The 50,296-nt window shown below is 67.3% G+C and carries 52 protein-coding genes and 1 tRNA gene; 28 read left to right on the top strand and 25 right to left on the bottom strand.

Going from position 1 to position 50,296, the window contains the following annotated elements; all coding sequences use genetic code 11:
• Positions 1–768 (top strand): helicase C-terminal domain-containing protein (locus C447_RS03115; protein ID WP_275039439.1); only part of this gene is annotated, 768 nt, incomplete at its 5' end.
• Positions 769–786: 18 nt separating this feature from the next.
• Here the strand turns inward: C447_RS03115 and C447_RS03110 are convergent.
• Positions 787–1,647, bottom strand: a complete 861-nt coding sequence (locus tag C447_RS03110) for a GIDE domain-containing protein (protein WP_007690805.1) — start codon at positions 1,645–1,647, stop codon at positions 787–789.
• A 190-nt stretch (positions 1,648–1,837) separates the two neighbouring features.
• On the opposite strand from C447_RS03110, the gene C447_RS03105 reads away from it, so the two are divergent.
• A complete protein-coding gene (locus C447_RS03105) occupies positions 1,838–5,344 on the top strand; it encodes a DNA polymerase II large subunit (RefSeq protein ID WP_007690803.1) in 3,507 nt (1,168 codons plus the stop codon).
• A gap of 89 nt (positions 5,345–5,433) precedes the next feature.
• Here C447_RS03105 and C447_RS18715 read toward each other — a convergent pair whose 3' ends face one another.
• Entirely contained in the window at positions 5,434–5,559 is a 126-nt protein-coding gene (locus C447_RS18715) for a hypothetical protein (protein ID WP_272942146.1), read from the bottom strand.
• Positions 5,559–5,726, bottom strand: a complete 168-nt coding sequence (locus C447_RS18040) for a zinc ribbon domain-containing protein (RefSeq protein WP_007690801.1) — start codon at positions 5,724–5,726, stop codon at positions 5,559–5,561. The genes C447_RS18715 and C447_RS18040 overlap by 1 nt, the downstream gene beginning before the upstream one ends.
• A 255-nt stretch (positions 5,727–5,981) precedes the next feature.
• Here C447_RS18040 and C447_RS03100 point away from each other — a divergent pair, with 255 nt between their 5' ends.
• Both C447_RS03100 and C447_RS03095 read left to right on the top strand, forming a co-directional pair.
• A complete protein-coding gene (locus tag C447_RS03100; RefSeq protein ID WP_044955808.1) occupies positions 5,982–6,284 on the top strand; it encodes a DUF7130 family rubredoxin-like protein in 303 nt (100 codons plus the stop codon).
• A 7-nt stretch (positions 6,285–6,291) separates the two neighbouring features.
• On the top strand, positions 6,292–7,161 hold the full coding sequence (locus tag C447_RS03095; RefSeq protein WP_007690797.1) for a ketopantoate reductase family protein: 870 nt from the start codon (positions 6,292–6,294) through the stop codon (positions 7,159–7,161).
• Here the strand turns inward: C447_RS03095 and C447_RS03090 are convergent.
• Positions 7,158–9,281, bottom strand: a complete 2,124-nt coding sequence (locus tag C447_RS03090) for a PQQ-dependent sugar dehydrogenase (RefSeq protein WP_007690795.1) — start codon at positions 9,279–9,281, stop codon at positions 7,158–7,160. The two genes, C447_RS03095 and C447_RS03090, sit on opposite strands and share 4 nt — an antisense overlap.
• Complete coding sequence (locus C447_RS03085; RefSeq protein WP_007690794.1) at positions 9,282–10,757, bottom strand: sulfatase-like hydrolase/transferase; 1,476 nt, start codon at positions 10,755–10,757, stop codon at positions 9,282–9,284.
• Positions 10,758–10,900: 143 nt separating this feature from the next.
• Here C447_RS03085 and C447_RS03080 point away from each other — a divergent pair, with 143 nt between their 5' ends.
• Positions 10,901–12,613, top strand: coding sequence for a Na+/H+ antiporter (locus tag C447_RS03080; protein ID WP_007690787.1), 1,713 nt, complete (start codon positions 10,901–10,903; stop codon positions 12,611–12,613).
• Positions 12,614–12,666: 53 nt separating this feature from the next.
• Here the strand turns inward: C447_RS03080 and C447_RS03075 are convergent, their stop codons facing one another.
• Positions 12,667–13,038 (bottom strand): NifU family protein, encoded by a 372-nt coding sequence (locus C447_RS03075; RefSeq protein WP_007690785.1) that lies wholly within the window; start codon positions 13,036–13,038, stop codon positions 12,667–12,669.
• 30 nt (positions 13,039–13,068) lie between these two features.
• On the bottom strand, positions 13,069–13,404 hold the full coding sequence (locus tag C447_RS03070; protein ID WP_007690784.1) for a DUF5783 family protein: 336 nt from the start codon (positions 13,402–13,404) through the stop codon (positions 13,069–13,071).
• A 113-nt stretch (positions 13,405–13,517) separates the two neighbouring features.
• Here C447_RS03070 and C447_RS03065 point away from each other — a divergent pair, with 113 nt between their 5' ends.
• Together C447_RS03065 and C447_RS03060 are read left to right on the top strand one after the other, a co-directional pair.
• Positions 13,518–14,612 (top strand): aminopeptidase, encoded by a 1,095-nt coding sequence (locus tag C447_RS03065; RefSeq protein ID WP_007690782.1) that lies wholly within the window; start codon positions 13,518–13,520, stop codon positions 14,610–14,612.
• A gap of 357 nt (positions 14,613–14,969) precedes the next feature.
• Positions 14,970–16,070: an aminopeptidase gene (locus C447_RS03060; protein WP_007690779.1), complete on the top strand. Its 1,101-nt coding sequence runs from the start codon at positions 14,970–14,972 to the stop codon at positions 16,068–16,070.
• On the opposite strand, the gene C447_RS17865 is transcribed toward C447_RS03060, so the two are convergent.
• The gene (locus C447_RS17865; RefSeq protein ID WP_153300676.1) at positions 16,071–16,214 is read right to left on the bottom strand and encodes a hypothetical protein; all 144 of its coding nucleotides are present in this window, start codon (positions 16,212–16,214) and stop codon (positions 16,071–16,073) included.
• A gap of 60 nt (positions 16,215–16,274) precedes the next feature.
• On the opposite strand from C447_RS17865, the gene C447_RS03055 reads away from it, so the two are divergent.
• Entirely contained in the window at positions 16,275–17,498 is a 1,224-nt protein-coding gene (locus C447_RS03055) for an ABC transporter substrate-binding protein (protein ID WP_007690777.1), read from the top strand.
• Positions 17,499–17,578: 80 nt separating this feature from the next.
• On the opposite strand, the gene C447_RS03050 is transcribed toward C447_RS03055, so the two are convergent.
• Together C447_RS03050 and C447_RS03045 are read right to left on the bottom strand one after the other, a co-directional pair.
• Positions 17,579–18,466, bottom strand: a complete 888-nt coding sequence (locus tag C447_RS03050) for a sulfurtransferase (protein ID WP_007690776.1) — start codon at positions 18,464–18,466, stop codon at positions 17,579–17,581.
• Between the two features lie 237 nt (positions 18,467–18,703).
• Entirely contained in the window at positions 18,704–19,381 is a 678-nt protein-coding gene (locus C447_RS03045; RefSeq protein WP_007690774.1) for a class I SAM-dependent methyltransferase, read from the bottom strand.
• A 92-nt stretch (positions 19,382–19,473) separates the two neighbouring features.
• Between C447_RS03045 and C447_RS03040 the strand changes: the two genes are divergently transcribed.
• From C447_RS03040 to C447_RS03015, 6 genes are all read left to right on the top strand, one after another.
• The gene (locus tag C447_RS03040; RefSeq protein ID WP_007690772.1) at positions 19,474–19,908 is read left to right on the top strand and encodes a DUF2391 family protein; all 435 of its coding nucleotides are present in this window, start codon (positions 19,474–19,476) and stop codon (positions 19,906–19,908) included.
• A 39-nt stretch (positions 19,909–19,947) separates the two neighbouring features.
• Positions 19,948–20,526 (top strand): DUF7090 family protein, encoded by a 579-nt coding sequence (locus C447_RS03035; RefSeq protein ID WP_007690771.1) that lies wholly within the window; start codon positions 19,948–19,950, stop codon positions 20,524–20,526.
• A 58-nt stretch (positions 20,527–20,584) separates the two neighbouring features.
• Positions 20,585–21,130: a hypothetical protein gene (locus C447_RS03030; RefSeq protein ID WP_007690769.1), complete on the top strand. Its 546-nt coding sequence runs from the start codon at positions 20,585–20,587 to the stop codon at positions 21,128–21,130.
• A gap of 203 nt (positions 21,131–21,333) precedes the next feature.
• Positions 21,334–22,512: a Cdc6/Cdc18 family protein gene (locus C447_RS03025; RefSeq protein ID WP_007690768.1), complete on the top strand. Its 1,179-nt coding sequence runs from the start codon at positions 21,334–21,336 to the stop codon at positions 22,510–22,512.
• A gap of 97 nt (positions 22,513–22,609) precedes the next feature.
• Positions 22,610–24,142, top strand: coding sequence for a glycerol kinase GlpK (gene glpK / locus C447_RS03020; protein WP_007690767.1), 1,533 nt, complete (start codon positions 22,610–22,612; stop codon positions 24,140–24,142).
• Between the two features lie 3 nt (positions 24,143–24,145).
• On the top strand, positions 24,146–25,213 hold the full coding sequence (locus tag C447_RS03015) for a hypothetical protein (protein WP_007690766.1): 1,068 nt from the start codon (positions 24,146–24,148) through the stop codon (positions 25,211–25,213).
• Positions 25,214–25,382: 169 nt separating this feature from the next.
• Here the strand turns inward: C447_RS03015 and C447_RS03010 are convergent, their stop codons facing one another.
• The 3 genes from C447_RS03010 to C447_RS03000 are packed head-to-tail and all read right to left on the bottom strand — an operon-like array spanning position 25,383 to position 27,073.
• Positions 25,383–25,964: an OapC/ArvC family zinc-ribbon domain-containing protein gene (locus C447_RS03010; protein ID WP_029601974.1), complete on the bottom strand. Its 582-nt coding sequence runs from the start codon at positions 25,962–25,964 to the stop codon at positions 25,383–25,385.
• Between the two features lie 39 nt (positions 25,965–26,003).
• Entirely contained in the window at positions 26,004–26,441 is a 438-nt protein-coding gene (locus C447_RS03005; RefSeq protein ID WP_007690762.1) for a DUF2073 domain-containing protein, read from the bottom strand.
• Complete coding sequence (locus C447_RS03000) at positions 26,441–27,073, bottom strand: Era-like GTP-binding protein (RefSeq protein WP_007690760.1); 633 nt, start codon at positions 27,071–27,073, stop codon at positions 26,441–26,443. The genes C447_RS03005 and C447_RS03000 overlap by 1 nt, the downstream gene beginning before the upstream one ends.
• A 1,047-nt stretch (positions 27,074–28,120) precedes the next feature.
• Here C447_RS03000 and C447_RS02995 point away from each other — a divergent pair.
• On the top strand, positions 28,121–29,947 hold the full coding sequence (locus C447_RS02995; protein WP_007690759.1) for an AAA family ATPase: 1,827 nt from the start codon (positions 28,121–28,123) through the stop codon (positions 29,945–29,947).
• A 75-nt stretch (positions 29,948–30,022) separates the two neighbouring features.
• Here C447_RS02995 and C447_RS02990 read toward each other — a convergent pair whose 3' ends face one another.
• The gene (locus C447_RS02990) at positions 30,023–30,934 is read right to left on the bottom strand and encodes a S24/S26 family peptidase (RefSeq protein WP_007690754.1); all 912 of its coding nucleotides are present in this window, start codon (positions 30,932–30,934) and stop codon (positions 30,023–30,025) included.
• Between the two features lie 89 nt (positions 30,935–31,023).
• Here C447_RS02990 and C447_RS02985 point away from each other — a divergent pair, with 89 nt between their 5' ends.
• Positions 31,024–32,607, top strand: a complete 1,584-nt coding sequence (locus C447_RS02985; RefSeq protein WP_007690752.1) for a DNA-directed DNA polymerase II small subunit — start codon at positions 31,024–31,026, stop codon at positions 32,605–32,607.
• 53 nt (positions 32,608–32,660) lie between these two features.
• On the opposite strand, the gene C447_RS02980 is transcribed toward C447_RS02985, so the two are convergent.
• Together C447_RS02980 and C447_RS02975 are read right to left on the bottom strand one after the other, a co-directional pair.
• Positions 32,661–33,692, bottom strand: a complete 1,032-nt coding sequence (locus tag C447_RS02980; RefSeq protein WP_007690751.1) for a sodium:calcium antiporter — start codon at positions 33,690–33,692, stop codon at positions 32,661–32,663.
• 90 nt (positions 33,693–33,782) lie between these two features.
• Entirely contained in the window at positions 33,783–34,166 is a 384-nt protein-coding gene (locus C447_RS02975; protein WP_007690748.1) for a hypothetical protein, read from the bottom strand.
• 139 nt (positions 34,167–34,305) lie between these two features.
• Between C447_RS02975 and C447_RS02970 the strand changes: the two genes are divergently transcribed.
• Both C447_RS02970 and C447_RS02965 read left to right on the top strand, forming a co-directional pair.
• Entirely contained in the window at positions 34,306–35,487 is a 1,182-nt protein-coding gene (locus tag C447_RS02970) for an aspartate kinase (protein WP_007690747.1), read from the top strand.
• A 55-nt stretch (positions 35,488–35,542) separates the two neighbouring features.
• On the top strand, positions 35,543–35,767 hold the full coding sequence (locus tag C447_RS02965) for a hypothetical protein (protein WP_007690746.1): 225 nt from the start codon (positions 35,543–35,545) through the stop codon (positions 35,765–35,767).
• Positions 35,768–35,848: 81 nt separating this feature from the next.
• Here C447_RS02965 and C447_RS02960 read toward each other — a convergent pair whose 3' ends face one another.
• Complete coding sequence (locus C447_RS02960; protein WP_007690745.1) at positions 35,849–36,505, bottom strand: metallophosphoesterase family protein; 657 nt, start codon at positions 36,503–36,505, stop codon at positions 35,849–35,851.
• 107 nt (positions 36,506–36,612) lie between these two features.
• Between C447_RS02960 and C447_RS02955 the strand changes: the two genes are divergently transcribed.
• The 3 genes from C447_RS02955 (at position 36,613) to C447_RS02945 (ending at position 41,699) form a co-directional block, all read left to right on the top strand.
• Complete coding sequence (locus C447_RS02955; RefSeq protein WP_007690744.1) at positions 36,613–37,920, top strand: APC family permease; 1,308 nt, start codon at positions 36,613–36,615, stop codon at positions 37,918–37,920.
• 141 nt (positions 37,921–38,061) lie between these two features.
• Complete coding sequence (gene alaS / locus C447_RS02950) at positions 38,062–40,842, top strand: alanine--tRNA ligase (RefSeq protein ID WP_007690743.1); 2,781 nt, start codon at positions 38,062–38,064, stop codon at positions 40,840–40,842.
• Positions 40,843–41,234: 392 nt separating this feature from the next.
• On the top strand, positions 41,235–41,699 hold the full coding sequence (locus tag C447_RS02945) for an FxLYD domain-containing protein (protein WP_007690742.1): 465 nt from the start codon (positions 41,235–41,237) through the stop codon (positions 41,697–41,699).
• 33 nt (positions 41,700–41,732) lie between these two features.
• Here the strand turns inward: C447_RS02945 and C447_RS02940 are convergent, their stop codons facing one another.
• On the bottom strand, positions 41,733–41,933 hold the full coding sequence (locus C447_RS02940) for a dodecin (RefSeq protein WP_007690741.1): 201 nt from the start codon (positions 41,931–41,933) through the stop codon (positions 41,733–41,735).
• A gap of 127 nt (positions 41,934–42,060) precedes the next feature.
• Between C447_RS02940 and C447_RS02935 the strand changes: the two genes are divergently transcribed.
• A complete protein-coding gene (locus C447_RS02935) occupies positions 42,061–42,867 on the top strand; it encodes an aldo/keto reductase (RefSeq protein WP_007690739.1) in 807 nt (268 codons plus the stop codon).
• A 12-nt stretch (positions 42,868–42,879) separates the two neighbouring features.
• Here C447_RS02935 and C447_RS17600 read toward each other — a convergent pair whose 3' ends face one another.
• From C447_RS17600 to C447_RS17855, 3 genes are all read right to left on the bottom strand, one after another.
• On the bottom strand, positions 42,880–43,050 hold the full coding sequence (locus C447_RS17600) for a hypothetical protein (RefSeq protein WP_007690737.1): 171 nt from the start codon (positions 43,048–43,050) through the stop codon (positions 42,880–42,882).
• 119 nt (positions 43,051–43,169) lie between these two features.
• On the bottom strand, positions 43,170–43,316 hold the full coding sequence (locus C447_RS17860; protein WP_153300706.1) for a hypothetical protein: 147 nt from the start codon (positions 43,314–43,316) through the stop codon (positions 43,170–43,172).
• Between the two features lie 63 nt (positions 43,317–43,379).
• A complete protein-coding gene (locus tag C447_RS17855) occupies positions 43,380–43,547 on the bottom strand; it encodes a hypothetical protein (protein ID WP_153300707.1) in 168 nt (55 codons plus the stop codon).
• A 180-nt stretch (positions 43,548–43,727) separates the two neighbouring features.
• Between C447_RS17855 and C447_RS02930 the strand changes: the two genes are divergently transcribed.
• A complete protein-coding gene (locus C447_RS02930; protein WP_007690735.1) occupies positions 43,728–44,981 on the top strand; it encodes an Nramp family divalent metal transporter in 1,254 nt (417 codons plus the stop codon).
• Between the two features lie 110 nt (positions 44,982–45,091).
• Complete coding sequence (locus C447_RS02925; protein WP_007690733.1) at positions 45,092–45,454, top strand: DUF5518 domain-containing protein; 363 nt, start codon at positions 45,092–45,094, stop codon at positions 45,452–45,454.
• Positions 45,455–45,557: 103 nt separating this feature from the next.
• On the opposite strand, the gene C447_RS02920 is transcribed toward C447_RS02925, so the two are convergent.
• Positions 45,558–45,630, bottom strand: a tRNA-Gln gene (locus tag C447_RS02920).
• Between the two features lie 127 nt (positions 45,631–45,757).
• Between C447_RS02920 and C447_RS02915 the strand changes: the two genes are divergently transcribed.
• Both C447_RS02915 and C447_RS02910 read left to right on the top strand, forming a co-directional pair.
• Positions 45,758–45,964 (top strand): hypothetical protein, encoded by a 207-nt coding sequence (locus C447_RS02915; protein WP_007690731.1) that lies wholly within the window; start codon positions 45,758–45,760, stop codon positions 45,962–45,964.
• A gap of 49 nt (positions 45,965–46,013) precedes the next feature.
• Positions 46,014–46,589 (top strand): IMP cyclohydrolase, encoded by a 576-nt coding sequence (locus C447_RS02910; RefSeq protein ID WP_007690729.1) that lies wholly within the window; start codon positions 46,014–46,016, stop codon positions 46,587–46,589.
• 12 nt (positions 46,590–46,601) lie between these two features.
• On the opposite strand, the gene C447_RS02905 is transcribed toward C447_RS02910, so the two are convergent.
• Positions 46,602–47,573, bottom strand: coding sequence for a replication factor C small subunit (locus tag C447_RS02905; protein ID WP_007690727.1), 972 nt, complete (start codon positions 47,571–47,573; stop codon positions 46,602–46,604).
• A gap of 88 nt (positions 47,574–47,661) precedes the next feature.
• Here C447_RS02905 and samp2 point away from each other — a divergent pair, with 88 nt between their 5' ends.
• Both samp2 and C447_RS02895 read left to right on the top strand, forming a co-directional pair.
• Complete coding sequence (gene samp2 / locus C447_RS02900; RefSeq protein ID WP_007690725.1) at positions 47,662–47,859, top strand: ubiquitin-like small modifier protein SAMP2; 198 nt, start codon at positions 47,662–47,664, stop codon at positions 47,857–47,859.
• 3 nt (positions 47,860–47,862) lie between these two features.
• Positions 47,863–48,234 carry a GNAT family N-acetyltransferase gene (locus C447_RS02895; RefSeq protein ID WP_007690723.1) on the top strand — a complete coding sequence of 124 codons (372 nt, stop codon included), beginning with the start codon at positions 47,863–47,865 and terminating at the stop codon, positions 48,232–48,234.
• 216 nt (positions 48,235–48,450) lie between these two features.
• On the opposite strand, the gene C447_RS02890 is transcribed toward C447_RS02895, so the two are convergent.
• Both C447_RS02890 and C447_RS02885 read right to left on the bottom strand, forming a co-directional pair.
• Positions 48,451–49,215: an IclR family transcriptional regulator gene (locus C447_RS02890; RefSeq protein WP_029601925.1), complete on the bottom strand. Its 765-nt coding sequence runs from the start codon at positions 49,213–49,215 to the stop codon at positions 48,451–48,453.
• A gap of 103 nt (positions 49,216–49,318) precedes the next feature.
• Positions 49,319–50,095 carry an SDR family NAD(P)-dependent oxidoreductase gene (locus tag C447_RS02885; RefSeq protein WP_007690719.1) on the bottom strand — a complete coding sequence of 259 codons (777 nt, stop codon included), beginning with the start codon at positions 50,093–50,095 and terminating at the stop codon, positions 49,319–49,321.
• Positions 50,096–50,296: the final 201 nt, after the last annotated feature.

Below are 50,296 nucleotides of genomic sequence, written 5' to 3'. Positions count from 1 at the left end.
GTGTATAAGAGACAGGTCCTGGGCCTCGACGACCCCGAGACGATGGCTTACGGCCTGACCTTCCCCGAGGAACGCCGCCGGACCTTCGCGGTGGACACCCCGGCGCTGTTCGCGCGCGACCGCGACGACCACGACGTCCAGGAGGCGGTGACGGACGCCCTCCGCGACGCGGTCCGGTTCACCCCCGGGAACACCCTCCTCTTCTTCCCGAGTTATTCCGAGGCCGAACGGTATCACGACCGACTCGCGCTCTCGCTGTCGGCCACGAGCTACCTCGACGAACCCGGGAAATCCGTCGAGCGGATCCGAGAGTCGTTCGTCGACGACGACGACGGCGTGCTGTTCACCTCGCTCTGGGGGACGCTCACCGAGGGCGTGAGCTTCGACGGCGACGACGCCCACACGGTGGTGGTCGTGGGGGTCCCGTACCCACACCTCGACGACCGCCTCCGGGCCGTCGAGGACGCCTACGACGCCGCCTTCGACGCGGGCTGGGAGTACGCCGTCGAGATCCCGACCATCCGAAAGACCCGCCAGGCGCTCGGACGGGTGCTCCGCTCGCCCGAGGAGATCGGGGTCCGCGCGCTGCTCGACGCGCGCTACACCGGGCGCGCGAGCCGGGAGATGGGCAAGTACGCCGTCCGCGGGAGCTTCCCGGACGAGGAGCGCGAGGAGATCATCGACATCGACCCCGAGAAGCTCAAGTTCGCGATGCTCAACTTCTACACCGATTTCGACGCCTACGACGGCGCACCGCCGACGCCGTAGTCGGTCCGTGGCTGTGCTTCAGAGTAGCGGCGTCGTTCCGGCGACGACCGCCGCGATACCGACCACGACGAGCACGACACCGATGGCGAGGCTTCGTCGGTAGCCGGAGCCGAACTGGTCGACGAGGGCGTCCTCGGCGTGGTCGGAGAGGATGAACGGCTCCTCGTTACCGGCGGTGAGGACGACGTCCTCGGGGTGGAGTGGATGGGGCGCATCTGCGTCGGCCTCGGCGTGGCCCAGCAGGTAGACCGCCTCGCCGGGACCGAGCGCGCGTTCGGAGTAGCGCCGGTCGCCGTGGGCGTTGCCGATATCGACGAGGTTGGTGATCGACCCCAACTGTCCCGAGACGCCGCGCTCGCCCGCGACGAACGACCGGACGTGTTCGGGCGGCTCGGACTCGGCACCGACCTCCTCGACGACGGGGAACGCCTCGAACTCGCAGGTCACGTTGTCGACCGCGACGCCGTCGCCGGCGACGGTACTGTCGAGCGAGAGCAGGGACTCGCTTTCGCCCGAAACCCGGTCGGTGAGCGAAACTTCGACCGTGCCGGTGCCGTCGTCGACGTGGAAGGGCTCGGAGTAGACGCCCGAGGCGAGGGTCCGCCAGTTGCTGGTGTCGCCCCGCTCGTTCCACTCCTCGACCTCCCACGCCGCGAGCACCGCGTCCGACTGCCCGATGGGGGAGGTGAACACCCCCTGGTCGGCGTCGACCTCGCCTTTCACTTCGACGCGGCCCTCCTCGTCGATCCCCCGGACCTCGGTGGTCCCCGTTTCGGTGACGAGCCGCCGTTGCTTGCGGTTCAGCCAGCCCGTGTACGCGAACACGAGCCCGACGACGCCGACGACGAGACCGACACCCACGAGGGCCAGGTCGACCATGTACCCGAAGATCGCCGTAAAATTATATTACGTTATCGAAGGATCGTTCCCGCGGTGTCGGCGCTCGCACGGAGGTGAAGGTTTTTGCCGCCGCCGGCCGACTCGTGGCTATGAACGGTTCGCCGCTCGGCTGGGTTCGCGCGGGTCCCGATGGTGTGGAGAAACGTCGGCACGAGGGTCGACGGCGCTGATGCGGCCGGAGGACGAGCACTACTTCGAGCGGCTCGAGTCCGGTCTCGACGAGGCGCTCGGGGTCGCCGAGACCGCGCGCGGGATGGGGGGCGACCCGACCCCGGAGGTCGAGATCCCGGTCGCGAAGGACATGGCCGACCGAGTGGAGAACATCCTCGGCATCGAGGGCGTCGCCGACCGGGTACGTGAACTCGAAGGCCAGATGAGCCGCGAGGAGGCCGCGCTCGAACTCGCCGAGGACTTCGCCGAGGGTCGAGTTGGGGACTACGAGACACAGGCGGGAACCATCGAGGGCGCGGTTCGGACCGCCGTCGCGCTCCTCACGGAAGGTGTGGTCGCCGCACCCATCGAGGGTATCGACCGCGTGGAGCTGGCCGACAACCCCGACGGAACGCAGTTCGTGCGGGTGTTCTACGCGGGCCCGATCCGGTCGGCCGGGGGGACGGCACAGGCGCTCTCGGTGCTCGTGGCCGACTACACCCGGGCGCTGCTCGGGCTCGGTGCCTACGAGGCCCGCGAGGAGGAGGTCGAACGCTACGCCGAGGAGATCGACCTCTACGACTCGGAGACGGGTCTCCAGTACTCCCCGAAGGACGAGGAGACGAAGTTCATCGCCGAGAACTGCCCCGTGATGCTCGACGGCGAGGCGACCGGCCAGGAGGAGGTCTCGGGCTTCCGGGACCTCGAACGGGTCGGCACCAACAACCCCCGCGGCGGGATGTGTCTCGTGCTCGCGGAGGGGATCGCCCAGAAGGCCCCGAAGATCGAGCGCTACACCGCCGAACTCGACGAGGTCGACTGGCCGTGGCTCGACGACCTCATCGCGGGCACCATCGGGGAGGACGAGGGTCACGACGAACCGGCGGGGAGCGAGTCGGCGGAGCCGGCCGGGGACGGGACGGACGAGAGTGAGGCCGAGGAGGTCGAAGACGAACCCACTGGGCCGGTTCGTCCCGACGCCGCGGGCAAATACCTCCGGGATCTGATCGCCGGCCGGCCGGTGTTCGGCCATCCGAGCCGGCCCGGCGGGTTCCGGCTCCGGTACGGCCGCTCGCGGAACAACGGGTTCGCGACCGCCGGGGTCCACCCCGCGACGATGCACCTCGTGGACGACTTCCTCGCGACGGGCACCCAGCTGAAGACCGAGCGACCGGGGAAGGCCGCCGGGGTCGTGCCGGTGGACTCGATCGAGGGCCCGACGGTCAGGTTGGCGAACGGCGAGGTTCGGCGGATCGACGACCCCGAGGACGCCCTCGAATGCCGGAACGGCGTCGAGGCGATCCTCGACCTCGGGGAGTACCTCGTGAACTACGGGGAGTTCGTCGAGAACAACCACCCGCTCGCGCCCGCGTCGTACACGTACGAGTGGTGGATCCAGGAGTTCGAGGCGACCGGGGCGGACGTCAGGGCGCTCCGGGATTCACCCCGGGTCGACCTCGGAGAACCCTCACCGAGCGAGGCCATCGAGTGGGCCACCGAGTACGACGCGCCGCTCCATCCCCAGTACACCTACTGCTGGCACGACATCTCGGTCGAGGCGTTCGAGAGCCTCGCCGAAGCGGTCGTCGCGGGCGAGTACGTCGAGGGGATGCTGGCGCTCGAACCGCTCCCCGAGGTCCGTGAAACGCTCGAAGACCTCCTGGTCCCCCACTCCCAGGCCGGCGACGCGCTTCGGATCCCGAACTCCGCGGCGCTGGTGCGGTCGCTGGGTATCGACGAGGGGCTCGAACGCACCTGGGAGTCCCTCTCGACGGCGGCCCACGAGTGGCCGAACGCCATGAAGGCCGCCCGCGAGGTCGCGCCCTTTTCGCTCCGCGAGCGCGCGCCGACCCGGATCGGGGGACGAATGGGTCGACCCGAGAAGTCCGAGAAACGCGAACTCTCGCCCGCGGTCCACACCCTGTTCCCGATCGGCGAGGCCGGCGGCAGCCAGCGCGACGTGAGCGAGGCGGCCGACCACGACCATGAGGGGACCAGAGGCGCGGTCCCCGTCCAGGTCGGTCGCCGCGAGTGCGTCGACTGTGATACCCGAACCTACGAGACCCGGTGTCCCGACTGCGGGAGCCTCACCGAGCCCCGATACGAGTGTCCCGACTGCGAGATCGAGGTCGAACCCGACGAATCCGGCCGGGCGGAGTGCCCGCGGTGTGAGGGCGAGGCGACGCCGACGGAGTGGCGAGTTGTCAATATTCGGGACGAGTACGAGAGCGCGCTCCGGGAGGTCGGCGAGCGCGAGAACGCCTTCGACATCCTGAAGGGCGTCAAGGGGCTGACCTCGGAGCTCAAGACCCCGGAGCCGATGGAGAAGGGCGTCCTCCGGGCGAAACACGGCGTCTCGGCGTTCAAGGACGGCACGATCCGATACGACATGACCGATCTGCCCGTCACGAGCGTCAAACCCGCCGAGCTCGACGTCTCGGTCGAGCAGTTCCGCGAGCTCGGCTATCACGAGGACATGCAGGGCGACCCGCTCCGCCACGACGACCAGCTCGTGGAGCTACGGGTCCAAGACGTGGTGCTCTCCGACGGCGCGGCCGAACACCTCCTCAAGACCGCCGACTTCGTCGACGACCTCCTGACCCAGTACTACGGTCTCGACCCGTTCTACGGGTTCGACGACCGGGACGATCTGGTGGGCGAGCTCGTCTTCGGGATGGCTCCTCACACCTCGGCGGCGGTAGTGGGGCGCGTGATAGGCTTTACGAGCGCCGCCGTTGGTTATGCTCACCCATATTTTCATGCATCAAAGCGCCGTAATTGCGATGGGGACGAGGATTGCGTCATGCTCCTGATGGATGGCCTCCTGAACTTCTCGAAGGCCTACCTCCCCGACAAGCGCGGCGGGCGGATGGACGCCCCGTTAGTGATGTCCTCGCGGATCGACCCCTCCGAGATCGACGACGAGGCGCACAACATGGACGTCGTGGACTCCTACCCGAAGGAGTTCTACGAGGCCACCCTGGAGATGGCCGACCCCGGCGCGGTGGACATCGAGATCGCCGAGGCGAACGTCGGGACCGACGAGGAGTACACGGGCTTTCGTCACACCACCGAGACCTCGAACCTCGCGCTCGGGCCGGCGCTCTCGGCCTACAAGACGCTGGGGTCGATGACCGACAAGATGGACGCCCAGCTCGAACTCGCGCGGAAGCTCCGGGCCGTGGACGAGACCGACGTCGCCGAGCGCATCATCGAATACCACTTCCTGCCCGACCTCATCGGCAACCTCCGGGCCTTCTCGCGCCAGAAGACGCGCTGTCTCGACTGCGGGACGAAGTACCGCCGGATGCCGCTCTCGGGCGAGTGTCGGGAGTGCGGCGGCCGGGTCAACCTGACCGTGCACGAGGGGTCGGTGAAGAAGTACATCGGGACCGCGACCCGGGTCGCCGAGGAGTACGACTGTCGGGACTACACCAAACAGCGCCTCGAAGTCCTGGAGATGACCCTCGAAAGCGTCTTCGAGAACGACAAGAACAAACAATCGGGCATCGCGGACTTCATGTGAGGACGGGTCGCTACGGTAGTGTTCCCACCGGACGCGACGGTCCCGGTGCGGAGCTATACCTGCAATCCGGCTGAGGGTGGTCGACGTGCTCAGTCGTCGGCCAGTCGGTCGAGGATCGGTCGTTGTTCCCCGGTCAGTTCGTCCATACCGTCCACGAGTTCGCTTTCTTCCTCGGCTTCCTGTTCACTCGTAGGGAGGCGATAGTGGTGGTGCATCACCGAACCCGACCCTGGGACCGACACACCGGACAGCCGAGTTCGCGGGTCGGCACGAACATCGTCCCACAGGTGAGACACTGGGCCGTCATCCGCTGTCGTCGCCGGAGCTCCCGGACCTCGCGTTGTAGCTCCTCGACTTCCGCTCTGAGTTCTTCGACGTCCATACTCACGACCCGTATCGGCGACGGTCACGACCACTCATTTCGAACGGTAGATGATTGGGTTCGAGGATAATGTGTTTTGTGGGTAGAGCGGTCGCCGAGCGGGCCGTCGTCCAGTCGTGACCGTGAGTCGTCGAGCGAACGGTTGGGTTCGTGACCGGCGAACCCGCTGCTGAAAGAGGACAGAGAGCCACGGGGCGTCCCGTCCCCGGAGCGAACGTTATGCTCTCGGCGGTCCTATGGAGTGTGGAGGATATCATGGAAGACGCACAGTATCGGCTGTCCGGCGGGCGGGAGCTCGGGTTCGACCAGACGGTCTACGACGACCGGGGAGAGCAACTGGGAACCATCAGGGGATTCGACGAGCGCGGGTTCTACGTGCGAGCCGCGGGGGAGCTCGCGACCGAGGTCGAAGCCAGCGGGCCGCACGGGGCGGGCGAGATGGACCTCATGTGGCGGTGCTGGGCCTGCGGCGAACTCGGTCGGATCGATTCCCTCCCGGAGGCCTGCCCGTCCTGTGGCGCGCCGAAGGAGGACCTCTATTACTGGACCGAGGATTAGTCCTCGAATGGACGTGGTCGTCTTCGGCGCGGGGAGCCTCGGCAGCCTCGTCGGCGGGTTGTGCGCGCGCGAACACGACGTGACCCTCGTCGGACGGGACCCGCATATCTCGGCGGTCCGCGAATCGGGATTGCGCGTCACCGGCGCGGTCGAGTTCACCGTCGAACCCGACGCCCGGACGACGGTTCCCGACCGCGCCGACCTCGCGCTGGTGACCGTCAAATCGTTCGACACCCCGACCGCCGCCCGCGCGCTCACCGACTGTGCGCCCGCGGTGGTCTGTTCGCTCCAGAACGGCCTCGGGAACGAGGAGCGCCTCGCGCGCTCCCACGACACCGTCCTCGCGGGGACCTGCACCTACGGCGCACGGCTCGACGGACCCGGTCGGGTCGCGTGTACCGGAATCGGCGAGGTCGTCGTCGGCGACCCCGACGGCGGCCCCTCGGCCGCCGCCGAGCGCGTCGGAGGCGCGCTCCGTGCGGCGAATATCGACGTACAAGTCTCGCCCCGAATGGCCCGCCGTCGGTGGGAGAAACTCGCGGTCAACGCCGGGATCAACCCCGTCACCGCGCTCGCCGGGGTGGCGAACGGCGCGCTCGCCGACGGCCCGCTGCACGGGGTCGCGACCGCTGCTGCACGCGAAACCGCACGGGTCGCCCGCGAGAACGATATCGACCTCGACGAGCGTGACGCGGTCGCGACGCTCGAGTCGGTGGTGGAGACGACCGCCGAGAACCACTCCTCGATGCTGCAGGACGTCCGAGCGGACAACCGAACCGAGGTCGACGCGATCAACGGCGCGGTCGTGGCGCGCACGGACGAACCAGCGCCGGTGAACCGAACGCTCGCCCGGCTGGTTCGCGGGCTGACGGCCTAGTCCTCGTCGTTCCGCCGCAGGAAGCGTGCGGCTCCGAGGACGAGCCCCGAGACCGCCGCGAGCGCGCCGAAGCCGGGGCCCGAACCCTGTGTGGTGCTCGCTCCATCGGACGAACCGTTCGAGCCGTCCGAACCGTTGGAACCGCTCGCCGCGGAACCGGTAGCCGACCCGGCACCCGTCGAGTCGTTCGCCGCCGTGCCGGCGGTCGCGTTGGCGTCGGCCGTCGCGTTCGCGGTTCCGTTCGCCGCGGCGTCGGTTCCGACGGTGGCGTTACCAGCGGTCGCGTTCCCTGCAGTTGCATTCCCGGCCGTTTCGTTCCCCGCGGTCGCGTTGCCGGTCGTCCCGGCGTTCGACGGGTCACGGACGATCCGGGAGACGGTTCCCGTCCCCTCGCCGGGGTCGTGGTCGGTCGTGGTCAGCGCGTAGAGTTCGCCGTCGTTGTCCCGGCCGATGGCGAGCACGAAGTTCCCGATCCGGCCCTCGTCGCCGTTCGCGACCGTGACCTCCTCGGTCGACCACTCCCCGTTTCGCCCCTTCGTCGCGGCGAACAGCGAGCCGCTCGGCTCCTCGATGTCGATGTTCTTCCGGAAGTCACCGAAGACGTAGGTGTCCGTGAGTGCCGGCACGCGGTCGTTGGTGTAGACGTAGCCGCCGATGACCGACGCGCCGACGCCCCGACCCCTGTAGGCGTGGGGGTACTCGATGATCGGGTCGACGAGCGGCTCGCCGCCACGGACGTTGTCGGGGGTCTTCGTCGGGCAGGTGCCGTCGGTGCTCACCTCCGAGGGTTCCTGCGCCCGCGGGTCGAAGCAGTGACGCCCCTCGCGGATGTTCCAGCCGTAGTTGTTGCCCTTCTCGATCAGGTTGATCTCCTCGTAGGAGTTCTGCCCCACGTCGCCGGCGTAGAGGTCGCCGTTCGAGAATCCGATCCGCCAGGGGTTGCGCAGGCCCCAGGCGTAGTGCTCGCCGAGCCCGTCCCGCCCGACGAGCGGGTTGTCCTCGGGGATGCCGTAGGCCTTCTCGCCGTCCCGGCTGTCGACGTCGATCCGGAGGATGCTCCCGAGGAGGTTCTCGGTGACGTCCTGCCCGTTGCCGCCTTCGAGGGGCTCGTACCAGTCCTCGACGTGGCCGAGGTTGTTGTCGCTCCCGCCGCCGCCGTCGCCCATCCCGAGGTAGAGATAGCCGTCGTCGGGCCCGAACGCCATCGACCCGGAGTTGTGTATCTCCTGGGGATGGGGGATCTCCATGACCGTGCGCTCGGAGTCGGGGTCGGCGCTGGTACCGTCGTCGTTCGCCGTGAACTCGGCGAGCACCTCGGTGTGGTTGTAGTCCTCGGGCGTCCCCTCCCGGCTCGGGGCGCTGTAGCGCAGGTAGAACTTTCTGTTCTGTTGGTAGTCCGGGTGGAACGCCATCCCGACGAGCCCCATCTCGCCGATGATCTCCGCGAGCCTGTCGCTGACGTCGATGAACGGTTCGGACTGCAATCCCTGCCGTTCGGTGTAGCGGTAGACCCCACCCGACCGGTCGACGATGTAGTAGGTATCGCTCGAGTTCGGCGGTACGACGAAATCCAGCGGCGAGTCGGGACCCTCGGTGACGACGGTTTCGAGCCGCACCGACGGACCCTTCGGGAAGTAGAGCTCCTCGTTGCTCACCGATCCTTCCGAACTGGTGGCGGCGTCCTCGCCGAGGTCGAACTCGCCACGCATCGAGGTCGGGTGGACCTCACAGACGTAGCTCCCGGTCTTCGGGGTCGCGGTGAACGTCACCGACTGGGTCGCGCCCCGTTCCGTGATGACCTCGGTTCGTTTCATCGTCCCGCCCGAGCGGTTCGAGATCACGATGTTGTGGGGCTTGCCGTCGACGTTCTCCCAGGTGATCCGGTACTTGGTACCGGCGTCGAGCTCGATCGTGGGGTTGGTGTCGCCCTCGATCGAATCGGGTGACCGACCGACCCAGCCGGCGGTGTCGCCGCCGAGTTCGATCGTCTCCGGCTGCTGGGTCTGGGCGCGCACCCCCGCGGTGCCGCCGAGCCCCACGACCCCGCCCGCAACCGCGGTCGTCCGGAGGAATCGCCGGCGCGATACGCCGCCGTCGGGTCGTGTGGTGCTGGTGTCCATCTATTCGATATAGCCCAAATCCTCGAGCCGCTGTTTCGCGTCGCCGCCCATCTCCGAGAGCACCTCGTCGTCGCTGCCGCCCTCGACGGTGCCCCACGGGTCGCGGTCCGCCTCGAACTCCCGCAGTGCGTCGGCCACGGCCGCGATGGCCGGGTCGTCCTCGCCCGCGAGGTCGTCGTGTTCGCCGGGGTCGGTGTCGAGCCGGTAGGCCTCGTCGGCGATCCGCTCGTTGTGGACGTACTTCGCGTCGGGTCGCCGGGCCGCCCGCATCCGGGAATAGAATCGTGAGTCCTTCGGGAGGTCGATCCCGGCCTCGGCGGCCTTGCTTTCGAGCTGATTCAGCTCGACGACGGGTCGATAGTACTCCACGAACGCGTTCTCGCCGCCGTCGAACGTGCGATGGGACTCGGAGAGCAGGGATCGGTTCGGGTCGAACGTGACGCCCTTGCCCTCGGCCCCGGCGTGGTCGAGCACCGTGTGATAGAGGTCGACGAGTTCGACCTGCTCGTCGTATCGCCCCGGTTCGAGGTCGGGGTGTTTCACCATCAGCGGGACGTTCACGATCGGGTCGTAGACGCCGAACTCGTGGCCGTAGAGGTCGTGTTCGCCGTGGAGCTCGCCGTGGTCGGCACAGACGATGACGAGGGTGTCCTCCCACTCGTCGTTGGCGCGCATCCACTTGAACAACCGGTGGAGCTGGGCGTCGACGTGGTGGATCTCAGCGTCGTAGAGCCCCCGGATCGACTCCCACTCCGCTTCCGAAATGTCGCGCGCGCCGGCGTTGTACTCCTTCGAGTTCTGGCAGACCTGGGTGGAGTCGACCCCCGGCGCGAACTGTTCTCTGTGCTCTTCGGGCGGATGATACGGCAGGTGGGCGTCCATCAGGTTCACGAACGAGAAGAAGGGCTCCTCGCTCTCGTCGATGAACTCGATGGTCCGGTCGATGACGGCGGGTGTCTTCGAGTCCGCACCGCCGCCGCCCGCGAGGCGTTCGTGGAAGACGTTGCCGATCTCGACGATCCGGTCGGCGAGCTTCCGGAGGCGTTCGTTGTCGTTCATCGTCTTCCAGGCGCGCGCGAGCGGGCCCGAGAGGAAGTCGCCTGGCATCACCTCGAAGAAGTTGTCCTGGTCGTCGAACCCGTCGGTCAGTCGGGTGTAGGGCGTGATCCACGCGTTCGAGGAGTAACACGAGCTCGCGTGGTCGTCGAGGGACTGCGCGGGGGTGGCGTGTCCTTCGAGATACGGGTTCTCCTGGGTTGCGCCGTGGTCGCCGGGGTACAATCCAGTGAACATCGAGGCGTGGGAGGGAAGTGTCCAGGGCGCGGCGGCGACCGCCTCCTCGTACACGGCGGCTTCGTCGGCGAAGCCGTCGAGTCCGGGGGTGGTGTCGCGGTCGTAGCCGTAACACGACAGGTGGTCCTTCCGCACCGTGTCCATGACGACGAACAGGACGTTCCTGTCTGGCGCGGTGTCCATACCCCACCGTGGAGACCACCGCAAATAAGTAACGCCGTTTGGGTCGCGGAGCCACACGGTCTCACCCGGTTTCGACCGCCGACGTCGGTCGAGTAGCGGATGCAGGCGCGGTGTTTAACAGGCGGTGTGGTGTAGGCCGGGTAATGCTGGCACAGACGGTCGCGGCGACCGAGATCGACCTCCTCGTGGTGTTCCTGCTCGCAGCGGGCGTCGGGGTGTTCGTCGCGAAGGTCGGACGGTTTCCCTACACTATCGCGCTGTTGATCGCGGGCTTTGCGGTCTCCGGGATCCAGGCGATATTCGGGGTCCAACTCTTCGCCATCGAACTCTCACACGACCTGATCCTCCTCGTGTTGCTCCCACCCCTCCTGTTCGAGGGCGCGGCCACGACCGACCTCGAATCCTTCCGGGCGAACCTCGGGCCGATCCTCGCGCTCGCGGTCCCCGGGGTGATCCTCTCGGTCGTCGTGCTGGGGTTCGTGGGCCAGTACGCCTTCGGCTTCCCCCTCCTGGTCTCGCTGCTGTTCGCCGCGATGATCCTCCCGACGGACCCGGTGAGCGTGCTGGCGCTGTTCGACGAACTCGGCGCGCCCGAACGCCTCTCGACGCTGGTGGAGGGCGAGAGCCTGCTCAACGACGGCGTCGGCGTCGTGATCTTCTCGGCGCTGCTCGCGCTCACCGAGGAGTCGATACGAACGAACACGCCCGCCTCGGAGCTCCTCAGCCTCTCGCGGCTCGCCAGCACGGCCTTCGAGATCGCGTTGTCGAGCGTCGGCGGCGTGGTGGTCGGGCTGGTCGCGGGCTACGCGGTCTACCGGGTGATGGTCAACCTCGACGAACACATGACCGAGATCGTCCTCACCCTCATCCTCACCTACGGGAGCTTCCTGCTCGCCGAACACTACCTCCACGTCTCGGGCGTGATCGCGACGGTCGTCGCGGGGCTGTTCATCGGCAACCGCGGCGTCGAGTACGCGATGAGCCCCCAGACCAAGCTCTCGATCTTCAACACGCTCGAGACCGCTGCGTTCATCGTCAACACCTTCATCTTCGTCGCGATCGGCGCGACCACGCCCGTCCGACAGCTCGCCGAGTTCGCGGTGCCGATCGTGGTCGCGATCCCGCTCGTGCTCCTCGCGCGCGTCGTCGCGGTCTATCCGCTCACCGCGATCACCAACCAGTTCTCGCCGAACGGCGTGCCCCGGGACTACCAGCACGTCATGGTGTGGGGCGGGCTCCACGGCTCGATCCCGGTCGCGCTGGTGCTCGGGCTCCCCTCGGGCTTCCCGCCGGGCAACGAGCTCCGCGCGATGGTGTTCGGCGTCGTCGCGTTCAGCCTCGTCGTCCAAGGGCTCACGATGTCGCGACTCCTCGACAGGCTGGGGATCGCCACCCGGACGGACGACCAACGTCTCTACGAACTGCTCAACGGCCGGGCGCGCGCCACCGACGCCGCGCTCGACGCCGCCGAGCGCCTCCGCAAGCGCGGCGACATCCCGAGCGACGTCTACGACGACTTCACCGAGGAGTACGAGGAGGAACGCGAGGACCTCCGGGAGGCGATCTCACAGCTGATGCAGGAGAACCCCGACCTCCGGCGCGAGGAGCTTCTGATCGGCGAGCGCCGCCTCCTCCAGCGCGAGAAGAACGCGATCCGCGAGGCCGTCCAGAACGGGGTCATCGGCGGCGACGTCGGCGACCGCCTCCTCGAAGAGGTCGACCTCAAGCTCAACCGGGTCAACGACGGCGAGAGCACCGTCGACGAACAGGAGGAGGCCTACGAGGAGTTCTGGCGAACCCAGGCCGCCGAGTTCGGCCTCGATATCGACCCCCCCGGTGAGGGCACCAGCGACTGACCGGCGCTGGCGCTTCGAGGGATAAAGAACGAAACGAGAGGTGAGGTACGGCGTTAGAAGGGGGCCTGGGGGCCTTCGTCGTCCTCGGTGGTCTCGCCGGGGAACGAGGGGCTCATTCCGCCGCCGCCGAAGCCGCCCTCGCCCATGTCGGCGTCCATGCCGCCCATGCCCGTCTCGGCGTGGACCTTGTTGATCTCGGGGATCTCCTTGACCATCCGGCTCTTGATCGCCTGGATCGTCATCGGCGAGATCCCACAGCCCGAGCACGCGCCGCCGAGCGCGACGGTGACCTCGCCGCTCTCGCGGTCGAGACCCTGGATCGCCGCGCTCCCGCCGTGCATCTGGATCTGGGGGAAGTTCCGGCGGAGGAAGTTCGAGATCGCCTCGCGAAGTTCGTCCTCGCTCCGTTCGGTTTCGACGCTCATGATGTACCTGATCCGAGGGTGTCCGGCGTCTTAGGCCTTTGGACTGTCACGATCGACCCCGAACACCCGCGCCAGCTCCGCCTCGATCCGCTCGACGTACTCGTCGAGGATGGCGTCGAGCTTCTCGTCCTCGACCACCACCGCCGTCACGCGCTCGGTCGGGTTCTCGGGGAGGTCGACCCGAAACCCGCTCTCCTCGTCGTAGAACGGTTCGGACTCGTTCAGCACCTGCTGGTCGATGGCGTGGATCAGTTGGGAGTCGTACGCGTCGTTCATGGTCCCGAAGGCGTTCTTGTAGGCGGTCTGGAGTTCGGGGAAGTAGTGCGTGTACTTGTCCTCGAACTTCTCGGGACTGAACTCGGTCATGGCGAGCGAAGGAGCGGCGGGAACTAAAGCCGGCCGGTCGTCGCGTGGGTGGGGGATCCGGTGTGCATCGCTGATTCCGCAATCGGTTTGCGGGAGACGTGTGGAGGAAACGGATGGACCCACGCGTTCGCGAGCACGCCGAGATCGTCGTCGAGCACTCCACGAACGTCGAAGCGGGCGACAACGTCCAGATCGTCGCCCCGCCCGAAGCCGAGGACCTGGTGGTCGCACTCTACGAGAAGCTCGGCGAGCGCGGCGCGAACCCCGCCGTCTCGCTCGGAAGCGACCGAGCCCTCCGCGCGTTCAAGCGTGCGAGCGACCCCGCGGACTTCGAACTCCCGAGCCACCGGATGGCGTCGATCGAGGAGACGGACGTGTTCGTCTCGGTCAAGGCGGCGGCGAACACCAACGAGGGGAGCGACGTCGAGCCCGAGACCAACGCCGCCTACCGGCGGGCCGTCAAGCCGATCGGCGAGACGGTCATGAGCGAAAAGCGGTGGTGTGGCACCCAGTTCCCCGCCGCTGGCAACGCCCAGGACGCCGAGATGAGTACGGAGGCCTACGAGGAGTTCGTCTACCGGGCCGTCAACAAGGACTGGGAGGCCCAGCGCGAACACCAGGAACGAATGGTCGAGGTCCTCGACCCCGCCAGCGAGGTTCGGATCGTCTCGGGCGAGGGCACCGACCTCACGATGCGCGTCGATGGCATGGTGACGGAGAACGACCACGGCGAGAACAACCTGCCCGGCGGCGAGGTGTTCACCGCTCCGGTCCCCGACTCCGTCGAGGGCGAGGTCCACTTCGACAAACCCGTGATGGCGCAGGGTCGGGAGGTCACCGACGTCTCGCTCTCGTTCGAAGGGGGCGAGGTGGTCGAGCACAGCGCCGAGAAGAACGAGGACGTTCTGAGGGCGGCGCTCGACACCGACGCGGGCGCGCGCCGACTCGGCGAGCTGGGCATCGGGATGAACCGCGATATTGACGAGTTTACGTACAACATGCTCTTCGACGAGAAGATGGGCGATACGATCCACCTCGCGCTCGGGATGGCCTACGAGGAGACCGTCGGCGAGGACCGGGAGCGAAACGACAGCGCGCTCCACATGGACATGATCGTCGACATGAGCCGGGAGTCGCGGATCGAGGTGGATGGGGAGGTCGTCCAGCGAAACGGTACCTTCCGGTTCGAGGACGGCTTCGAGGAGTAGTTCAGGCAATTGATCGTTCTCTCGGGACGGATCTGTGATAGGATTCGGTAGCGAGGACCACAACTCACACGACTCGAACGAGGGACCGCTCCGCTGCCGCACCACACGCTACCGCACTACACCACCCGCGACGGCCACACACTTCCCCAGTCGATTCGCTCCGCTCGTTCACTTCGTTCACTTACGTCGCTCATCCCTCGCGCGATCGGGCCTACGGCCCTCCCGCGCGCCAACCGCCCCGCGTCGGGCTGGGGATTCCCGTTTGGCCGAACTGTTTCGGATGGGGTGGTCTTCGGCGACCGGCAACCGCGATCCGGCTTCCGAAACTGGTTTGCGGAATCGAGGCGATCCTCGGCTATGGACCCACGTATCCGCGAACACGCCCTCCTGATCGCCGACGCGCTCGACCTCTCGGCGGGCGACGACTTCGTGATCAAGGCCGAACCCGCGGCCGACGAACTCGTGACCGCGCTCTACGAGATCGCGGGCGAGCGCGACGCCCACCCGCTCGCGATCCGGACCAACCGGAGCGGGCGGGCGATCCGGGCCTACCTCCGGGCCGCCGACGAGGCGGGCGTCGAGTTCGAGACCCCCGCCCACCAGCAGGCGCTGATCGAGGCGGCCGACTGCCACGCCATCGTCCGCGGCCACGGGAACGTCACCGAGCTCGGCGACGTCGACCCCGACGTGAACGCGGCCTACGAGAAGGCCCACGGCCCGATCCTGAACGAACGGCTCTCGGACCGCTGGACCCTGACCCAGTACCCCACCCCGGCGAACGCCCAGCTCGCCGAGATGAGTACGGAGGCCTACGAGAACTTCGTCTACGACGCGGTCCTGAAGGACTGGGACGCCCAGGCCGAGTTCCAGGAGAACTTGGTCGAGGTCCTGGACCCCGGCGAGGAGGTCCGGATCGTCTCCGGTGAGGGCACCGACGTTCGGATGTCGATCGCGGGCAACCTCGCGATCAACGACACCGACACCCACAACCTGCCCGGCGGCGAGGTGTTCACCGCCCCCGTTCCCGACTCCGTCGAGGGCGCGGTCCACTTCGACAAGCCGGTCTACCGCCGTGGGCGCGAGATTACGGACGTCCAGCTCAGCTTCGAGGGCGGCGAGGTGGTCGAACACAGCGCCGAGAAGAACGAGGACCTCCTCGAAACGATCCTCGACACCGACGCGGGCGCGCGCCGACTCGGGGAACTCGGCATCGGGATGAACCGCGACATCGACCGCTTCACCTACAACATGCTCTTCGACGAGAAGATGGGCGATACGGTCCACATGGCCGTCGGACGGGCCTACGACGACAACGTCGGCGAGGGCAACGAGCAGAACCAGAGCGCCCAGCACGTAGACATGATCGTCGACATGGGCGAGGACTCCCGGATCGAGGTCGACGGCGAGGTCGTCCAGCGCGACGGGACCTTCCGGTTCGAGGACGGCTTCGAGGGCTGATCAGGACGCCTCGAATCGACGGACGATTTCGTCGGACCGTTCCCGCGACCGTCTTCGACTCCCTTCGATCGCCGCTTCGAGTTCCTCGGCTTCCTCGTCGGAGAGGATATCGGCGAGTTCGAGCAACGACCGCTCGCCGGCCACTCGGATTAGGTTCGCCTAAAGATCGAAGCCGTTATCACGTTTTAGCCGAGCCTAAAACGCATGGCGAGCGAAGACGGCGGTCGTGAGGCACCGACCCGGCGGGAGTACGTGAAGTACGGCGGAGCGGTCGTCGGCGGCGGATTGTTCGCCGGCTGTTCCGGCGATGGATCGGGGACGACGCCAGCTCGGACGACGGACGGAGCCGGAACGGAGTCCGCTTCGAGAACCGAGACGGACGCGTCGGACGGGTCGTACTCGGTGACGATGGCCCCCGCGGGCACCGTCGAGTTCGAAACGCCCCCGGAGAGCGTCTTCACCGTTCTCGTGCATCACACGGACATGGTGGTCGCGCTCGGGCACGGCGACGCGCTCAACGCGATGTACAGCCCCGCCAATTTCGAGGGGAACTACGACAAAGTCCTCGAACGGCTCGACGGTGTCTCGGTGGATTGGTCGGGTCTCTACGACTCGTGGAACCCCGACAAGGAAGCGCTCTACGAGCTCGATAGCGACCTCCACCTGGCCGACCCGGCGTACGTCTCGACGATGGACGCGTGGGATACCGCGGACGTCGAGGAAGTCCGGACGGCGGTCGCACCGTGGTTCGGGAACGCGCTGAGTCGGAACCACGCCGACCCGCCGGCGGACTGGGCGGACCGGTATCAGTACTACTCCCTCTGGGAGGTCTTCGAGAGGGTCGCACAGGTCTTCAAGGAGCAAGCACGCTACAACGCGCTCTCGGACGTCAAGGCCGATCTGGACGAGACGGTCGCCTCCACGCTCCCGACGAGCGGTGACCGGCCGCGGACGGCACGGGTCATGACGTCACCGGACCTGAGCCAGATCTGGGTCTTCCACATGAACGGGCCGGGGTTCATTCGCTCTCACACGCGTCCGTTCGGCGTCGACGACGTGTTCGACGACGTCTCGGAGGCGAAGACGATCGGTTTGGAGGCGCTCGCCGAAGCCGACCCGGAGGTCGTCCTCGTCGAGAACGCGTTCGCTCGGGCGGGCGATTGGCGGGCGCAAAAGCGGAACCTCCGGAACGACCCGGTCGCCAGCGAGATCGCGGCGGTGAAAAACGACCGCGTCTATCCGCTCAGCGCCCGGTACGGCGGCCCGATCATGAACCTCTTCCAGACGGAGATGGTCGCGAAACAGCTCTATCCCGAGCGGTTCGGGACGTGGCCCGACTACGACGGCGGCCCGTATCCCAAGTTCGCCGAATCCGAACGGCTGTTCGACCGAGGGCGGGTTGCCGACATCATCAAGGGAAACGTCTGACGACGCGCGATGGCGGAGGGTGGTCCTCGGGGTGGTCGGTGACCGGGCACGCCTCGAAATAAAAGTCGGGTTCGGGAGTCTTAGTTGCCGTCGCCGGTCTCGATCGGGGTGCGGATCATGCTGCCCCACTCGGTCCAGGAGCCGTCGTAGTTGCGGACGTCCTCGAAGCCGAGGAGTTCGCGCAGCGCGAACCACTCGATCGAGGAGCGCTCGCCGACGCGGCAGTAGGCGATGGTGGACTCCTCGCCGTCGACGCCGGCCTCGGCGTAGAGTTCGCGGAGTTCGTCGGGACTCTTGAACGTGTCGTCGTCGTTCAGGATGGTCGCGATCGGGACGTTCGACGCGCCGGGGATGTGGCCGCCACGCTGGGCGGTCTCGTTGAGCCCCTCGGGGGCGATGACCTCGCCGGAGAACTCCTCGGGCGAGCGCACGTCGACCATCGGCAGGCCCTGGTCGATGGCCGTGTCGACGTCGTCGCGGTAGGCGCGGATCGACTCGAAGGGACCGCGGGCGGTGTACTCCTGAGCACTGAAGTCGGGTGCCTCCTCGGTCAGCGGGTAGTCGTTGGCGACCCAGTAGCCCTTCCCGCCGTCGAGCACCTTCGCGTCCTCGTGGCCGTAGTACTTCGCCTGCCAGTAGGCGAAGAGCGCGAACCAGTTGGGGACCCGACCGCCACCGTAGAACACGATCGTGTCGTCCTCGGTGATGCCCGCCTCGCCCATCGTCTCCTCGAAGGCGTCCTTCGAGAGGATGTCGCGGGTCTGCTGGTCGGTGAAGTCCTCCTCCCAGTCGAAGAAGATCGCGCCCGGCGCGTGGCCCTCCTCGTAGGCGGTGTACTCGGAGTCCGCCGTGACGGTGGGGTTGTTCACTTCCAGCAGTCGATAGCCCGAGTCCTCGTCCTGGAACTCGTCGAGATGCTCCTCGACCCAGTCCGCCGACACCAGTACGTCGTTTGCGTAGTCACTCATGTCCACTCCCCTTTTCACGCCCGGGGCATATATTACCGATACATTCGGCAGGTTCCGCCAGTGCTCCACGTATAGCGGCAACTTCTGCTGGTTTCTGGACGGTTCCAGTCGAAACCACGGGCCGACCGACCGTGAGCAGCCGCGTGGTCCCGGTAGCAGGGGAAAAAGGACCGAAGTAGCAGGGGAAAAAGGACCGAAGAAACCGGACCATGTTACTCACACTTCGCGCGGGTCGGGTCAGGGGACGACGCCCACGGTCAGCAGGGTTCCGAGGGTCCGGTAGCGCTCGACCATCGCCTCGCGACTCTCGAAGCCCTCGGTCGGGAACTCGTCACTGGGTGGTATCTCGATCTCGCGGTCGGGGATCGTGTCCTGCGCCGCGACGTGAAAGCCCGCCTCGTCGAAGGCCGCGCGGTACTCGTCCATGCTCCAGCGGGTCATCGGGATCTCGATCGAGTCCTGCCACTCGTGGCTCGCGGTGTTCTCCTCGTAGTAGTTCACCGCACAGGAGAAGGTGGCCCCCGAGCGGAGCACCCGTCGGAGGTCCTTGAGGGTCTCGTGGGGGCTCGCAGCGTAGTAGAACGCCTCCATCGAGAAGGCGTGGTCGAACGAGCTGTCGGCGAACGGCAGCGCACCGAAGTCGCCGACGAGGAACTCCACTCGGGGGTCCTCGGCGTACGACCGCGCGTTACGGACCATCTCGGGGGAGCCGTCGAGCCCGCAGGCGCGAGCGTCCGCGGCGTCGGCGAGCGCCCGGGCGGCGTAGCCGCTCCCCGTTCCGAGGTCGAGAATCCGTTCGCCCGACTCGACCGGCATCCGTCCGAGGACGTGTTTCGCGGTGTGCCAGTGGCGTTCCTCCATCCCCCGGTCGCGGCCGTCGGCGGCCCACGCGTCGAACTCCTCGCGAGCGCTCATGGCCGGACGAGGCGGGTCGCCGTGAAAACCCGTTCGGCGTGGGCCGGCTTCGAGAGCGGAGGCGTCTTGAGGACCGGGGATAACCCACGGGCATGGCGCGGAGACGGATATCCCGGTTCAAGGTCGCGGACTTCGCCCAGCAGATCGTCGGCGGGTTCCTGCTCGCCGGCCCGTTCGTGATCACCGAGGAGGTCTGGGTGGCGGCAGCCGAGACCTCGACGGTTCAGTGGCTCGTCGCGGTCGGGATGGTGTTCGCGATCGGCTACGGCGCGCTCTATCAGGCCGACGCCGACCGCGACCCCGACGCCGAGGCGGAGGTCGGCGGGGTCCCGATCCGGTTCGTCTCGCTGATGTGCGTCTCGTTCGGTTCGGTCGCCATCCTGATGGCGGTCTTCGGCGCGCCGTGGACGTTCCTCGCGGGCCTCGACGTCCCCCGGTCCCGGTGGCCCATGGTCACCCTCCACGCGATCGCCATCGCGTCGGTGTTCAGCGTGGTCGGGGCGGCCACCGCCGACAGCGTGTTCTGACGTCGGTGGGATTAAGGGGGTCGCCATCCCGGTTCGCGCATGGATTATACGCTCGCGGTCGAGGACACCCCCGAGACGATTCCCGGCGGGACCGGCGTGCTCCTGGTCCACCCGAGCACCGGCGAGACCGACCGCATCGACACCGACTTCCTGAACACCGACACCGACCGTTTCCTGGTCATCTCGACCCGAACCACCGCCCGCGAGGTCGAACAGAAGCTCGAACACTACGAGGTCGACCGCGAGAAGGCCACCATCCTCGACACCCTCAGCATCGAGCGTGGCTACTCGCGACGGTCGGGCGAGGGCGTCCGGTACGTCGCCGCCCCCGACGACCTCGACGGGATCGTCGAGACCGCCCGCGAGTTCCTCGATTCGCACGACGGCAAACTCCGGATCAGCGTCGATTCGATCACCGAGATGGTCTACTACGCCGACGAGGAACGCGCCCGCGAGGCCGTCGAAGCCCTGCTCGACCTCCTGGGCGAGTACGACGCCGTCGGCGTCTTCCACCTCGCGCGCGAGGTCCACGAGGACAGCGTCGTCGAGGGCTACCGCGACCTGTTCGACGGGGTGGTCTCGCTCGACCCCGATGGCGAGGTCCGGGGCGAGTTCTGAGTTTCTCGCTCCCCCGTCGACACAAAGGATTTGTTCGGCCCCCGACCGGATCGAAACGATGGGACGGTTCCGGACGAGGGAGGGCTGGTGCGTCGTCGAGCACGGCGAGATCCGCCTCGAATCGCTCGGGGTTCGAGAACGGGTCGGGCGCGGGTTGAAGAACGCCAAGCGCTCCCACGAGCGACGATACGAACGGGGTGTCCTCCGATTCGTGGGCGTGGTTCTACTCGGAGCGCTCTCGGTCGGTCAACTCGTCTATCGCGCGCTGTTCGGTGACTGGCGATTGCTCCTCCTCGGGGTCGGCATCGTCGTGGTCGTCTTCGGGATGGCGTACGCCGTCCACGTCCTTCGTCGATTCGTCCGACGGCGGTTCCGCGGCTACACCGACGACCGGACGATCCCGCTTCGGGCGGTAGCGTCGGTCGAGCCGCGTCAGAAACGGCCGCTCAGGGCCCCGCACATCGTGGTTCGCTACCGCGAGTACGGCGACGCGAAGAAGCGCCGTATCGGGGTCTGTACGCGGACCCCGCTCGCGGCGGACGAGTTCGAGACCGCGAAAGCCCTCCTGCTCGACGACCACGACCTCCCGATAACGCCCGCGTGAGTTCATCCTCCTCCGTCGAGCCCCACGTGTCGAGCCGGCAGTAAAGTACGAACCGGGCGCTGGCGAACGAGAGACGACCGACGAACGACGATCCGGAGCGTTCGACCTCTGTTCCCGTATAATAATGCTTATTGAATCCGGACGTGAGTCGTGGATAGACGACGGCTCGCGGGTGGACGCCCGACGGTCGTCCGAACCCAGCAATGGACATCAGAGACCGCATCGCCCGCCGCTATCACGCCGAAAACGGCCCGCAGGTGATCCGCGACCCCGAAGCAGTGAATCCCGCCGCCCACGTCCGGGACCCGGTTGGACGGGGGCCGGTCCTCGAACGGTTGCTCGACCGGCTCGACCCCGCGTTCGAGGGGACGATCCCACCGAACACCTACGTCTGGGGGCCGAAGGGGGCCGGGAAGTCGGCGCTCGTCACCGCGCTGTTCGGCGAACTCCGGAGGCTGGAGGGCGGGTCCCGCGCGAGCATCCACACCACCACCCGGGTCGACGACGCCGCGACCGTCACCTTCGGCTACGTCGACGCCCGCCACGCCACGACCGAGTTCGCGCTCCGGCACGCCATCCTCGACGAACTGGTCGACGAATCGGTGCCGAAAAACGGCGTCAGCACGAGCCGGTTCCGGTCGCTGCTCGCCGACCACGTCGCCTCATCGGGTCGGCGGGCCGTGGTGGCGGTCGACCATCTCGGCGACCCCGAGACCCCGTCGCTACGGGCCGTCGCCGAGTTCCTCGACGGTGTCTCGGGGTCGGTGGCGTGGGTCGGCGTGGGGCGGCCGCCGCCCGAGGAGCTCGACCCGTCCCCGAGCGAAACGATCGGGATCGACTCCGCCCCGTCGTACCTCCTCGCTGACATCCTGTCGGACCGGGCGTCGGCGGGGCTCGCGCGCGGCACGCTCGACCACGAAGCGACCCGTCGAGTCGCCGAGTGGGCCGACGGGGACGCCCACGACGCGCTCGCCGCGGTGTTCGGGGCCGCGGTGGTCGCCGACGACGCCGGCGAGGACAGGGTCCGGTCCGACGCGCTCGACGCCGGTATCGAGGGGGTTCCCCGGCCGTGTGCCGCGATCGGTCGGGTTCGCTCGCTCCCGGCGAACCGCCAGCGCGTCCTCCGGGAACTCCTCGACCTCGGAGCCACCGACCGGGAGTCGGTTCGCGCGGCGGCGGCCGGGGTGGCGGCCGCCGACACGGTGGGGCTGTCGGCGACGACGGTCGAACGAATCCTCTACGAACTCGCCGATTCGGGTGTCGTCCGACGGGTCTCAACCGACCGAACCGACGGGCTGGGACGCCCACCAAGCGGGCTCGAACCGTGTTTTCCGGCGCTGGTCTTCCGCCGGCTCTACGACCTCGCGTCGTCGACGCCGTGACGTGGAAAGTTTTATCATGAACGACAGTATTCGTTACGGGTAATACGGCACCGCCAGTAAAGAACGGTGTCGTTCGCCCGAAGCCGGGCACCCACTCATGACACCAGACACCTACGTCGGCGCGGTCGACCAGGGAACGACGGGCACCCGATTCATGGTCTTCGACCACGAGGGCCGAGTCGTCGCCAACGCCTACGAACGACACGAACAGTTCTATCCCGAACCCGGCTGGGTCGAGCACGACCCGGTCGAGATCTGGGAGAAGACCCAGTCGGTGGTACGCGAAGCCCTCGACAGCGCGGGGATCGAGGCCACCCAGCTCGAAGCCATCGGGGTCACCAACCAGCGCGAGACCACGCTGTTCTGGGACGCCGAGTCCGGCCAGCCGATCCACCGCGCGATCGTCTGGCAGGACCGCCGGACCACCGACCGGGTCGAGGAGCTCGAAGCGAACGGGAAGGCCGAGACCATCCAGGCGAAGACCGGACTCCAGCCCGACGCCTACTTCTCGGCCACCAAGGCCGAGTGGCTCCTCGACAACGCCGACCCGATCAAGCTCCAGCGCGCACGGCCCGCCGACACCCGCGAACGGGCCGAGGCCGGCGACCTCCACTTCGGCACCATCGACTCGTGGCTTATCGAGAAGCTCACGGGCAATCACGTCACTGACGTGACCAACGCCTCGCGAACCATGCTGTTCGACATCCACGAGATGGCGTGGGACGACGAGCTCTTGGAGGAGTTCCGGGTTCCGCGCGCGACCCTGCCCGAGGTTCGGCCCTCCAGCGACGAGGACTACTACGGCACCACGGACCCGGACGGCTTTTTGGGGGCCGAGGTGCCCGTCGCGGGCGCGCTCGGCGACCAGCAGGCCGCGCTGTTCGGCCAGACGTGTTTCGACGAAGGCGACGCGAAGAACACCTACGGAACGGGCTCCTTCTTCCTGCTCAACACCGGCGAGGAGGCCGTCGAGAGCGACAACGGCCTGCTTACGACGGTGGGCTTCCAGCGCTCGGGCGAACCCGTCCAGTACGCGCTCGAAGGTTCGATCTTCGTCACCGGCGCGGCGGTCGAGTGGCTCGGCGACGTCGGTCTGATCGACGACGCCGGCGAGACCGAGGACCTCGCGCGGAGCGTGGATTCGACGGACGGCGTCTACCTCGTGCCGGCCTTCACCGGGCTGGGCGCGCCCCACTGGGACCAGCGCGCACGCGGGACCATCGTCGGGATGACCCGTGGGACGCGCCGCGAGCACATCGTCCGCGCGACGCTCGAATCGATCGCCTACCAGACCCGCGACGTCGCCGAGGCGATGGAGCACGACTCCGGTATCGAGGTCGAGGAGCTCCGAGTGGACGGCGGCGCGGTCAAGAACAACTTCCTCTGTCAGCTCCAGGCCGACGTGCTCGGTGTGGATATCGTGCGACCGGAGGTCGACGAGACCACCGCGCTCGGCTCCGCGTACGCGGCGGGGCTCGCGGTGGGCTACTGGGGGACCGCCGACGAGCTCCGGAAGAACTGGCAGGTCGACAGCGAGTTCACCCCGAAGCGGACCAGCGAGGGCGACGCGATGTACGAGCGCTGGCACGACGCGGTCGATCGCTCGCTCGACTGGGCACGGGAAGACTGACCGATGCAGACACTCCTCCAGATCCCCGTTATCGGCCTCGGCGTCGAAGAGTTCCTCCTGATGGCGATCGCCGCCCTCGCCGGCGGCGCGCTCGCGGCGGCGCTCGGCGCGCTCCCCGCGTTCGTCTTCACGGGCTTCGCGGTCTTCCTCGGTGAGGGTCTCGAAGTGCTGGGTGGCGACGTCGGCGGTATCTCGGGCATCCAGCGTGCCGCTACCGCCGGCATCACGGATTCGATCGGGTTCGGGATGGTGTTCGGCCCGCACGTCTCCTTCGCCGCCGGCGTGGCGGCCTCGGCCTACGTCGGGAAGAAGTACCCCGAGATGACGCCCGAGGGCTGGGACTACCACCCGGGGAAGGTCATCACCGAAGCCTACGGCACCAAACCCGACATCCTCGCGGTCGGCGCGGTCTTCGGGCTCCTCGGCATGCTGATCACACAGGTCGCGGGCGGGCTCGGCGTTCCCACCGACGGCATCGCGCTGGCGGTCGTGGTGTCGGCGCTGGTCGCGCGGGCGGCCTTCGGCTACCCGCTCGTCGGGTCGGCGGCCGGGTCGTCGCTCCTCGACATGTCGCCGTTCGAGCGCGGCGAGACGAAACCGATGACCGACGGCGGTGTCGAACGCGAACAGCTCACGGTCCAGCCGTGGCTCGGCCACCAGTACAAGTGGTCCGGCGTCACCGCGATCGGTATCGTGGGCGGCGTGCTCGGCGGGTTCATCTGGATCGAGACCGGCAGCGTGTTCCTCGGCTACGCGTTCTCCGCGATGAGTCTGCTCTTTTTGAACCTCGGCGTCGAGCGGATCCCCGTCACCCACCACATCACCCTGCTCGGGTCCGTCGGTGCGGTGGTCGGCGCGGCGTGGTTCGGCAGCCCGGTGCTCACGATCCTCCTCGCGGGCGTCTTCGGTGGCCTCACCGGGATCATCGGCGAGGGCATGCAGCGGCTCCTCTACTCGCATTCGGGCACACACGTCGACCCGCCCGCGATGGCGATCATGGTCGCGATGTTCATCGTGGGCATCGGCTACCTCGTGGGACTCTTCCCGACCTCGTCGTACCTCGGGCTCTGACCGGCCCGAAACCCGCTCTCAGGCGAATCCCAGAGCGACCATGACGACCAGCGCGACCACGACGGCGGTGACGACCGTCCCGAGGACGATCTTGGTTGGTTGACTCATGGGATCGGGTTCGCGTGGCGGTGTGTTAAGTGCTTATTTTGGTGGTCGCCCGCTGCCCCGATCAGGCTTCGTCATCGCCGAGCCACGTCTCGGGGACTTCGATGACGTACTGGCCGTCCTCCTGGAGCGCGATGATGTACTCTTCCCGATTGTAGAGCTCCATCAGGTTGAGTTCGTACTGGCCGGGTTCGAGGATCTTGATGCTCTCGAACTGGTCGTCGAGTTCGCGCCGGAGCGCCGCCATGTCGGACTCGCCCGCGGGATCGGGCGTGTCGCTCGCGGGGTCGGGCGTGTCCGCCGTCGGCTCGGTTTCGGGAGGCGGGTCGGCAGTCCCGTTCGTAGGTGGTTCCGATAGCCCGTCGTTCGACACCCCCTCGTTTCCGGTCGAGCCGGGGCCACCGACCGGGTCGGCGGTGTCAGGAGGGTGGTCGTCCCCGGAAGCGACCTCGCGTCGTGCGTCGGCCTGTGCCGGGTTCTCGGCCGATGGGGATGGTCCCGAATCAGGGGGAGTCGCGCTGCTCGCGCGTGCGTCGGCGGCGGGTTCGAACTTGAACTTGTTGCCCCCGCACTCCGGACAGCCCGAGAGCATCTCCTTCGAGCCGTCGGGGAACGTGTGACCACACTGGGTGCATTGATGCGGCATGGGCGGCGTACGGGTGGTGGTCGGAACTAGGTTTGGGGTTTACCGACGCGTGACGAGCGTGCTGATCAGCGTCTCGTCCTTGTGGAGGGTTTCGAGCCGGTTGGCCGGCCCGATCACGGTGAGCTTGGTGTCGGAGTTTCGCCCCATCAGGCGGTCGAAGATGCCGCCGCTCGATTGGCCGGCCCCGGGGTAGGTCTCGATCTCGATCCCGGTGAACCCGTCGGGGCTGATCTCGGTCATGGTGACCTCGATGAGCTTCGACTCCTCGTCGGGGTCGAGCCCCTCTTCCAGGATCACGATGTTGCCGTCGTGGACCCCATCGAGGATCAGCCGGATCTTCTCCATGCTCGTGAGCTGGTCCATCCGCTCGCCGCTGATCATGTCGAGTTGGACGCTGTCGGACGGGGCGGGGCTCTCGTCCTCGCCGTTGCCATCGTCGCCGGCACCGATGCTCGGGTCGTCGTCTGCGTCGGCCATCAGCCGAAGTACTCCGCTATCTTTTCGTACACTTCGTCCATGTTCTCCCCTTCGAGCGCCGAGAGCGGCACCGTTTCGTGCTGCGGGAAGGCGTTCTTGATCCGCTGGATGCTCGATTCCTCGAGGTCGATCTTGTTGGCGAAGATCAGAACCGGGAGATCCTGACTCTCGATGATCCCCACCAGCATGGTGTTGACCTGCGTGAACGGGTCCTCCGCCGAGTCGAGCACGTAGATAACGCCGTCGACGTCCTCGCGGAGCCAGTGCATCGCCTCCGCGACGCCCTCGGTGGCCTCGCGCGAGCGCCGGACCGCGTCGTCCTTTTCCATGTCGTGGTCGAGGAACTCGGTGTAGTCGACCTTGGTGGCGACACCGGGCGTATCGACGATGTCGATGGTGACGGATTTGCCGTTGCGTTCGATCTCGATGTCCTCCTTCCGACGGGCTCGGCGGGTCTCGTGTGGAACCTGGCTTTCGGGCCCCACCGCGTCGCCGGTCCAATCGCGCGCGATCCGGTTCGCGAGCGTGGTCTTGCCGGCGTTCGGCGGTCCGTAGATACCGATACGGCGCTGTTTCTGCCCGCCCGTGAAGAAGTTCGAAATGCTGTTCCGGAGTCCAGTGAGCAGTCCCATTTATCTCCCCCCGCCCGACCGCCGGGCGGATCTGGACGGAGAACGTCGGTGCATGCACTTAAACCCACGTCAGACACGTATCAGGCTTTGGATACCGTCCCCCTCGTCCGGATAGCCGCTCCACCCGCTGGGTAGTACGTCCGCCGGTATCGCGAGGCTGGTGGCTACGAAGATATTCCTATCACGCATATCCCCCGCCGACACCCCCACCCCTTCGTTTCGGGTGGAACCCGGATCGGCCCCGTCGGTGTGGATGGGATCGGGACGGTGGTTCGGCGTGGTCTCGACCGAATCGATGGTATCCCGTCCGAACTGGTCTAGAGATCATCAAGAACGGTAAACGGAAACGATCTAGAGACGATCTAGACGGAATCTAGAAACAACCACAACTAGTGAGAACGATTTCTCTTTCTCTTCTTCGGTTGCTGTTCTCATGGCTATCACTTAGTTCTTTCCTCGGTAAACTCCCTCTCCGAACCCCATCCCCCTCTCTCCCCGTTCCACTCGAAACAAAGGGGTGGGGGGCTACCGTCATCAAGTATTGGATATGCGACACTCCCAATCCGTTCGACCGCTGATGGAGCTCGCTTCCGTCGATGAACTCGCTTCGGACGACGGTGCACTCCCCCTGCAAACGAAAGTGGGACCGTTCCCACGGGGTTCGGTCCGAAATCGTGGTCGTCGTCCGTCGAGTCGGATCGTCCGGAACGGGTTCTGCGCCACGACGCCGAGATCGGAAGGGTCGGTAGGGTCGGTAGGATCGGTAGGATCGGAAGGGACCGGAAGAGGTCGGATAGGGAGGAACCAGCCAGTGTCGGACCCGGTGAAATCGGACCGACCGGGGTCGGCGGATTCCTTCGATCGTTCGATCGACAAGATTAATATACTCCCCACCTCTGGTTCCGCTGGACGATTCACGACGGACGCACGTACCACCGTTCGTCTCATACCCCCGTAGCCGTCTTCTGCACATGATATTCGCTCTCTTCCGGGTATGCGTGGTGCGTCCTCCATCCGAAAGCAAGGGGTTCCGAACACCGAACTGCCATGACACGAGACGACCCGACACCCGACGACCACGACGGCGAGGAGACCTCTCCGGAGGTAGAGCGCGATGCCGACAACGGGGGAGCCGACGCGAACGACCCCGACGACACGGAGGATTCCGACATCGCCGACGACCCCGATATCCCGAAAGAGTCTCGCCCGGATGAGTCCGACTTCCCGGACGACTCCGACCTCTCGAATGACTCTGATATCGGGGACGACCTCGATATCCCGGACGACCCCGCCGTCGAGGAGGCCACAAGCGAGGCCGACCGACCGGGCCGCCGGCCTGCGACGGAGGCCGACTCCACCGACTCCGACCCGTTCGCGGTTCACTCCACGGACGAGCCCGGATCGCCGTCCGACCCGAGCGCCGACGACGGGATGGCTCCGGTCACGGACCCGACCCCCTCCCCGGAGGGCGGGGGGAGTGGGGGGAGTTCCTCCCAGGGGTTGTTCGACGACCTCCTGAGCGGCGACCCGATCTTCGAGAACAAGGACGTACTGCGGCCCTCCTACACCCCCGAGCGCCTCCCGCACCGCAACGAGCAGATCAACAACATGGCGACCATCCTCGTCGGCGCGCTCCGTGGGGAGACCCCCTCGAACATCCTGATCTACGGCAAGACGGGGACGGGAAAGACCGCGAGCGCGAAGTTCGTGAGCAACGAGCTCGAAACCACCTCCCAGAAGTACGACGTCCCCTGTGAGGTCGAGTACATCAACTGCGAGGTCACCGACACCCAGTACCGAGTGCTCGCCCAGCTCGCGAACACCTTCATCGAGGCCAACCAGCGACACGTCGAGACCCGCCTCGACGAGGTTCGCGAGCTCGCCGACCGTGCCGAGACGGACCCGGCGGCGCTCGACGGAACCGAGTTCGACACCGTCGACGACGTCGGGGACCGGGTCGAGGAGCTGGAAGCCGACCTCGCCGAGTTCGAGCCGGTGCCGATGACCGGCTGGCCCACCGACCGGGTCTACGCCACCTTCTTCGACGCGGTGGACTACCGCGAACGCGTCGTCGTGATCATGCTCGACGAGATCGACAAACTCGTCGAGAAGTCGGGCGACGACACCCTCTACAATCTCTCGCGGATGAACTCCGAGCTCGACAACTCGCGGGTCTCGATCATGGGGATCTCGAACGACCTCAAGTTCACCGAGTTCCTCGACCCCCGGGTGAAGTCCTCCCTGGGCGAGGAGGAGATCGTCTTCCCGCCCTACGACGCGACCCAACTCCGGGACATCCTCGCCGCGCGCGCGACGCTCGCGTTCGTCGACGACGCGCTCTCGGAGGACGTCATCCCGCTCTGTGCGGCCTTCGCCGCCCAGGAACACGGCGACGCCCGGCGCGCGCTCGACCTCCTGCGGACCGCCGGCGAACTCGCCGAACGGAGCCAGACCGACCGGGTCGACGAGGACCACGTTCGCGAGGCCCAGGAGAAGATCGAGATCGACCGGGTGGTCGAGGTGGTCCGCACCCTCCCCACCCAGTCGAAGGTCGTGCTGTTCGCGGTCATCCTCCTCGAACGCAAGGGCGCGAAGAACATCAACACCGGCGAGGTCTACAACATCTACCGTCGGCTCTGCGACGAGATCGACGCCGACGTCCTGACCCAGCGCCGCGTCACCGACCTCATCTCCGAACTCGACATGCTCGGGATCGTCAACGCGGTCGTGGTCTCGAAGGGTCGCTACGGCCGAACCAAGGAGATGAACCTCTCGGTACCCATCGAGGACACCGAAGCCGTCCTCACCAGCGACTCACGGCTCGGCGACATCGAGGACGTCAAACCGTTCGTCCAGGCGCGCTTCGACAACTGAATCCTCGTCCACGCCGGCCGAACCAGAACCCATCAGCGGAGCCAAGGCCCAGTTCCATCCCACACGCGTCGATGGTCAGGGCGCTGGCGCGGCCGGTGCGGGTCCGTTCCCGGTAATTGGGGTCGTTGCGGTAGGTGCGGTCGGTGCGGTAATTGCAGTGCTCGGGGCCGAAGCCACCGTCGAGACGGTCGGAGTCGTCGTCCCAGCCGTTCCAACGGTCTCGTTCCCCACGGAGCCGCTCGGCGTCGCGCTCACCTGGCCGAAGAACAGCCGGATCTTCCCGAGCCACGGGATCCGGAGTTCGGCGGTGCCGACGACCCACGACGGTTCGACCGGACCGCTGATCGGGTCCAGTCCCGTACTGATCTGGTCGTAGGCGTCGTTGGCGTCGCCCTTCGTGACGAACCCGGCGTGCGGGGCGGGACAGTTCGCCAGCTCCTCGCAGTTCTCGGCGGTCCCGAGGTAGGACTCGTTCGCCTTCTCGTACCAGTTCTCGCTCTCGTTCACCCAGAAGCGCGCGCGGTGGATGATCGGCGTCGCCTGTGGGTCGCCGTCCGGCTGATAGACGATGACGTCGCCGGGCTCGTCGAACTGGGTGTAGTCCGCGGCGGCCCCCGACCGGTAGGTCACCACGCCGGTTCCGTCCTGGGCCGCCCCGCCCGCGAACCGGTGTTCCTCCATGACGAAGACGAGGTCGCCCTTCTGCATGTGGGGGGTCATGCTCTCGCTCTCGATCGCGACCAGCGGCGGCCAGAGCCCGCTCACCCCGAACAGCACCAGCCCGATCACCACCACGATCCCGAGGCTCGAAAGCACCTCTCGAACGAACACCACCCACTCCTCGTCGGTGTCGAAGAACCACCGCACACGCGAGAGCGGCCCGCCGCCGCTCGCCTCGTTCCCGTCGTCGCCGTCGTCCCCGTCGCCCCCGGAGCCGGTCTCCCGGTCGTTCCACTGCCACGAATCCCCACCGTCTCCGGAAGCCATTACCACCCCTTCCGCTCACGGTCGTTTCAACGTTTCCTTCCGACGGCCGGGTCCGCTATGCTTTTGCTCCACGCCGCGGAAGGTCGTGTGTGCCGCGCTCGTCCTCGGTTCGGGTGGTCACCGCGCTCGCCAGCCACGGCTACAACGCCGAGCGCGAGGCCGTCACCCTCATCGCAGGTGCGAGCGACCCCGAAACCGCGATCGAACGTGCCGTCGACGCCGCCCCGGACGACGCGCTCACGCTCACCGCCGACCACGCCCGGACGGCCATCGATGCGACCGACCGCGCCCCCGTCTTCGACGAGTCCAGCCCGCCGGAAACCTCGACAATCGATCCCGACAACCCCTCCGTTTCGACTGGAACCCGGGACTCACCCGACGAAGCCGAAACCCCTTCTCCAGTTGAAACGAAGGGGTCGACCGACGGGATCGGAGCCGAGACGGCCGCTGGACGGTCGAACGACCCCGAACGCCGCTCGCTCGCGGTGACCGGCGACATCACCGGGCGTTCCACCGGAACCGGAACCTACGAGGACTTCGTGCGGACCTTTCGCGACCGCTACGAACAGCTCTCGGGGATGCTCCGCTCGCGGGTCAACCACCGCCCCACCGACGCCGTCGACGCGATGGCGGGCGGGAGCGACGCCGCGATCGTCGGGATGATCTCGGACATCCGCTCGACCGCGAACGGCCACTGGCTGGTCGAACTCGAGGACACCACCGGGACCTTCCCCTGTCTCATCATGAAGGACCGCGACCTGGCTTCCGTCGTCGACGAACTCCTCCTCGATGAGGTCGTCGCCGTGGAGGGCACCCTCGCGGGCGACGGCGGCATCCTGTTCGTCGACGACCTCCACTTTCCCGACGTCCCTCGAAACCACCGCCCCTCGACCGCCGACCGCCACGTCCGCGCCGCCCTCATCTCGGACGTCCACGTCGGCAGCCAGGAGTTCGCCCGCGACCGCTGGTCGGCCTTCGCCGACTGGCTCCACACAGAGGCGGCCGCCGAGATCGAGTACCTCCTGATCGCCGGCGACATGGTCGAAGGCGTCGGGGTCTACCCCAACCAGGACGAGGAACTCGACATCGTCGACATCTACGACCAGTACGAGCGCTTCTCGGAGTACCTCAAGGAGGTCCCCGGTGACATGGAGGTCCTGATGATCCCGGGCAACCACGACGCCGTCCGGCTGGCCGAACCCCAACCGGGATTCACCGAGGAGCTCCGCTCGATCATGACCGCCCACGACGCCCGGATCTCGGGGAACCCCTCGATGGTCACCGTCGAGGGCGTGAAGATCCTGATGTACCACGGCGTGAGCCTCGATGAGGTGATCGCCGAACTCCCCGAGGCGAAAGCCAGCTACGAGGAACCCCACAAGCCGATGTACCAGCTCCTGAAGAAACGCCACGTCGCGCCCCAGTACGGCGGCCACATCCGGATCTCGCCCGAGGAGCGGGACTACCTCGTGATGGACGAGATCCCCGACGTCTTCCACACCGGCCACGTCCACAAGCTCGGCTACGGCAAGTACCACGACGTGCTCGCGCTCAACTCGGGTTGCTGGCAGGAACAGACCAGTTTCCAGCGCAGCGTCAACATCGACCCCGACGTGGGCTACGCGCCGGTCGTCGACCTCGACACCCTCGACCTCACGATCCAGAAGTTCTGAGCCGCCGCTCGACTCCCCGACTCACCCCGAGATTCAGCGGTCACCCCGACGGCTCAGACGGTCTTGATCACGTGCGTGAGGCCGATGGTCTCGGCCACGACCCACCCCACGAACAGCACGTAGGCGGCGAGCAGGGCGTAGGACTCCACCGTGGTGAGCGAGAGTTCGGTTCGCATGGTGGTGAACAGGAGCACCGTGGCGAGGGTCAACACCCCCAGCATCGGCACCGCCACCGCGAAGTCGACGGGCGCGCTCCCGACGATCAACACCCCGACCGGGATCGCCACGAGGAGGTCGAACGTGTTCGAGCCGAGGACGTTCCCGAGGCTGGTGACGCCCTCGCCGTTGCGGGCCGAACGCACGCTCACGAGGGTGTCGGGCAAACTCGTGGCCGCCGCGATGATCGTCACGCCCGCGAGGAATTCGGGGATCGAGAAGGTCGCGCTCAGCGACTCGACCCCGTTCACCAGCGCCTCGACCGCGACGAGGATCACGACCAGCCCGACGACGAGTTTTCCCCACGCGCGAGCGACGTTCGTCACGTCCGAAACCCCGGCGTCGTAGTCGCTGACGTCCTGGTACTGGATGAAGAGGTAGAGCCCGTAGAGCAGGAGGGGGATCATCGCGAGCGGGCGGGTGATCCGCCCCACGAGTTCGGTCCCCGGAGCCGGGCTGTAGATCACCGCGAGCGCGAACGTCACCACGACGGTCGCGACGGCGACCATGTAGAACTGGGCCTCCTTGTAGACGATCGTCCGGCTGGCTTCGAGGTCGTCGTCGGTGGTGAGGCCCGCGAGCGCGGGGATCACGAGGACGTTGAACACCGCCGAGCCCACGATGGCCCCCACACCCATATCGAACGAGCCCGCGAGCGCGGTGAGCACCACGCTCGACAGTTCGGGAAAGCTCGACCCCACCGCGACCACAACCGACCCCTGTACCACCGCCGGCAGGCCGTAGTAGCTCCCGAGCCGTCCGGCGGACGCCTCCAGCCAGCCGCTGCCGAACCAGATCAGACCGGTCGCGACGAGGATGACGGCGACGTTCGCCAGGGGCGAATCCGGGAGGAGCCCGCCGAGCACCATTGGTGTGACACTCCATCGATCGCGGGTTTGAATCCACCGATGACGAGGGCGCGTTCGTCCGCCGGTCGCTCCTGTCGCGAGCCGCGCTCGCTACGGGTCGCGTCGAAACGCGACGGTCTCCGCGCCGTCGAACCGCGGCCCGGAACCGCGCTCCTCGAAGCCCGCATCGAGGGCGGCGGCTCTGAGGTCTTCACGGTCGGCCTCGACGAGGAGTTCGACCGACATTCCCTCGCCATCGGCGAACCGGCCGGGTTCGCGGAGGAGGCGTTCGGCGACCTCGCGATCCCCCTCGAACTGCGTGACGTGCACCGCGTCGCGCCGGGCGTCGAAGCTCACGAACCCGACCGCTCTCCCGCCGTCGTCGGCCACCCGCACGGTCCTGTCGTGGACGAGGTTGCGCATGGTCTCGGTGGGCGCGTCCGCGAGCGCGGCCAGGGGCTCCGCGTCGGCCTCGACGGCATCGCGAACCTCCATGCCCCCCGGAGGTGGGGCGCGCGCTTAAACCCTCAGCCGACCGGAGAACGGATGGAAGCAGTTATCCCCGGCCCGTCCAACCGGCAACCATGTCCTACATTCACACGCCAGCGAGGGTTTGCGGGCGAGGGAGCCGACGATGCGGGTCGTAGCGAAGTTCGGCGGCACGAGCCTCGGCAGCGGTTCGCGGGTGAACCGGGCGGCGGACTCGGTCGCCGCGGCGGTCGAGGCGGGCCACGAGATCGCGGTGGTCGTCAGCGCGATGGGCTCGACCACCGACTACCTCCTCCGGGAGATCCAGTTCGAGGCCGACGAGGCCGACCGCGCCGAGATCGTGAGCATGGGCGAGCGGACCTCGGCGCGGATGGTGAAGGCCGCGCTCTCGGCCCGCGGGGTCGACGCGACCTTCCTCGAACCCGGTTCGGAGCACTGGCCGGTCGTCACCGACTCGCGGGGCGAGGTCGACGTCGAGGAGACCACCCGCCGCGCCCAGGCGCTCGCCGACCAGCTCGACGGCATGGTCCCGATCGTCACGGGCTTTCTCGCCGAGGACCACGCCGGAGCGGTCACCACGCTCGGTCGGGGGGGTTCGGACACGACCGCGGTCATGCTCGGCAACTACATGTCGGCCGACGAGGTCGTGATCGTCACCGACGTCGAGGGCGTGATGACCGGCGACCCCCGTGTGGTCGAGGGCGCGCGCAACGTCGCGAAGATAAGCGTCGACGAACTCCGGAACCTCTCCTTCCGCGGCGCGGAGGTGATCGCGCCGAGCGCGCTCAACTACAAGACGACCGACCTCTCCGTGCGGGTCGTCCACTACCAGCACGGCGACCTCCTCCAGGGCGGCACCCACATCGAGGGTACCTTCGAGACCTTGATCGACCTCCAGGAGGAGCCGCTAGCCTGTCTCACCGTCGCGGGCCGGGCGATCCGGAATCGACCGGGCATCCTCGCGGCGCTCTCGGGCGCACTCTCGGAGGCGGACATCAACATCGACGCGGCGGCGAGCGGGCTGGACTCGGTGACGTTCTACGTCTATTCGCGCGAGAGCACCGAAGCCGAGACCGTCCTCCACGAGCGGGTGATCAACGAGGACGCGCTGTCGAGCGTCACCGTCGACGAGGAGGTCGCGGCGCTCCGGGTCACCGGCGGCGAGCTCCCGACCCAGTCGGGGGTCGTCCAGGGCATGATCGAGACCCTCGCGGACGAACGCATCGCGGTCCACGACGTGATCACCAGCGCCACCTCGGTCGCGGTCTTCGTCGACTGGGACGACCGCGAACAGGCGCTCTCGGTCATCCAGGATACCTTCCACTGACCGGACTGGTCTGACGCGAGCGTAGCTTTATCACACCAAGGACGACAGTTCCCGTATGGGGACCGCTCCGAGCGACGAGACCGACGAGGATGCCGTAGGAAACCGTGGGGACGACGGGAACGCGCTGAACCCGAGGGGGATGGGGGTCGGGCTCGCGCTCGGCATCGGGATGGGCGCGGCGTTCGGCGTCGCCACCAACGACATCGGCATCGGGACCGCGATCGGTGCCGGCATCGGCACGGCGTTCGGGGTCGCGTTCAGTTCTCGGTCCGAGGCGTGACTCTCCCTCGACCGCCGATCCGATTCAGCTACCCACACCCGCTCATCCGCACACCCGCTCATCTACGACCCGGTTACCCGTTCATCGGCCCTTCCTGAGTCGGTTGCCGATGGCATCCGGCAGCCCCGCCTCGGCCACCGCGCGTTCGACCGCGTCGATGTCGTAGTCGACGCGCCGCTCCTCGACCGTCATCGCGTCGAGGTCCAGGATCGCGTACGCCGCCCGCGGGTCGCCGTCGCGGGGCTGGCCGACGCTGCCGGGGTTCACGACGATCCCCTTGTCGTAGGTCTCGTGGTGCTGGACGTGGGTGTGCCCGAGCACGAGTACGTCTTCTTCACCGAGCATCCCTGGCTCGAACAGGTCCGGGTAGGTGTAGCGGTCGGGGTCGTCGGGGTGGCCGTGGACGACCGTCACCCGGTCGAACTCGGTGCGCTCGTCCGGGAGGTCCCCGAGCCACTTTCTCTGATCCTCGTCGAGCTGCTCGCGGGCGTACTCGACCCCTGCACCCGCCATGCTGTTGAAGCCGAAGGCGGTGCCGGTCGTGGTCGCCCGGTCGTGGTTGCCCATCACGGTCGGGATCGCGCGCTCGCGCACCTGCTCGACACACGCGCCGGGCCAGGGGTTGTAGCCCACGACGTCGCCCGCACACACCAGGCCATCGACGGCCGGCATGTCGTCCCAGACCGCGTCGAGCGCGGGCCGATTCCCGTGGATATCCGAGATGAGGCCGATCTCCATGCCCGCCCTCGGCCCTCCACGGCCTTCAACGCGGGGTGTGGGGGCGGGACGGTTCGTGCCGACCGGAAGGTCAGGGCGTATAAATCCGGGCCGGGCCTGCATCCGACATGGCCGACGGCGGATTGACCCTCACGGAGACGGTATCGATGGCGATCGGCGGGATGGTCGGCGGCGGGATCTTCGCGGCGCTCGGCGTCGTCGCGGTCGCCGCCGACACCCTCGCGTGGTTCGCGTTCGTGGTCGCGGGGCTGATCGCGGCGTGCGCGGGCTACTCGTTCGTCCGCCTCAACCGGCTCGTCGGTGGCAACGCCGGCCCGATGACCTACGTCGAGCGGTTCACCGGCAGCACCACGCTCGCGGGGATGGTCGGCTGGACGTTCGTCATCGGCTACGTCGGCACGATGTCGCTCTACGCCTTCGCCTTCGGCGGCTACTTCACCGAACTCGTCGGCGTCGCGAGCCTTTCCGGGGTGCCGCTTCGCCCCCTCGTCTCGGTTCTCGTGGTCGCGATCTTCGTCGGTCTCAACACTGCCGGTGCCCACGCCTCCGGCCGGTCGGAGGAGCTCCTCGTCGGCGTCAAGGTCCTGATCCTCCTCGTGTTCGGCGTCGCCGGGGTCTACTACGGCTTCACGCACGGGGAACTCGTCACTGGGTTCGAACACTTCGGGGTCGGGCCGGTCGTCGCCGGCGGCCTCGCGTTCGTCGCGTTCGAGGGCTGGGAGCTCCTCTTTTTCGACCAGGATTCCATCCGGAACCCCGGGCGAACCGTCAGAAACGCGGTCTACATCGCCATCGCCGCCGCCACGGGGCTCTACGTGCTGGCCGCCGTGGTCACCACCGACCTCGTTCCCCTCCCGGTGATCCGGCGAAACGCCGACACCGCGCTCGCGGTCGCCGCCCGGCCCTTCTTCGGCGAGACGGGCTTCGTGCTGGTCGCCGTCGCGGCGCTGTTCTCGACCGCGAGCGCGCTCAACGCCACCCTGTTCAGCTCCGCGCGGCTCTCGAAGCGGATGGTCGCCGATGACTTCCTCCCGAACCGGCTCCGCGGTTCGACCGGCGACGAACCGACACGCCTCCTCGTGGTGCTCGGACTCCTCACCGCCGCCTTCGTCCTCGTCGGCAGCCTCGACGCCATCACCTCGTTCGCCTCGCTCGCGTTCATCACGATCTTCGGCGGGATGAGCGCGCTGGCGTTCACCCAGCGCGACTCGCTCGTCACAGCTCTCGTCCCCGGGTTCGGGGCGGTCGGTGCGGTGGCGGCGGTGGTCTCGCTGCTCTCGCACCTCTTCAGCGCCGAGTTCGACACGTTCGTCGTGGTGGTCGCGCTCGCGGTCGGCGTCGTCGCGGTCGAACTCCTCTACTTCGAACGCGAACCGATCGCACACGAACTCCACGAAATCGAGGACTCGCTCTGAACCGGGAACGAACTGCCATTGCGTTTTTCCCGATCGATACCGCGAAAAAACTACCGTCGAGGCCGGCTACTCCCCGGCGGATCCACTTCGGTGAGCGGGTACGCAACTGTTTTAGGCGAACGCCGGGTTTGAGTGGATATCATGAGCACGCTCGAAGCCGAGTACCAATTAGCGTACTTCGAGGAGGAGGGCTTCGTCCGGAAGGAGTGTCCGGGCTGTGGGTCGTTCTTCTGGACGCGCGACGAGTCACGCGAGACCTGTGGCGAACCGCCGTGCGACGAGTACGCCTTCATCGGCGAGCGGAGCCTCGACGAGGAGCTGAGCTTGGAGGAGATGCGCGAGGCGTTCCTCACCTTCTTCGAAGACCACGACCACGAACGGGTCGACCCCTATCCCGTGGCGGCGAACCGCTGGCGCGACGACGTCTTGCTCACCCAGGCGTCGATCTACGACTTCCAGCCGCTCGTCACCGCCGGCAAGAGCCCGCCGCCCGCGAACCCGCTCGCGATCAGCCAGCCCTGCATCCGGATGCAGGACATCGACAACGTGGGGAAGACGGGGCGACACACGATGGCCTTCGAGATGATGTCCCACACCGCGTTCAACGCGCGCGAGGACCTCGATAATCCCGGAAAGTACGCCTACGAGGGCGAGGTCTACTGGAAGGACCAGACGGTGCGATACTGCGATTCGTTCTTCGAGGCGATGGGCGCGAACATCGAGGAGATAACCTACATCGAGGACCCGTGGGTCGGCGGCGGCAACGCCGGCCCCGCCATCGAGGTCATCTACCGCGGGGTGGAGCTCGCCACGCTCGTCTTCATGTCGATGGAGCAGGACCCCGAGGGCGACTACGAGCTGAAGGACGGCAACCGCTACTCGAAGATGGACACCTACGTGGTGGATACGGGCTACGGGCTCGAACGCTGGACGTGGGTCTCCCAGGGGACGCCCACAGTTTATGAAGCGATCTACCCCGAGATGATCGCCTTCCTGAAGGAGAACGCGGGGATCGACCACACGGCTGACCAAGAAGAACTCGTCACGCGGGCGGCGACGCTCGCGGGCCACATGGACATCGACGAGGCCGAGGACGCGGAGGCGGCCCGCGGCGAGATCGCCGACCAGCTCGGCGTCGAGGTCGGCGAGTTGCGGGAACTCCTCGAACCCCTCGAAGCCATCTACGCCATCGCGGACCACTGCCGAACGCTGGCCTACATGCTCGGCGACGAGATCGTGCCCTCGAACGTTTCTACCGGGTATCTCGCCCGGATGGTGCTCCGGCGCACCAAACGCCTCTGTGACACCGTGGACATCGACGCGCCGCTCGACGAGCTGGTCGACATGCAGGCCGAGCGCCTCGGCTACGAGAACCGCGACACCATCAGGGACATCGTCCGGACGGAGCTCGAGAAGTACCGCGAAACCCTCGAACGCGGTGGCCGGCGGGTCCGCCAGCTCGCCGACGAGTACGCCGACCGCGACGAACCGATCCCCACCGACGAACTCCTCGAGCTCTACGATTCACACGGCATTCAGCCCGACATGGTGGCCGAGATCGCCCGCGAGAAGGGCGCTGACGTCGCGGTTCCCGACGACTTCTACAGCCGGGTCGCGGCGCGTCACGGCGAGCCCGAGGCCGACGAGACGGCCGACGAGACGACCGACGAACGGATCGCGGACCTCCCCGAGACCGAACTCGGCTACTACGACGACCAGGAGCGCATGGAGTTCGAGGCGATGGTGCTCGACGTCTTCGAGCGCGAGGACGGCTACGACGTGGTGCTCGACCGGACCCTCTTCTACCCGGAGGGCGGCGGCCAGCCCGCCGATACGGGCACGCTGAACACCGACGACGTCACCGCCGACGTCGAGGACGTCCGGCGGGAGGGCGACGTCGTGGTCCACCACACCGACGAGGACCCCGGCACCGGCGAGTTCGTTCGCGGGACCATCGACGCCGGCCGACGACGCCAGCTGATGCGCAACCACACCGCGACCCACATCGTCGGTCACGCCGCGCGAGAGGTGCTCGGCGACCACATCCGACAGGCCGGCGCGCAGAAGGGACTCGACCGGTCGCGGCTCGACATCCACCACTACGACCGGATATCGAGAGAGGAGGTGAAGGCGATCGAACGCCGCGCCAACGACCTCGTCACCGACAACGTGCAGGTCACGGCGGAGTGGCCCGACCGCAACGACGCCGAGAAACGGTACGGCTTCGACCTCTATCAGGGCGGGATCCCGCCGGGCGAGCACATCCGACTGATCCACGTCTCCGACGACGTCCAGGCCTGCGGCGGGACCCACGTTTCGCGTACCGGCGACATCGGCGCGATCAAGGTCCGCTCCACCGAACGCGTCCAGGACGGCGTCGAGCGCCTGACCTTCGCGGCGGGCGAGGCGGCCATCGCGGCGACTCAGGACACCGAGGACGCCCTCTACGGGGCGGCCGAGGCCTTCGACGTCTCGCCGGCGGAGGTTCCGGGGACCGCCGAGCGCTTCTTCGGCGAGTGGAAGGCGCGCGGCAAACGCATCGAGACCCTCGAAGCCGAACTCGCGGAGGCGCGCGCCGCGGGCGGCGTCGAGGGCGAGGAGGTCGACGTCGGCGACGCGACGGCGGTGATCCAGCGCCTCGACGCCGAGGTCGACGAGCTCCGCGCGACGGCGAACGCGTTGGCCGACGGCGGCCAGGTCGCGGTGGTCGGGAGCGGCGCGGACGGCGCACAGTTCGTGGTCGCGGTGCCCGACGGGGTCGGGATCGACGCGGGCGAAGTGGTCGGCGAGCTCGCCGCGAGGGTCGGCGGCGGCGGCGGCGGACCCGCGGACTTCGCCCAGGGCGGCGGTCCCAACACCGAGGACCTCGACGACGCGCTCGACGACGCACCCGACGTGCTCCGGCGCGTCCTGAACGCCTAACCCTCCACTTTTTTGGACGGGGGTTGAGGGCCGCGAAGCGGCCCGATGCCCCCGTCCAAGAACCTGTCTTGCTGAGCATCGCGAAGCAAGGCTCGGAAGACGCGAAGCGTCTTCCGGCGGACTAAAAAGGCCGCTCACTCGGCCTGCAGCCTCGTTCGCGGGACAACCACTTCCTCCTCACCGCCACCGCCCCGCGTCAGCCACACCCTCCCCAGCCGATTGCGCTCCTCGTTCGCTCGCGTTGCTCGCTCACTCCGGTGCTCATCCCTCGCACGAGTCGCACGCTCCGCGTGCTCCCGCGCGCCACTGCGACCGAACCGCCACCGCTCCGCAGCCGAATCGCCTCACGATGGATTCGAACGGTTTTCCACGCTGGCCGACCCACGCGCCACATGGACCGCCGTACGTTCGTCGCGACCGGTGCCGGCGGAGCGGTGCTCCTCAGTACCGGGGGGATGCTCGGTGCGGACGCACTCCTGGGCGACGGACCGGAGAACGGGCCCGCCTACGGGTCGATCCCCGTCCCCGAGCCGAGCGGGTCGACGACGCTCGACAACGGTCGGCGGGCGTCGCTCTACGCTGACGGTCGGGTCGCGCTGTTCGGCGCGTCGCTCGCGAGCCAGTACACGGGGGTGCCGGCGGTCGTCGGCCGGCTCCGAAACGTCTCGGGAACGACCATCGAACAGGTCCGCCTCGACATCCGATTCCTCGACGACGCCGGTGAGTCCCTCGCCGGTGGCTGGGTCGGCAGCGACACGCTCGGGCCCGGGGAGGTGTGGCGGTTCGTCGTCAACTACCCGAACAACGACCCGAAGAACATCGCCACCGCGCGGGTCGCCGGGATCGAGGTCGTCTGAGGAGCGCTCGAACCGAGTGTTTCTCCTGTCGGCCTACCCCTCGACTTCGAACGAGACCTCGACCTCGGCCTGGTACTCGTGGCCGTCCGCCGAGGCGACCTCGACGCTCAGCCCCTCGACCTCGATCCAGTAGACGTTCTCGAGGCTGTCCGTGGCCTCCTGGGCGGCGTCGTCGACGGCATCCTCGAAGCTCTCGGGGCTCGTTCCGATCAGCGTGACTTTCTTGTAGACCATTGCAGTCCCCCGTGGGGAGGGCGGCCGAATGAACCGTCGGATCTCGGTGACGACCGCCGCCACTCACCCCTTTTAGTGGGCTGCCACGAACACCAGAGTCAAACCGCTCGACCGCCGAACGGGAGCCATGCCGATCGACCTTCCCCGGCTCGGACTCGGGACCTATTCGAGCGACGACGGCGACGACTGGGCCGACACCGTCTCCACGGCGCTCGATACGGGCTATCGCGCCGTCGACACCGCACAGGTCTACGGCAACGAGGCGGCCGTCGGCGAGGGCATCCGGTCCTCGTCGGTCGACCGCGACGACGTGTTCCTCGCGACCAAGACGGTCCACGTCGACGTGCCGCCCGAACCCGAAGAAGTCCCCGAGGCCATCGACGGCTGTCTCGACCGGCTCGGGGTCGACTACGTCGACCTGCTCTACGTCCACTGGCCGTCGGGGGTCTACGACCACGAGGACGTACTCCCCGCCTTCGACGAGGCCTACGAGGCCGGCAAGGCCCGCAACCTCGGGCTCTCGAACTTCACGCCGGAGCTGCTCGACGAGGCTCGCGAGGTCCTCGACGCGCCGCTCGCCGCTCACCAGGTCGAGATGCATCCCCTCTGCCAGCAGGAGGAGCTCGTGGCCTACGCCCAGGAACACGACCACTGGCTGGTGGCGTACTCGCCGCTCGCCCGCGGCGAGGTGTTCGACCGCCCCGAGATCGAGGAGGTCGCGGAGAAACACGACGCGACGCCCGCCCAGACAACCATCGCGTGGCTGCTCGCGAAGGACAACGTCGCCGTGATCCCGAAAGCCAGCAGCGAGGACCACCTCCGTGACAACCTCGCGGCGCGCGACATCGACCTCGACGAGGAGGACGTCGACCTGATCGACTCGGTCGAGGGCGAGTACCGGGTCGTCGACCCCGACCACGCGCCCTGGAACTGACCTGCGGACCGCTCACTCCCCGACGGAGAACGTGGCCGTGCTGTTGCACTGTTCGCAGTCGAAGACCACCTGCTCCGCGTTCCATATCTCGATGTCCACGTCGCGGTTCTCACAGTAGGGGCACGTGATCCACTCCCGAACGGACCGACGGTCGTCCGTCCCGGAGCCATCGAGCGATCTCATCGGCGTGTGTACGCCTCACACCCGGTATAGCCTTCTGCTTGCAACACCAGCGACGGTTCCACCGACCGGGTCTCATCGGGCGACCCACCGCACATCGACTCCGCCGACTCGATCGTTCGTCAGAACAGCGCCGTTCGATACCGCTCCCAGCACTCCTCGCAGACCCGGACGTCCTGTTCGTCCGCCGTACTCTCGCCGTCGCTGAGCGTGATATAATAGTGCGGTTGTTCTTCAGAGAGGACCGTGCCACAGAGCGGGCAATCCATGCCTCGCCTGGGGAGAGCCCCCTTAATAAAGTCTCAGTATTCGAAGCCCGTTTCCGTTCGTCCTCACGAGAGGTCCGCCTCGATCCCCCTCCAGCAGTCCTCACAGAGGGGGACGGGGCCGACCGTTCCGTCGTCGGATGCCGCCGAACGCGTCCCGTCGCTCACCCTGAGCGCGATACGATACCCGGGACGGGCCGCCGGAAGCCCGGTCCCACACAGCGGACAGTCCATATCCCGGCGTGCGTCGTCATGTAAAATAAACATGACCGATCCGTGTGGCGACGGACCGTGGCTTCCCACCGGAACGGTCGCCGACGGACGGCGCTCGGCCCGCCGTTCGACCTCGACGACCGCGACACTTTCCGGGTAGCCACAGGATACCTTATACACCCCGCCCGAATATCCCCTCGAATGACCGCACACGACGACCCGAGCGACGACCCGGAGTGGTCACTGCTCGGTCCCGGGCTGCTCGTGGCCGCCACCGGCGTGGGTGCCGGAGACCTCGCCGCCGGACTCGTCGCCGGGAGCCGGTACGGACTGAACTTCGTCTGGGCCGTCCTCATCGGGATCGTCCTCAAGTTCGCACTCAACGAGGGGGTCGGGCGCTACCACCTCGCGACCGACCGGACGATCATCGAGGGGATCCACTCGTTGGGGCGGTGGGCGAGCGGCTTCTTCGGCGGCTACTCCCTCCTCTGGGGGTTCGTCTACGGGGCCGCCGCGAGCTCGTCCTGTGCGCTGGCCGCGAACGCCCTCTTCCCGGCCGTCCCCTTCTGGGTCTACGTCGTCGTCCATCCCATCGCGGGCGCGGTTCTCGTGCTCGCCAACCGCTACGAGGTCTTCGAGGACATCATCACCGTCTTCATCTCGCTGATGGTGGTCACCGTCGTCGGCGCTGCGGTCTTCGTCCTCCCGCAGCTCGGCGACATCATCGCGACCGGGCTCCCCGCCCTCCCCGAGGGTTCGACGATCTACGCCCTCGGGCTGATCGGCGGCACCGGCGGTACGATCACCATGGCCTCCTACGGCTACTGGCTCAGCGAGAAGGAGTGGACGGGCTCGCGCTACATCCCCGTCATGCGCCGCGACGCGGCTTCCGCCTACATCATCACCGGGATCTTCGTGATCGCGCTGATAATCATGAGCGCGGCGCTGCTCTACGGCACCGGGGCCTCGGTCTCCGGCGAGGACGGCCTCCTGACGCTCGCCGCCAACCTCGGCAACCAGCTCCACCCCGCCCTCCGGTACGCCTTCCTGATCGGCTTCTGGGCCGCCTCGTTCACCTCCGTGCTCGGGACCTGGCACGGCGTCTCGTACCTCTTCGCCGACTTCGTCGGTCGGTTCACCGGCGATATCGACGACCACGCGGAGATCGAATCGGAACTCCGGCGCACCCCCGCGTACAAGTTCTACGTGCTCTGGCTGACGTTCCCGCCGATGCTGCTCTACTTCCTCGGCCAGCCGGTCTTCATCATCATCGTCTACGGCGCGCTCGGGGCGGTCTTCATGCCGTTCCTCGCCATCTCGCTGCTGGTCCTCCTCAACTCGGACCGGGTCAACCCGGCCGACAGGAACGGCCCGGTGTTCAACTCGCTGCTGGTCGTCAGTGCCCTGCTGTTCATCGCGCTGCTGGTGAACGAACTGGGTAGCCTTCTCCTGTAGAACCGGCCCTCTCAATGCTGAACCTCGCGCGGGAAGGCACTCAACCGCGATGGGTGCGGATCTCGCAAGCCGTACCGGTTTCAGTGCCCGGCCGTGTGTATCGAGTGTTCATGACTGATTGGCGCTCCGTCGGTATCGGGTTCGGTTTCCAGGTCGTGTTCGGGGTCGTCGCGTTCGCGCTCCCCGGGCTCGGGACCATCATCGCCGGGTTCCTCGCGGGTCTCATCTCGGCGTATCTCACCAACGACGGTGCCAGGGACGGCGCGTGGCACTCGCTGCTCTCCGGCGCTCTCGGCGGGATCATCGTCGCGGTCCTCGCGGGTATCGCGGTCTCACTGCTCGGCTTCGCCTTCGGCTCCTCGGGACTCGGGGCGCTGTTCGGCGGCGGTGTCCTGGCCGTCGGCGTCCTGATCGCGTTCCTCACCGCGATCCCGAGCGCGGTCGGTGGCGCGATCGGCGGCTCCGTCAGCTGAGACCGACGCTCCCCTATATCGGATCCACACCCGAGCACTGCTATCCGTACGAAATTTCATCGAATGCCGCTGTTATCCGTCTAAACTACGCGAAAAATCTGAATAGTCCCACCAGGATTCGAACCTGGGTCGAAGCCCCCAGAAGGCTTCAGGATTGGCCACTACCCCATGGGACTGTACCCGCCACTTGTGCGAGTCGCTACTTATCCTTGTTGGAAGCGACCGAGAACCCACGCTCAACCCCCGACGAAATCACCGTCGAAACGCCGTAGAATCGTCCGTCCGGCAGCGCGAGAACGGACGATGGACACGCTTCGACTCGTCGGCGGGGCGGTCGTCGCGTATCTCGGGTTCGTCTTCCTCCTCGGTACGGCCACCGTACTGCCGAGCAGGCTCGACGACCTCGCCTCGTTCGCCGTGGCGAACGCGACCGAACCGGTGGTCGTCCTGAACGCCGCCCTTCCGGCTTCGACCCTCGTCATCGTCGCGCTCGCCCGACGCAGCCGGTAGCCTCCTCTTACTTCGATGGCTACTTGCACCCGACCCCCCGAACGCGACCATGTACATCGGGCGCTTCGTCGTCGTCGGTCCTGGAATCGGGGCCTACCGGGTCTCCTCGCGGTCGTTCCCCAACCGAAAGGTCATCGAGCGCGAGAGGGACCTCACCGTCGTCCCCACCAGCGAGGCCGAAGAAACCGACAACCCCTACGTCTCCTACAACTGCGTGCGACCCACCGAGTCGGGGGTCGTCGTCGGCAACGGCTCGCACACGGACCCCATCGCCGAAAAGCTCGCGCTCGGCTACCCCGCGCGTGACGCGCTCGCGCTCTCGCTGCTCGCGCTCGACTTCGAGAAGGACGACTACGACACTCCCCGCGTGGCCGGCGTCGTCGGCGCTGAGGAGAGCTACATCGGGACCGTCCGCCGCGACGCGCTCGTCGTCGAACGCGTCACCGAGCCGACGCTCGTGGCGACCTACGAGAAGGACAGTCCGGAATCGTTCGATTTCGCTGCCGACACCGCCGAGGGGGCGGCACGGACGGCCTACGAGGTCGACTTCGAACACCGGGTCTGTGCGGCCGGGGTCGCAGTGAGCGACGAGGGCGTCGAGACCGCGGCCGAAAACGGCGAGTGAACTACTACTGACCTACTCGGCTTCGAGCGCGAGCGCCGCGAGCAGGGCTTCGAGCTGGAGGCGCTCGTTCGCGCCCTGGCTAATACGGTAGTCAGTCTCGCCAACGCGTTCGAGCAATCGGACGGTGGCGCGGTCGTCGAGGTCGAACGACCACGCCGAGCGGTGGAGCTGGTCGATGACGTCGCCCCCGCCCAGCCCCGCCTCGGTGAGGAGGTCGTCGAGCTTGGCGCGCGCCGCCGTGAAGTCGCCGTCGAGCGCTGTCGTCACCATCGTCTCTATCTGCTCGGGGCGGACCGCGGCCGTGATCGCGTAGACGGCCTCCTCGTCGACCGTCTCGCCCGTGGTCGCGGCGGCCTGCAATCCGTTGATCGCCTTTCGCATGTCGCCGTCGGCGGCGTAGACCAGCGCGTCGATGCCGTCCTCGGTGATTTCGATACCCTCCTCCTCGGCGATCCGGCGGACGTACTCCGCAACCGAGTCCCCGTCGAGCGGCCCGAACCGGAACACCGCACACCGCGACTGGATCGGGTCGATGATCTGATTCGAGTAGTTACACGAGAGGATGAAGCGGGTGTTGTTCGCGAACTGCTCCATCGTCCGGCGGAGCGCCGACTGCGCGTCGCTCGTGAGCGCGTCGGCCTCGTCGAGGAAGATGATCCGGTAGTCGTAGCCGCCGAAGCTCGCGCGCGCGAAGTTCTTGATCCGGTCGCGCACCACGTCGATCCCGCGCTCGTCGCTCGCGTTGAGTTCGAGGAAGTTCTCGCGCCAGTCGTCGCCGTAGACCTCGCGGGCGATCGCCATCGCGGAGGTGGTCTTTCCAACCCCCGCCGGTCCGGTGAACAGGAGGTGTGGGAGGTCGTCCTGGGCGACGTAGCTTTCGAGCCGACCCACGATGTCCGCGTGGCCGGCGACCGCCGAGAGCCGCTGCGGGCGGTACTTCTCGATCCAGATCTCGCCCCGGCCACGGGCTTCGGCCTCGCTCATGCGAGGGGGACGGCCGGGCCACCCTTAAGCCACCCGAGACGTCACCGCCGCTCGACAGCCTCAAGCCCGCCCGTCCTCAGACACGGGTATGGTTCGGGTCGACGTCGTCGGCGGTGACACCCACGAGATAACCCTCGACGACCGGGATACCTACGCCGACCTGCTCGCCGCCGTCGGACTGAATCGCCACGAGGCCACGGTGCTGGTCGACGACCGACCGGTGCCCGACGACGGCACCGTCGAGGCCGACTCGGTCCGGGTGCTTCGGCTCGTCAAGGGTGGGTGAGGGATGGAGGTTCGCCCCGCCCGCCCCGCGGAACTCCCCGACGTGATGGGCGTGCTCGACGGCGCGTTGCTTGCGGCGGACGCCGACCGGGTCGGCGAGCGGATCGAGGACGGGCGGGTGCTGGTCGCGACGGTCGAGAGTCGGGTCCTCGGGGCGTGCGTCCTCGCCGATGGCGAGATAGACGCCATCGCGGTTCGGCGGTCCCGTCGCGGCCAGGGTGTCGGCACTCGGCTGGTCAACGCCGCAGCGGACGCCGTCGACGGACCGCTCGTCGTCGAGTTCGACCGCCGGGTTCGGCCCTTCTACGACGCGCTCGGCTTCGTCTCCCGACCGACCACCGACCCCAAGCGACTCCGGGGCCGGCGCGAGCGCTGAAGTTCGGCGATCTGGACGAATAGACCGCATTCAGACCACTCCTATAAACCCCATATCGCGATACGAAATCAGGTATCGAACGATCCCGACGACGGATCGACGGGAGCTCCGGCTCTCGGAAGCTACTCCTCGAATCCCGCTCGAAAAGCACACAGCGCAGCTCGCAGGGTAAAACTCGTTGGAGGCGAATCGACTCTCCACACTCCTCGACCCGGCCTACGAGTACGTGACGTTGAGCTCGATGACGTTGACCGTCTCCAGCACCTTCCGCGGGAGCTCCTCGGTGAAGCGCTCGTCCTGGATCCGGTTCGAGGGGCCGGAGACGCTCAGCGCACCCAGGATCCGGTCGTCCGTGCTCAGGATCGGGGCGGCGACACAGTGGAGCCCCGCGAGGCGTTCCTCGTCGTCGAACGCGACGCCCGCCTCGCGTATCTCCGCCAGTTCGTCGTCGAGCTCGTCGCGGTCGGTGACCGTCCGCGAGGTCGCCGGTGCCAGGCCGTGCTGGTCGACGATCGCATCGACGCGTTCGGGCGGAAGGTAGGCCAGGATCGCCTTACCGAGCGCCGTGGTGTGGAGCGGTACCCGCGTTCCGACGTGGGCTTCGACTTGGACCGCGTCCTCCCCGCGCGCCCGATAGAGGTAGGACCCGCGGCCGTGCTCTTCGACCATCAGGTTCGCCAGCTCGCCCGTCGATTCGGCGAGTCGGTCGGTTTCGGGCTTCGCGATCTCGTAGATATCGAGCTCAGAGCGGGCGTAGGCCCCGTATTCGAGGAACTGGATACCGACTCGATAGGACGACCCCTCCTTCACCACGAACTCCTCTTGGACCAGCGTGCTCAGGTAGTTGTGAACCGTGCTCTTCGGGATATCGAGGTGGGCCGCCAGTTCGGAGACGCCGGCCCCGTTCAGCGTCTTGAGGGCGTCGACGATCCTGAACGCGGTCTCGACCGACTTCACCGCGTATCGGGCTTGCTTTCCCATACTACTGGTACCGTATTCTGCAGAGATGAATCCCTCGCTCGGCTACGTGGACCGTCGAGTCCCGTCGGTGAATGTCGGCGTGCTTCCCGACGACCGAACTCGTTCAGCGGACGGTGTAGCCGCCGTCGAACGAGACTATCTCCCCGTTCATGAACGAGGACGCCTCGCTCGCGAGGAACACCGCGACCGGACCGAGCTCCGTTGGCTTGCCGAGCCGTCCCATCGGGGTGTACTCCCGCCAGGTCTCGGCCATCTCCGGGTCCTCTTCGAGGACGTCCTCGACGAGGTCGGTTCTCATGTAGCCCGGCGCGATGGAGTTGACTCGAACCCCGCGATCCCCCCACTCGGAGGCGAGCGAGCGGGTCACCATTATCACGCCGGCCTTCGAGGCGTTGTAGGCGATCTGGGGCTGGGGGTGATTCGCGACGAGCCCCGACATCGAGGAGATGTTGACGATGGTCCCCGACCCTCGCTCCAGCATGTGTCGACCGACGTGTTTCGAACAGAGGAACACCCCGGTGAGGTTGACGTCCATCGTCGCCTGCCACTCGTCGACCGGCATCTCCTCGGCGGGGGTGTTCGAGACGATGCCGGCGTTGTTGAGCAGGATATCGATCCCGCCCAGCCGGTCGACGACGGTCTCGGTCATCGCTTCGACCTCGGCCTCGTCACTGACGTCGGCCGTGACCGACGTGGTTTCGACGCCCAGCTCGGCGATCTCGTCGGCGGCCTGCTCGGCGGTTTCAGCATCCACGTCGACGATGGCGACGTCGGCACCCGCCTCGGCGTAGGCGGTCGCCATGACGTTGCCGAGCCCGCGACCGGCACCCGTGACGACCGCGCGCTGTCCCTCCAGCGAGAACTCGTCCAGCACTGACATAGTTGCGGTTCGATGGCCCATCGCAAATAGCCATCGACCGTTCGGGATCGTGGGTTCGAAAGGACCAATGGCGACGGGATGCCATCCCGAGAGGAACATGGATACCGACCTCAGCGGACGGACGGCGCTCGTGACCGGCGCGGGCCGGGGGAACGGTCGAGCGATCGCCCGCGACCCTGTCTCTTATACACATCTCTGATG

It is taken from the genome of Halococcus hamelinensis 100A6, assembly GCF_000336675.1.
GTDB classification, from domain to species: domain Archaea; phylum Halobacteriota; class Halobacteria; order Halobacteriales; family Halococcaceae; genus Halococcus; species Halococcus hamelinensis.
Note: the sequence above shows the minus strand (reverse complement) of the source record. Positions and strands in the feature narration are given on the sequence as shown.

Coding starts and splice junctions, on each gene's coding strand:
- C447_RS03095 (WP_007690797.1), top strand. CDS start 6,292: ATGGACGTGGTCGTCTTCGGCGCGGGGAGCCTCGGCAGCCTCGTCGGC.
- C447_RS03070 (WP_007690784.1), bottom strand. CDS start 13,404: ATGACCGAGTTCAGTCCCGAGAAGTTCGAGGACAAGTACACGCACTAC.
- C447_RS02890 (WP_029601925.1), bottom strand. CDS start 49,215: ATGGGAAAGCAAGCCCGATACGCGGTGAAGTCGGTCGAGACCGCGTTC.
- C447_RS02945 (WP_007690742.1), top strand. CDS start 41,235: ATGGACCGCCGTACGTTCGTCGCGACCGGTGCCGGCGGAGCGGTGCTC.
- C447_RS02895 (WP_007690723.1), top strand. CDS start 47,863: ATGGAGGTTCGCCCCGCCCGCCCCGCGGAACTCCCCGACGTGATGGGC.
- C447_RS02915 (WP_007690731.1), top strand. CDS start 45,758: ATGGACACGCTTCGACTCGTCGGCGGGGCGGTCGTCGCGTATCTCGGG.
- C447_RS02960 (WP_007690745.1), bottom strand. CDS start 36,505: ATGGAGATCGGCCTCATCTCGGATATCCACGGGAATCGGCCCGCGCTC.
- C447_RS03085 (WP_007690794.1), bottom strand. CDS start 10,757: ATGGACACCGCGCCAGACAGGAACGTCCTGTTCGTCGTCATGGACACG.
- C447_RS03050 (WP_007690776.1), bottom strand. CDS start 18,466: ATGAGTGACTACGCAAACGACGTACTGGTGTCGGCGGACTGGGTCGAG.
- C447_RS02910 (WP_007690729.1), top strand. CDS start 46,014: ATGTACATCGGGCGCTTCGTCGTCGTCGGTCCTGGAATCGGGGCCTAC.
- C447_RS03015 (WP_007690766.1), top strand. CDS start 24,146: ATGCAGACACTCCTCCAGATCCCCGTTATCGGCCTCGGCGTCGAAGAG.
- C447_RS02970 (WP_007690747.1), top strand. CDS start 34,306: ATGCGGGTCGTAGCGAAGTTCGGCGGCACGAGCCTCGGCAGCGGTTCG.
- alaS (WP_007690743.1), top strand. CDS start 38,062: ATGAGCACGCTCGAAGCCGAGTACCAATTAGCGTACTTCGAGGAGGAG.
- C447_RS02885 (WP_007690719.1), bottom strand. CDS start 50,095: ATGTCAGTGCTGGACGAGTTCTCGCTGGAGGGACAGCGCGCGGTCGTC.
- C447_RS03105 (WP_007690803.1), top strand. CDS start 1,838: ATGCGGCCGGAGGACGAGCACTACTTCGAGCGGCTCGAGTCCGGTCTC.
- C447_RS02955 (WP_007690744.1), top strand. CDS start 36,613: ATGGCCGACGGCGGATTGACCCTCACGGAGACGGTATCGATGGCGATC.
- C447_RS17600 (WP_007690737.1), bottom strand. CDS start 43,050: ATGAGATCGCTCGATGGCTCCGGGACGGACGACCGTCGGTCCGTTCGG.
- C447_RS02980 (WP_007690751.1), bottom strand. CDS start 33,692: ATGGTGCTCGGCGGGCTCCTCCCGGATTCGCCCCTGGCGAACGTCGCC.
- C447_RS03000 (WP_007690760.1), bottom strand. CDS start 27,073: ATGGGACTGCTCACTGGACTCCGGAACAGCATTTCGAACTTCTTCACG.
- C447_RS03040 (WP_007690772.1), top strand. CDS start 19,474: ATGGCGCGGAGACGGATATCCCGGTTCAAGGTCGCGGACTTCGCCCAG.
- C447_RS03025 (WP_007690768.1), top strand. CDS start 21,334: ATGGACATCAGAGACCGCATCGCCCGCCGCTATCACGCCGAAAACGGC.
- C447_RS02905 (WP_007690727.1), bottom strand. CDS start 47,573: ATGAGCGAGGCCGAAGCCCGTGGCCGGGGCGAGATCTGGATCGAGAAG.
- C447_RS18715 (WP_272942146.1), bottom strand. CDS start 5,559: ATGCACCACCACTATCGCCTCCCTACGAGTGAACAGGAAGCCGAGGAA.
- C447_RS03045 (WP_007690774.1), bottom strand. CDS start 19,381: ATGAGCGCTCGCGAGGAGTTCGACGCGTGGGCCGCCGACGGCCGCGAC.
- C447_RS18040 (WP_007690801.1), bottom strand. CDS start 5,726: ATGGACGTCGAAGAACTCAGAGCGGAAGTCGAGGAGCTACAACGCGAG.
- C447_RS03010 (WP_029601974.1), bottom strand. CDS start 25,964: ATGCCGCATCAATGCACCCAGTGTGGTCACACGTTCCCCGACGGCTCG.
- C447_RS17855 (WP_153300707.1), bottom strand. CDS start 43,547: ATGGACTGTCCGCTGTGTGGGACCGGGCTTCCGGCGGCCCGTCCCGGG.
- C447_RS02965 (WP_007690746.1), top strand. CDS start 35,543: ATGGGGACCGCTCCGAGCGACGAGACCGACGAGGATGCCGTAGGAAAC.
- C447_RS03060 (WP_007690779.1), top strand. CDS start 14,970: ATGGACCCACGTATCCGCGAACACGCCCTCCTGATCGCCGACGCGCTC.
- C447_RS03005 (WP_007690762.1), bottom strand. CDS start 26,441: ATGGCCGACGCAGACGACGACCCGAGCATCGGTGCCGGCGACGATGGC.
- C447_RS03035 (WP_007690771.1), top strand. CDS start 19,948: ATGGATTATACGCTCGCGGTCGAGGACACCCCCGAGACGATTCCCGGC.
- C447_RS03080 (WP_007690787.1), top strand. CDS start 10,901: ATGCTGGCACAGACGGTCGCGGCGACCGAGATCGACCTCCTCGTGGTG.
- C447_RS02990 (WP_007690754.1), bottom strand. CDS start 30,934: ATGGCTTCCGGAGACGGTGGGGATTCGTGGCAGTGGAACGACCGGGAG.
- samp2 (WP_007690725.1), top strand. CDS start 47,662: ATGGTTCGGGTCGACGTCGTCGGCGGTGACACCCACGAGATAACCCTC.
- C447_RS03100 (WP_044955808.1), top strand. CDS start 5,982: ATGGAAGACGCACAGTATCGGCTGTCCGGCGGGCGGGAGCTCGGGTTC.
- C447_RS02995 (WP_007690759.1), top strand. CDS start 28,121: ATGACACGAGACGACCCGACACCCGACGACCACGACGGCGAGGAGACC.
- C447_RS02925 (WP_007690733.1), top strand. CDS start 45,092: ATGACTGATTGGCGCTCCGTCGGTATCGGGTTCGGTTTCCAGGTCGTG.
- C447_RS02935 (WP_007690739.1), top strand. CDS start 42,061: ATGCCGATCGACCTTCCCCGGCTCGGACTCGGGACCTATTCGAGCGAC.
- C447_RS02975 (WP_007690748.1), bottom strand. CDS start 34,166: ATGGAGGTTCGCGATGCCGTCGAGGCCGACGCGGAGCCCCTGGCCGCG.
- C447_RS03110 (WP_007690805.1), bottom strand. CDS start 1,647: ATGGTCGACCTGGCCCTCGTGGGTGTCGGTCTCGTCGTCGGCGTCGTC.
- C447_RS17860 (WP_153300706.1), bottom strand. CDS start 43,316: ATGGATTGCCCGCTCTGTGGCACGGTCCTCTCTGAAGAACAACCGCAC.
- C447_RS02930 (WP_007690735.1), top strand. CDS start 43,728: ATGACCGCACACGACGACCCGAGCGACGACCCGGAGTGGTCACTGCTC.
- C447_RS03065 (WP_007690782.1), top strand. CDS start 13,518: ATGGACCCACGCGTTCGCGAGCACGCCGAGATCGTCGTCGAGCACTCC.
- glpK (WP_007690767.1), top strand. CDS start 22,610: ATGACACCAGACACCTACGTCGGCGCGGTCGACCAGGGAACGACGGGC.
- C447_RS03090 (WP_007690795.1), bottom strand. CDS start 9,281: ATGGACACCAGCACCACACGACCCGACGGCGGCGTATCGCGCCGGCGA.
- C447_RS03075 (WP_007690785.1), bottom strand. CDS start 13,038: ATGAGCGTCGAAACCGAACGGAGCGAGGACGAACTTCGCGAGGCGATC.
- C447_RS03055 (WP_007690777.1), top strand. CDS start 16,275: ATGGCGAGCGAAGACGGCGGTCGTGAGGCACCGACCCGGCGGGAGTAC.
- C447_RS02940 (WP_007690741.1), bottom strand. CDS start 41,933: ATGGTCTACAAGAAAGTCACGCTGATCGGAACGAGCCCCGAGAGCTTC.
- C447_RS03030 (WP_007690769.1), top strand. CDS start 20,585: ATGGGACGGTTCCGGACGAGGGAGGGCTGGTGCGTCGTCGAGCACGGC.